The 57671-nt window shown below is 64.6% G+C and carries 53 protein-coding genes, 1 tRNA gene and 1 pseudogene (2 of these 55 running past the window's edge); 28 read left to right on the forward strand and 27 right to left on the reverse strand.

The window, feature by feature from the left end:
• A protein-coding gene (locus M2337_RS10045) for an NADP-dependent isocitrate dehydrogenase (RefSeq protein ID WP_264570116.1) crosses the window boundary here: on the reverse strand, positions 1-308 show its 5' portion. 913 nt of this gene lie to the left of the window's left edge; the window shows 308 of its 1221 coding nt (coding positions 1-308); the start codon lies at positions 306-308; its stop codon lies beyond the left edge, outside the window.
• Positions 309-516: 208 nt separating this feature from the next.
• On the opposite strand from M2337_RS10045, the gene M2337_RS10050 reads away from it, so the two are divergent.
• On the forward strand, positions 517-1263 hold the full coding sequence (locus M2337_RS10050) for a phosphatidylserine decarboxylase (RefSeq protein WP_264570117.1): 747 nt from the start codon (positions 517-519) through the stop codon (positions 1261-1263).
• 58 nt (positions 1264-1321) lie between these two features.
• Positions 1322-2104, forward strand: a complete 783-nt coding sequence (locus tag M2337_RS10055) for a CDP-alcohol phosphatidyltransferase family protein (protein ID WP_264570118.1) — start codon at positions 1322-1324, stop codon at positions 2102-2104.
• Here the strand turns inward: M2337_RS10055 and M2337_RS10060 are convergent.
• Positions 2064-2291: a hypothetical protein gene (locus M2337_RS10060; RefSeq protein ID WP_264570119.1), complete on the reverse strand. Its 228-nt coding sequence runs from the start codon at positions 2289-2291 to the stop codon at positions 2064-2066. The two genes, M2337_RS10055 and M2337_RS10060, sit on opposite strands and share 41 nt — an antisense overlap.
• Before the next feature lie 210 nt (positions 2292-2501).
• Between M2337_RS10060 and rpsB the strand changes: the two genes are divergently transcribed.
• From rpsB to rpmE, 12 genes are all read left to right on the forward strand, one after another.
• A complete protein-coding gene (gene rpsB / locus M2337_RS10065; protein WP_181559454.1) occupies positions 2502-3260 on the forward strand; it encodes a 30S ribosomal protein S2 in 759 nt (252 codons plus the stop codon).
• 114 nt (positions 3261-3374) lie between these two features.
• On the forward strand, positions 3375-4301 hold the full coding sequence (gene tsf / locus M2337_RS10070; RefSeq protein ID WP_264570120.1) for a translation elongation factor Ts: 927 nt from the start codon (positions 3375-3377) through the stop codon (positions 4299-4301).
• Positions 4302-4407: 106 nt separating this feature from the next.
• Complete coding sequence (gene pyrH, locus M2337_RS10075) at positions 4408-5130, forward strand: UMP kinase (protein WP_264570121.1); 723 nt, start codon at positions 4408-4410, stop codon at positions 5128-5130.
• Between the two features lie 18 nt (positions 5131-5148).
• Positions 5149-5706: a ribosome recycling factor gene (frr, locus tag M2337_RS10080; RefSeq protein WP_264570122.1), complete on the forward strand. Its 558-nt coding sequence runs from the start codon at positions 5149-5151 to the stop codon at positions 5704-5706.
• Between the two features lie 60 nt (positions 5707-5766).
• Positions 5767-6510 carry an isoprenyl transferase gene (locus M2337_RS10085; RefSeq protein ID WP_264570123.1) on the forward strand — a complete coding sequence of 248 codons (744 nt, stop codon included), beginning with the start codon at positions 5767-5769 and terminating at the stop codon, positions 6508-6510.
• Complete coding sequence (locus M2337_RS10090) at positions 6507-7172, forward strand: phosphatidate cytidylyltransferase (RefSeq protein ID WP_264570124.1); 666 nt, start codon at positions 6507-6509, stop codon at positions 7170-7172. The genes M2337_RS10085 and M2337_RS10090 overlap by 4 nt, the downstream gene beginning before the upstream one ends.
• Positions 7169-8335, forward strand: coding sequence for a 1-deoxy-D-xylulose-5-phosphate reductoisomerase (locus M2337_RS10095; protein ID WP_264570125.1), 1167 nt, complete (start codon positions 7169-7171; stop codon positions 8333-8335). Before M2337_RS10090 ends, M2337_RS10095 begins: the two co-directional genes overlap by 4 nt.
• Positions 8332-9468, forward strand: a complete 1137-nt coding sequence (locus M2337_RS10100) for a M50 family metallopeptidase (RefSeq protein ID WP_264570126.1) — start codon at positions 8332-8334, stop codon at positions 9466-9468. The genes M2337_RS10095 and M2337_RS10100 overlap by 4 nt, the downstream gene beginning before the upstream one ends.
• Before the next feature lie 175 nt (positions 9469-9643).
• Positions 9644-12256: an outer membrane protein assembly factor BamA gene (gene bamA, locus M2337_RS10105; RefSeq protein WP_413715972.1), complete on the forward strand. Its 2613-nt coding sequence runs from the start codon at positions 9644-9646 to the stop codon at positions 12254-12256.
• Positions 12256-12933 (forward strand): OmpH family outer membrane protein, encoded by a 678-nt coding sequence (locus M2337_RS10110; protein ID WP_181559462.1) that lies wholly within the window; start codon positions 12256-12258, stop codon positions 12931-12933. Before bamA ends, M2337_RS10110 begins: the two co-directional genes overlap by 1 nt.
• Positions 12934-12939: 6 nt before the next feature.
• A complete protein-coding gene (gene fabZ / locus M2337_RS10115) occupies positions 12940-13422 on the forward strand; it encodes a 3-hydroxyacyl-ACP dehydratase FabZ (RefSeq protein ID WP_181559463.1) in 483 nt (160 codons plus the stop codon).
• Positions 13423-13532: 110 nt separating this feature from the next.
• The gene (gene rpmE / locus M2337_RS10120; RefSeq protein WP_181559464.1) at positions 13533-13760 is read left to right on the forward strand and encodes a 50S ribosomal protein L31; all 228 of its coding nucleotides are present in this window, start codon (positions 13533-13535) and stop codon (positions 13758-13760) included.
• 103 nt (positions 13761-13863) lie between these two features.
• Here the strand turns inward: rpmE and M2337_RS10125 are convergent, their stop codons facing one another.
• The 6 genes from M2337_RS10125 to M2337_RS10150 all read right to left on the reverse strand — a co-directional run bounded on the left by M2337_RS10125 (position 13864) and on the right by M2337_RS10150 (position 25896).
• On the reverse strand, positions 13864-15060 hold the full coding sequence (locus tag M2337_RS10125) for a S41 family peptidase (RefSeq protein WP_264570128.1): 1197 nt from the start codon (positions 15058-15060) through the stop codon (positions 13864-13866).
• Between the two features lie 119 nt (positions 15061-15179).
• Positions 15180-19436, reverse strand: coding sequence for a DNA-directed RNA polymerase subunit beta' (gene rpoC, locus M2337_RS10130; protein ID WP_181559466.1), 4257 nt, complete (start codon positions 19434-19436; stop codon positions 15180-15182).
• Between the two features lie 80 nt (positions 19437-19516).
• Positions 19517-23689, reverse strand: coding sequence for a DNA-directed RNA polymerase subunit beta (gene rpoB / locus M2337_RS10135; protein WP_181559467.1), 4173 nt, complete (start codon positions 23687-23689; stop codon positions 19517-19519).
• A gap of 364 nt (positions 23690-24053) precedes the next feature.
• Complete coding sequence (locus M2337_RS10140; protein ID WP_264588595.1) at positions 24054-24608, reverse strand: superoxide dismutase family protein; 555 nt, start codon at positions 24606-24608, stop codon at positions 24054-24056.
• A gap of 56 nt (positions 24609-24664) precedes the next feature.
• Positions 24665-25327, reverse strand: coding sequence for a purine phosphorylase (locus tag M2337_RS10145; RefSeq protein WP_264570130.1), 663 nt, complete (start codon positions 25325-25327; stop codon positions 24665-24667).
• A gap of 5 nt (positions 25328-25332) precedes the next feature.
• Entirely contained in the window at positions 25333-25896 is a 564-nt protein-coding gene (locus M2337_RS10150) for an adenine phosphoribosyltransferase (RefSeq protein WP_264570131.1), read from the reverse strand.
• Positions 25897-26048: 152 nt separating this feature from the next.
• Between M2337_RS10150 and M2337_RS10155 the strand changes: the two genes are divergently transcribed.
• Positions 26049-26840 carry a hypothetical protein gene (locus tag M2337_RS10155; RefSeq protein WP_264570132.1) on the forward strand — a complete coding sequence of 264 codons (792 nt, stop codon included), beginning with the start codon at positions 26049-26051 and terminating at the stop codon, positions 26838-26840.
• A gap of 139 nt (positions 26841-26979) precedes the next feature.
• Here the strand turns inward: M2337_RS10155 and rplL are convergent, their stop codons facing one another.
• Both rplL and rplJ read right to left on the reverse strand, forming a co-directional pair.
• Positions 26980-27360 (reverse strand): 50S ribosomal protein L7/L12, encoded by a 381-nt coding sequence (gene rplL / locus M2337_RS10160; protein WP_181559472.1) that lies wholly within the window; start codon positions 27358-27360, stop codon positions 26980-26982.
• An 83-nt stretch (positions 27361-27443) separates the two neighbouring features.
• A complete protein-coding gene (gene rplJ, locus M2337_RS10165) occupies positions 27444-27959 on the reverse strand; it encodes a 50S ribosomal protein L10 (protein WP_181559473.1) in 516 nt (171 codons plus the stop codon).
• Between the two features lie 531 nt (positions 27960-28490).
• On the opposite strand from rplJ, the gene M2337_RS10170 reads away from it, so the two are divergent.
• A complete protein-coding gene (locus tag M2337_RS10170; RefSeq protein WP_264570133.1) occupies positions 28491-29099 on the forward strand; it encodes a PEPxxWA-CTERM sorting domain-containing protein in 609 nt (202 codons plus the stop codon).
• Positions 29100-29202: 103 nt separating this feature from the next.
• Here M2337_RS10170 and M2337_RS10175 read toward each other — a convergent pair whose 3' ends face one another.
• The 7 genes from M2337_RS10175 to M2337_RS10205 all read right to left on the reverse strand — a co-directional run bounded on the left by M2337_RS10175 (position 29203) and on the right by M2337_RS10205 (position 35070).
• Positions 29203-29730, reverse strand: coding sequence for a TIGR02281 family clan AA aspartic protease (locus tag M2337_RS10175; protein WP_264570134.1), 528 nt, complete (start codon positions 29728-29730; stop codon positions 29203-29205).
• A gap of 72 nt (positions 29731-29802) precedes the next feature.
• Positions 29803-30813: a hypothetical protein gene (locus tag M2337_RS10180; RefSeq protein ID WP_264570135.1), complete on the reverse strand. Its 1011-nt coding sequence runs from the start codon at positions 30811-30813 to the stop codon at positions 29803-29805.
• A 187-nt stretch (positions 30814-31000) separates the two neighbouring features.
• Entirely contained in the window at positions 31001-31699 is a 699-nt protein-coding gene (gene rplA / locus M2337_RS10185; RefSeq protein WP_181559477.1) for a 50S ribosomal protein L1, read from the reverse strand.
• A gap of 4 nt (positions 31700-31703) precedes the next feature.
• The gene (gene rplK, locus M2337_RS10190; RefSeq protein ID WP_264570136.1) at positions 31704-32135 is read right to left on the reverse strand and encodes a 50S ribosomal protein L11; all 432 of its coding nucleotides are present in this window, start codon (positions 32133-32135) and stop codon (positions 31704-31706) included.
• Between the two features lie 178 nt (positions 32136-32313).
• Positions 32314-33012, reverse strand: a complete 699-nt coding sequence (locus M2337_RS10195) for an HPP family protein (protein ID WP_264570137.1) — start codon at positions 33010-33012, stop codon at positions 32314-32316.
• 116 nt (positions 33013-33128) lie between these two features.
• Complete coding sequence (locus M2337_RS10200) at positions 33129-34505, reverse strand: MFS transporter (RefSeq protein ID WP_181559480.1); 1377 nt, start codon at positions 34503-34505, stop codon at positions 33129-33131.
• A 109-nt stretch (positions 34506-34614) separates the two neighbouring features.
• Positions 34615-35070 carry a hypothetical protein gene (locus tag M2337_RS10205; RefSeq protein WP_181559481.1) on the reverse strand — a complete coding sequence of 152 codons (456 nt, stop codon included), beginning with the start codon at positions 35068-35070 and terminating at the stop codon, positions 34615-34617.
• A 113-nt stretch (positions 35071-35183) separates the two neighbouring features.
• Between M2337_RS10205 and M2337_RS10210 the strand changes: the two genes are divergently transcribed.
• Positions 35184-35858: a spermidine synthase gene (locus M2337_RS10210; protein ID WP_181559482.1), complete on the forward strand. Its 675-nt coding sequence runs from the start codon at positions 35184-35186 to the stop codon at positions 35856-35858.
• Positions 35859-35876: 18 nt separating this feature from the next.
• Here M2337_RS10210 and M2337_RS10215 read toward each other — a convergent pair whose 3' ends face one another.
• The 5 genes from M2337_RS10215 to M2337_RS10235 all read right to left on the reverse strand — a co-directional run bounded on the left by M2337_RS10215 (position 35877) and on the right by M2337_RS10235 (position 40063).
• Positions 35877-37988 (reverse strand): PQQ-dependent dehydrogenase, methanol/ethanol family, encoded by a 2112-nt coding sequence (locus M2337_RS10215; RefSeq protein ID WP_264570138.1) that lies wholly within the window; start codon positions 37986-37988, stop codon positions 35877-35879.
• Between the two features lie 300 nt (positions 37989-38288).
• Positions 38289-38825, reverse strand: a complete 537-nt coding sequence (nusG, locus tag M2337_RS10220; protein WP_181559484.1) for a transcription termination/antitermination protein NusG — start codon at positions 38823-38825, stop codon at positions 38289-38291.
• Positions 38826-38869: 44 nt separating this feature from the next.
• On the reverse strand, positions 38870-39076 hold the full coding sequence (secE, locus tag M2337_RS10225) for a preprotein translocase subunit SecE (RefSeq protein ID WP_181559485.1): 207 nt from the start codon (positions 39074-39076) through the stop codon (positions 38870-38872).
• Positions 39077-39220: 144 nt separating this feature from the next.
• Positions 39221-39296: transfer RNA gene (locus M2337_RS10230), tRNA-Trp, on the reverse strand.
• Between the two features lie 77 nt (positions 39297-39373).
• Complete coding sequence (locus M2337_RS10235) at positions 39374-40063, reverse strand: alpha/beta fold hydrolase (protein ID WP_264570139.1); 690 nt, start codon at positions 40061-40063, stop codon at positions 39374-39376.
• A gap of 118 nt (positions 40064-40181) precedes the next feature.
• Here M2337_RS10235 and aat point away from each other — a divergent pair, with 118 nt between their 5' ends.
• Positions 40182-40922, forward strand: coding sequence for a leucyl/phenylalanyl-tRNA--protein transferase (gene aat / locus M2337_RS10240; protein ID WP_264570140.1), 741 nt, complete (start codon positions 40182-40184; stop codon positions 40920-40922).
• A 35-nt stretch (positions 40923-40957) separates the two neighbouring features.
• Here the strand turns inward: aat and M2337_RS17270 are convergent.
• The 4 genes and pseudogenes from M2337_RS17270 to M2337_RS10260 all read right to left on the reverse strand — a co-directional run.
• Positions 40958-41365, reverse strand: a pseudogene (locus M2337_RS17270) (DUF2155 domain-containing protein); the annotation flags it as partial.
• Entirely contained in the window at positions 41365-41760 is a 396-nt protein-coding gene (locus M2337_RS10250) for an NADH:ubiquinone oxidoreductase subunit NDUFA12 (RefSeq protein ID WP_181559488.1), read from the reverse strand. The gene M2337_RS10250 and the pseudogene M2337_RS17270, both read right to left, overlap by 1 nt.
• 60 nt (positions 41761-41820) lie before the next feature.
• Entirely contained in the window at positions 41821-42405 is a 585-nt protein-coding gene (locus M2337_RS10255; RefSeq protein WP_264570141.1) for a DUF192 domain-containing protein, read from the reverse strand.
• Complete coding sequence (locus M2337_RS10260) at positions 42402-42956, reverse strand: regulatory protein RecX (RefSeq protein ID WP_264570142.1); 555 nt, start codon at positions 42954-42956, stop codon at positions 42402-42404. The genes M2337_RS10255 and M2337_RS10260 overlap by 4 nt, the downstream gene beginning before the upstream one ends.
• 195 nt (positions 42957-43151) lie before the next feature.
• Between M2337_RS10260 and M2337_RS10265 the strand changes: the two genes are divergently transcribed.
• Positions 43152-44870, forward strand: coding sequence for a fatty acyl-AMP ligase (locus M2337_RS10265; protein WP_264570143.1), 1719 nt, complete (start codon positions 43152-43154; stop codon positions 44868-44870).
• A gap of 77 nt (positions 44871-44947) precedes the next feature.
• A complete protein-coding gene (locus M2337_RS10270) occupies positions 44948-47311 on the forward strand; it encodes a putative bifunctional diguanylate cyclase/phosphodiesterase (RefSeq protein WP_264570144.1) in 2364 nt (787 codons plus the stop codon).
• A gap of 10 nt (positions 47312-47321) precedes the next feature.
• On the opposite strand, the gene M2337_RS10275 is transcribed toward M2337_RS10270, so the two are convergent.
• Positions 47322-48071, reverse strand: a complete 750-nt coding sequence (locus M2337_RS10275) for a ParA family protein (protein WP_264570145.1) — start codon at positions 48069-48071, stop codon at positions 47322-47324.
• Positions 48072-48218: 147 nt separating this feature from the next.
• On the opposite strand from M2337_RS10275, the gene plsY reads away from it, so the two are divergent.
• From plsY to M2337_RS10315, 8 genes are all read left to right on the forward strand, one after another.
• A complete protein-coding gene (plsY, locus tag M2337_RS10280; protein WP_181559493.1) occupies positions 48219-48839 on the forward strand; it encodes a glycerol-3-phosphate 1-O-acyltransferase PlsY in 621 nt (206 codons plus the stop codon).
• On the forward strand, positions 48836-49927 hold the full coding sequence (gene dprA, locus M2337_RS10285; protein WP_264570146.1) for a DNA-processing protein DprA: 1092 nt from the start codon (positions 48836-48838) through the stop codon (positions 49925-49927). Before plsY ends, dprA begins: the two co-directional genes overlap by 4 nt.
• A gap of 439 nt (positions 49928-50366) precedes the next feature.
• A complete protein-coding gene (locus tag M2337_RS10290; protein ID WP_264570147.1) occupies positions 50367-50669 on the forward strand; it encodes a hypothetical protein in 303 nt (100 codons plus the stop codon).
• 81 nt (positions 50670-50750) lie between these two features.
• Positions 50751-51380: a DedA family protein gene (locus M2337_RS10295; RefSeq protein WP_264570148.1), complete on the forward strand. Its 630-nt coding sequence runs from the start codon at positions 50751-50753 to the stop codon at positions 51378-51380.
• Between the two features lie 73 nt (positions 51381-51453).
• The gene (gene topA / locus M2337_RS10300) at positions 51454-54039 is read left to right on the forward strand and encodes a type I DNA topoisomerase (protein WP_264570149.1); all 2586 of its coding nucleotides are present in this window, start codon (positions 51454-51456) and stop codon (positions 54037-54039) included.
• A gap of 175 nt (positions 54040-54214) precedes the next feature.
• On the forward strand, positions 54215-55120 hold the full coding sequence (gene cysD / locus M2337_RS10305) for a sulfate adenylyltransferase subunit CysD (protein WP_264570150.1): 906 nt from the start codon (positions 54215-54217) through the stop codon (positions 55118-55120).
• A gap of 133 nt (positions 55121-55253) precedes the next feature.
• Entirely contained in the window at positions 55254-57209 is a 1956-nt protein-coding gene (cysN, locus tag M2337_RS10310) for a sulfate adenylyltransferase subunit CysN (RefSeq protein WP_319799432.1), read from the forward strand.
• On the forward strand, positions 57206-57671 hold the 5' portion of the coding sequence (locus M2337_RS10315; protein ID WP_264570151.1) for a 3'(2'),5'-bisphosphate nucleotidase CysQ. It continues 269 nt past the right edge of the window; only the first 466 of its 735 coding nucleotides appear in the window; the start codon lies at positions 57206-57208; its stop codon lies off the right edge, out of view. Before cysN ends, M2337_RS10315 begins: the two co-directional genes overlap by 4 nt.

Below are 57671 nucleotides of genomic sequence, written 5' to 3' on the forward strand. Positions count from 1 at the left end.
AGAATGTTGCGGATCGTGCCGTTCGGCGACTTCCACATCTGCTTGAGGTTGAACTCCTCGACGCGCGCCTCATCCGGCGTGATCGTGGCGCACTTCACGCCGACGCCGTACTTCTTGATTGCCTCGGCGGAATCGATGGTGATCTGGTCGTTGGTGCGGTCACGCTCTTCGACGCTCAGATCATAATAGTGAAGGTCGACGTCGACATAAGGCTTGATGAGCCGCTCGCGGATCCATTCCCAGATGATCCGGGTCATCTCATCGCCGTCGATCTCGACGATCGGATTTTTCACCTTGATCTTGCTCATGCGTGCCATGTTCCCTGTTCGATGTCGCTGGGGCCGCCGCGACCGCGCGCGGCAGGGCCTTTCAGCATGCCTCTAGGGAAGGTCGCGGCGATGATCAACTGCCCTGGCCACGCATGAGAGGCTGATGTCGGGCGATTTATGCCGCGTGGCAGGCCTGTTTGGGCCGGCGGGGATTGTGCCGGGCGGCGGCTCACCCTAAACAGAGCCCATGACAACAGAATTTTCGGGCACGCAGCCGGTCGCGCCTTCACGGACAAGCGTCAAGTGGAGTTTCCCATCGGTTCACCCGGAGGGGCGGCGCTTTGGGGCGATTGCCGCTGCGATTACCCTCATTTTTGCCTTGATGGGCTGGTCGATCCTGGCCTGGCTGATGGTCGGCGTGACGCTTTGGGTGTTCGCCTTCTTCCGCGATCCCATCCGCGCCGTGCCGCAGGACGAGCGCGCAATCATCGCGCCGGCGGATGGGCTGGTGACCCTGATTCAGGTCGTTCCGCCCCCGCCGGAGATGCTCGGACCAGACAAGCTTGGAACCGAACCCATGACACGGGTTTCTATCTTCATGAGCGTGTTCGACGTCCACATCAATCGCACCCCGATCAGCGGCACCATCAAGGATGTCGTCTATATCAGTGGCAAGTTCGTCAATGCGGACCTGGACAAGGCCAGCGAAGACAATGAGCGCCAGCACATTCTGGTCGAGCGCAGCGATGGCGTGCGGGTGGGCTTCACGCAGATCGCTGGGCTGGTCGCGCGGCGGATCGTTCCTTTCGTCAAGCGCGGCGATATCGTCGCGGCAGGCCAGCGCGTCGGGTTGATCCGCTTCGGCAGCCGCGTGGACGTCTATCTCCCTGCCGGCACGGCGCCGCAGGTCGCGCTTGGCACGCATACCGTCGCCGGCGAAACGATCCTGGCGCATCTGGGCGAGAACCAGTCCGCCACGGCTGTGCTGCAATGAGGCCTTGCTCGCTTGGCGCGCCCATTGGCGGCCCCGCGCCTGTTTCGGATTTGATATAATGGCGCGACCGCGTCCCATCGCCCGGATGAGCCGCGGCATCACGCTGCGTCAGGTTGCACCGAACGCCATTACGGCGATGGCGCTCTGCTTTGGTCTCACCGCCATTCGCTATGGCATTTCCGGTGAATGGCAGCTTGCCGTCGCGGCGATCATCTTTGCCGGCGTGCTCGATGGGGTCGACGGACGTGTCGCGCGCCTGCTGCGGGCGGACAGTCGCTTCGGCGCGGAACTCGATTCGCTCTCGGATGCGATTGCCTTCGGCGTCTCGCCAGCGCTTCTCGTCTATCTCTGGTCGCTGCAGTCCATGCCGCGCTTTGGCTGGATCGTCGCGCTGGTGCTGGCGCTCAGCTGCGCGCTTCGCCTCGCGCGCTTCAATGCCAGCCTCGATGTGATCGATCAGCCGCGCAAGGCTGCCGGCTTCCTCACCGGCGTGCCCGCACCGGCGGGCGCCGGCATTGCCCTGCTGCCGCTCTATGCCTGGTTCATCACCGGACTGGACGTGTTCCGCGACTGGCGGCTTGTCGCCCCATGGATCGTCATTTCGGCCTTCCTGATGATCTCCAGCCTGCCGACGCTGGGCTGGAAGGGGCTGCGCGTGCCGCCGGCCTGGCGCCTGTTCGCCATTCTACTGGCCGGCATCTTCGCCGCGAGCCTGATGGTTGCGCCGTGGCACGCCCTGCTTCTGCTGTCGCTGGCGTACATCACGCTCCTGCCGATCGGACTGGTCAGCTACGCTCGGGTCAAGCGGCGGCTCGTGGCTGCATCGCTATCGCAAGGCTGAGGCCCGTCGCGGCGACGGGCTGTGCCGTCTGCCGCTGCCCGGCGCGCTCGGGCGTCCAGCCTTCCAGATCCAGCGTGCGCAGCGCGCGCATCATTGCGCCATGGCGCAGCCGCAGTTCATGGACCATGATCGTCGCTGCCAAAGTCGCCGCAACCGCAAACAAGGCACATCCCAGAATATAGAACATCGTCGTCCCTTTCCTGTGTCCACAGCATCGCCATGGCTTGATGTTCACTATTTGTTCCTGTTCTCGCCGCCTGTCAAGCGTGATGTGCAGGCTTGTGCTCCTGTCGGGCTTGGTCTAAGGGCGCGCGTCTAACCCACATGGGATTCGCCACATACCGGTGCCGCTTCGCGGTCACTGAATCCCAGAGGCTCAACCGGAAGGAGATATATTATGGCGGCACCCGTCGTCACCCTGCACCAATTGATCGAGGCCGGCGCGCACTTCGGCCACCAGACGCACCGCTGGAATCCCCGCATGAAGCCGTACATCTTCGGCGAGCGGAACGGCATCCACATTCTCGATCTCTCGCAGACAGTTCCCCTCTTCGCCCGCGCGCTGGACTTCGTGTCCGCGACGGTCGCCGCTGGCGGCAAGGTGCTGTTCGTCGGCACCAAGCGCCAGGCGCAGGAGCCGATTGCCGAGGCCGCCCGTCGTTCGGGTCAGCACTTCGTCAATCACCGCTGGCTGGGCGGCATGCTCACCAACTGGAAGACCATTTCCGGCTCGATCAAGCGTCTCAAGACGCTTGAGGAGAAGCTGTCGGGTGACACCCACGGCCTCACCAAGAAGGAAGTGCTCCAGATGACGCGCGAGCGCGACAAGCTCGAGCTGTCACTCGGCGGCATCCGCGACATGGGCGGCATTCCGGACGTGATGTTCGTCATCGACGTCAACAAGGAAGAGCTGGCGATCAAGGAAGCCAACACGCTGGGTATTCCGGTGGTCGCGGTTCTCGACTCGAACGTCGATCCGTCGGGCATCGCTTTCCCGGTTCCGGCCAATGACGACGCCAGCCGTGCCATCCGTCTCTACTGCGAGGCTCTGGCCCAGGCTGCCACGCGCGGCAACCAGAACGCCGCAGCGGCATCCGGCATGGACCTTGGCGCCATGGACGAGCCGCCGGCTGAGGAAGCGCTCGCGCAGGCCTGATCGGCGCCGTCAAACGCACGCAACAATGTGCGGGCAGGGCGCCGGATCGGGAACGATCCTGGCGCCCGCCTGACATCTGGCAATATTGAATTCGAGATTTGAGGAACAAGAGACATGGCAGAGATTACCGCAGCCGCCGTCAAGGAACTGCGCGAGCGCTCGGGCGCTGGCATGATGGACTGCAAGAAGGCGCTTGCCGAAACCAATGGTGACGTGGAAGCCGCAGTCGACTGGCTGCGCGCCAAGGGCCTTGCCGCCGCGCAGAAGAAGTCGAGCCGCACCGCAGCCGAGGGCCTCGTGGTCGTGGCTGTCGATGGCACGCGCGGCGTTGCCGTCGAAGTGAACAGCGAGACGGACTTCGTCGCCAAGAACGATCAGTTCCAGGGCTTCGTCCGCACGGCGGGCGACGTGGCGCTCAAGAACGCCATCGGCGACGCCGAGGCCCTGCTGGCCGCGCCGCACCCGGCCGGTGGCACGATCAACGATGCGCTGGTGACCAATGTCGCCACCATCGGCGAAAACCAGCAGCTGCGTCGCGTGAAGGCTGTGTCGGTCGACCAGGGTCTGGTCATCGATTACATGCACAACGCCGTGGCGCCCTCGCTCGGCAAGATCGGCGTGCTCGTCGCGCTGGAGAGCCCGGCCGGTGCCGACGTGCTCGCCCCTCTCGGCAAGCAGATCGCCATGCACATCGCGGCGGCTTTCCCGGTCGCGCTCAAGGCTGAGGACATTCCGTCCGAAATTCTCGACCGCGAGCGCAAGATCGCGGCTGAGAAGGCTGCCGAGTCGGGCAAGCCCGCCGACATCGTCGCCAAGATGGTCGACGGCGCCGTGGCGAAGTTCGCCAAGGAGCAGGCGCTGCTCTCGCAGATCTTCGTGATGGACAACAAGACGCCGATCGCGGACGTCGTGGCCAAGGCCGCGAAGGATGCCGGCACGACCATCGTCCTCAAGGACTATGTGCGCTTCCAGCTCGGCGAAGGCATCGAGAAGGAAGAGAAGGATTTTGCGGCAGAAGTCGCAGCCGCCGTCGGCGCCTGATCCTTCCCTTCATTTATTACGCACCGGGCGCGCTCGGTGCTTGGCATGGCGGCGCGGGCTTACTAAGGTCCGCGCCGCTCCCGTCTCTGGAATTTGTTAGGCATTCATGACCACGACCGCCCCCAAGCGCATTCTCATCAAGCTCTCGGGCGAGGCCGCGATGGGGGCTCAGAGCTTCGGTATCGATCCGGGCACTGTCGCGCGCGTGGCCGGGGAAGTGAAGGAGGCCAAGGAATTCGGCTTCGAGATCTGTCTGGTGATCGGGGGCGGCAACATCTTCCGCGGCATGGCCGGCGCGGCGCAGGGCATGGACCGCGCCAATGCCGATTATATGGGCATGCTGGCGACCGTTATGAATGCCCTCGCCATGCAGGATGCGCTGGAGCATCTGGGCGTCGCCACGCGGGTGCAGTCTGCCATTCCCATGGCCAGCGTTTGCGAACCCTATATCCGTCGTCGCGCCCAGCGGCATCTGGAGAAGGGCCGGGTGGTGATCTTCGCCGCCGGCACGGGCAATCCCTATTTCACGACGGACAGCGGCGCGGCGCTACGGGCGGCCGAAATGAGCTGCGACGCGCTCTACAAGGGTACGTCGGTGGATGGCGTCTATGATGCCGATCCTAAGCTCGTCGATTCTGCAAAGCGTTTCGATCGCGTGAGTTACGATCAGGTGCTCACACAAAATCTCAAGGTGATGGATGCCAGCGCCGTGGCGCTGTGCCGCGATAACGCCATTCCCATCATCGTGTTCAACATTCGCGAGCAGGGCAACCTTGCCCGCGTGCTGCGCGGCGAGGGCGTTTCGACCCTGGTCGACAGCGGTCGCTAGGTTCATCGGAGAGGCAAGATGGCAAAATATGACAAGGCTGATCTGGAGCGCCGCATGGCAGGCGCCGTCGACGCGCTCCAGCACGATCTGAACGGGCTGCGTACGGGCCGGGCCAATGTGGGCCTGCTCGATCCCATCACCGTAGAGGTGTACGGCGCCAAGATGCCGCTCAATCAGGTCGCGACCGTTTCCGCGCCGGAGCCGCGCCTGCTCTCCGTGCAGGTATGGGACAAGTCCAATGTCGGCCCGGTCGACAAGGCGATCCGCTCGGCGGGCCTTGGCCTCAATCCGATTGTCGACGGGCAGAACGTCCGTCTGCCGATTCCAGACCTGACCGAAGAGCGCCGCAAGGAACTCGCCAAGCTGGCCGGCCAATATGCCGAGAAGGCGCGCGTCGCCGCCCGCAACGTCCGCCGCGATGGCATGGACAATCTCAAAACCGACGAGAAGAAGGGCGAGATCAGCGAGGACGAGCGCAAGCGCGCTGAAGCCGACGTGCAGAAGCTCACCGATTCGACCATAGCGGATATCGATGCGGCAGCGCAGGCGAAGGAAAAGGAAATCCTTGGCAAATAATCCGTCCTTCGACCGCCGAGGGAGAGGCCAGGGCCATTTATGAGCCTTTTGAGGTCCAGGATGACGCGCAAGGCCGCGCCGACCCCCGTCCAGACCGGCGGGGAAGGGGCGGTGCCGCGCCATGTCGCGATCATCATGGATGGCAATGGCCGCTGGGCGAAGGCGCGTCGCTTGCCACGCGTCGCCGGTCATCGCGCCGGAGCCGAGGCCGTGCGCCGTACCCTGCGAGCTGCATCCAAGCTCGGCATTGAATGCGTGACGCTCTATGCCTTTTCGTCTGAGAACTGGAAGCGGCCTGAGGACGAGATTGCCGACCTGACCGGCCTGATGAAGCAGTTTCTCCGCTCGGAAGTGGATGATCTGCACGAGGCCGGCATCCGGCTGAAGATCATCGGCAATCACCATGCCTTCGAGCCGGAAGCGGCGGCCATGGTCGATGCGGCCGTGGCGCGCACCGCCGCCAACACCGCGTCCACGCTGGTAGTGGCGCTCAATTATGGATCGCAGGACGAACTGGCTCGCGCCATGCGCGCTCTTGCCCAGCAGGTGCAGGCCGGCACGCTGGCACCCGAAGCGATCACGCCCGCCGTCATCGCGGCGCAGCTCGATACCGCTGACCTGCCGCCGCTCGATCTGTTGATCCGCACCTCTGGCGAAGTGCGCCTCTCCAACTTCCTGCTCTGGCAGGCGGCCTATGCCGAACTGTATTTCACCGAGACGCTGTGGCCGGACTTCGATGAGGCGGCGCTGGCAACTGCGGTGGAAAGCTACGCCTGCCGCGAACGCCGGTACGGAGGGCGATGATGGCCGAACGCGCGCCTCGCTCCGATCTGGCGGTTCGCACCGGCTCGGCGATCGTGCTGCTGGTCGGCGCCGGGCTCGCGCTATGGGCCGATGGCGCGGTGCTGATCCTGCTGGTGGCGCTGGTGAGCGCCCTCGTTTTCTGGGAATGGCGCGGCCTCGTCCGGCGCTTTCCCGATGGCACGCTCGCCCGGATGCTCTGGCTGCTCTTCGGGCTGATCTATATCGGCGGTGCGGCGCTAGCGCTGCTGTCTCTGGGCGCGGCGACGCGCTGGCTGCTGATCGGCATCGTCATCGCGACGGATGTGGGCGCCTATTTCGCCGGGCGGACGATTGGCGGGCCGAAGATCGCACCGGCGATCAGTCCGTCCAAGACCTGGGCGGGTCTTGGCGGCGGCATGACCGCCTCGGGGCTGCTGGTGGCGGTTGTCGCCAGTGTGAGCCTGCAGCCCGGCTTCGTGCTGGTCAGCGCGCTACTCGGCGCAGCCATCGCTGTGGTGGCCCAGGTGGGCGACTTCTTCGAAAGCTGGATGAAGCGGCGGGCGGGCGTGAAGGATAGCGGCAATCTCATCCCCGGCCATGGCGGCATGTTCGACCGGGTGGACGGCCTGCTGCTGGCCGCCATTCTGGCTGCTCTGGCCAGCGCAGGAGGAATGCTGGGATGATCGTGCCGCGCACCGTTTCCGTCTTCGGCGCGACCGGGTCGGTTGGCACCTCCACGCTCGATCTCATTGCGCGCGAGCCGGAGGCGTTCGAGGTTCTGGCCGTGACCGCCGGGGACGATGTCGACAAGCTCGCCGCGATCGCCATCACGCACCGCGCCCGCCGCGCGGTCATCGCCAATGAGAGCCGTTATGGCGCGCTCAAGGCTGCGCTGGCCGGTAGCGGCATCGAGGCCGCCGCCGGCGGCGAGGCACTGATCGAGGCGGCCCAAATGGGCGCGGACTGGACCATGGCCGCCATTGTCGGCTGCGCGGGACTGGCTCCCACGCTTGCTGCGGTCGCCGGGGGCAAGACCGTGGCGCTGGCCAACAAGGAGGCCTTGGTTTCGGCCGGTGACGTCATGATGGCGGCGGTCGCCCGCAGTGGCGCCGCGCTGCTGCCGGTCGACAGTGAGCACAACGCAATCTTCCAGTGCCTCGCAAGCGGCGGCCTCGACGCCGTGCGCAAGATCACGCTCACCGCCAGCGGCGGCCCGTTCCGCACGCTCAGCCGCGAGGCCATGCGCACGGTGACGCCGACGCAGGCGGTCAAGCATCCCAACTGGTCGATGGGCCGCAAGATCAGCATCGACAGCGCGACGATGATGAACAAGGGGCTGGAGCTAATCGAGGCTTATCACCTCTTCCCCATCGGCCTTGAGCGCTTTTCGATCCTCGTTCACCCGCAATCGGTCATTCACTCGATGGTCGAATATCGCGATCGGTCGACCATTGCGCAGCTGGGTTGCCCGGATATGCGCATCCCCATCGCCAGCGCTTTGGCCTGGCCGCAGCGCATGGAGACGCCCTGCGAACCGCTCGATCTGGCCACGCTTGGCCGGCTCGACTTCGAGGCGCCCGATGAGGAGCGCTTCCCCGCGCTGCGCCTTGCGCGCGAGGCGATCCAGGCCGGCGGCGGCGCACCGGCCATTCTCAATGCCGCCAACGAGATCGCCGTTGGCGCGTTCCTCGATGGGCGGATCGGCTTTCTTGATATTGGCCGGATCGTCGAAGACGTGCTAGCCCGCAGCGACGCCGGCCGCATCGCTACGCTCGAGGATGTTCAGGCCATCGACAGGTCGGCGCGTGCAATGGCCGAGCGGCTGACGGCGGAGCTCATCAATTGACCGATAACCCCGGTTTCTTCTTCACGATCCTCGCGTTCCTGCTGGTCATCGGCCCGCTCGTGTTCGTTCATGAGCTGGGACATTATCTCGTCGGCCGCTGGTTCGGCGTTCATGCCGAGACCTTTTCCATCGGCTTCGGCAAGGAGGTCTTCGCCTGGCATGACAAGCGCGGCACGCGCTGGCGCGTCGCGGCGCTGCCGCTCGGCGGCTACGTCAAGTTCGCCGGAGACATGAACGCGGCCAGCCAGTCCGACCCGAGCTGGCTGCAACTGCCGCCGGATGAGCGCAACCGCACCTTCCAGTCCAAGTCGGTCGGCAAGCGCGCGCTGATCGTGCTGGCCGGGCCGCTTATCAATCTGCTGTTCGCCGCGATCATTCTGGGCGGCTTTGCTTATGCCTATGGCGAGAATGTCACCCCGGCCGACGTGACGGCGGTGGAAGCCAATTCCGCGGCGGACCGCGCCGGCATCCTGTCCGGGGACAAGATTCGCGGCGTGGATGGCAAGCCGGTGGAGCTGTTTGGCGAGCTGCGCCAGATCATCGTGACCAAGCTGCCCGGCGAGGAGGTCACTCTCACCGTCGAGCGTGGCGGGGCAGCGCGCCAGATTCCGGTGAAGATCGGCGAGGTCGTTCAAGTCGATCGATTCGGCAACGAGTTCCGTTATGGCGCGCTCGGCGTGCGTAGCCTTGAATCGGTTTCGCGCCCTGTCGGGTTGCTCGAGGCGCCCTGGGTCGGCGTGCGCCGCACGGGCGAGCTGATCGGCATGATGGCGAGCGGCCTCGCCGACATCGTCACCGGGCGACGCTCAGTCGATGAACTGGGCGGGCCGCTTAAGATCGCGCAGATTTCCGGCGAGCAGGCGGCATTGGGGCCGGAGGCGCTGATTGCCTTCGTTGCGCTGGTCTCCATTAACTTGGGGTTCATCAATCTCTTGCCAATTCCCATGCTCGACGGGGGTCATTTGTTCTTCTACGGAATAGAAGCTATTCAGCGCAGGCCGGTCAGTCCACGCTTTCAGGAAATGGCGTTTCGGTCGGGCCTCGCGCTTTTGCTGGGACTGATGATCTTCGTGACTTTGAACGATCTGGCGTCGTTTGGCGTCTGGCGAGGGCTGAGCGGCTTGATTGGCTGATCGGGTTGGGGCAGGGGAGGCAGCGCGGATGCGGCTTCCCCGGATGAAGTGCATTCAGGACATGTCGAGGAATCTGAGTTTGAGCGAAGCAGCACGCATTTCATCGACACAGGGCCGCCTCGCGCCGTTGCTCCTGTGTGGCACCATCCTGGCAGGCTTCGGGTCCGTGCCGGCGATGGCACAGGCCACCGGAAGCGCCACAGCGCAGCCGGCCCCCGCGCTGCCCTCCGCGCCTGCGGTTCAGCCGGTGACCGCCGAAGAGCGCACCATCTCCGCCATCACGGTGGAAGGTGCCCAGCGCCTCGAGGGGGACACGGTCCTCTCCTATACCAAGCTGCGGATCGGCAACAAATACACCCGCGAGACGCTCGACGAGGCGCTGCGCGAGCTTTACGCCAGCGAACTGTTCTCGGATGTGCAGATCCGCGACAATCAGGGCGCGCTCACCATCCAGGTGACCGAGAACCCGGTCATCAATCGTATCGTGCTGGAGGGCAATAAGCGCCTCAAGGACGACAAGATCCTTCCCGAAATCCGCATGGCGCCCCGGCAGATCTACACGCGCTCCAAGGTGCGTGCGGACGTCGCCCGGATCATCGAGCTGTATCGTCGCCAGGGCCGGTTCGCGGCGGTCGTGGATCCCAAGCTGGTGCAGCTGGACCAGAACCGCGTCGACATCGTCTACGAGATCACGGAAGGGCCGAAATCCAAGGTCCGCCAGATCAACATCATCGGCAACGACAAATTCTCCGATGGGCAGCTGCGCAGCGAGATGGCGACCAAGCAGTCGCGCTGGTTCCGCGTCTTCTCGTCCGGCACTACCTACGATCCCGACCGTCTGGCCTATGACCAGCAGAAGGTCCGTCAGTTCTACCTGACGCAGGGCTATGCCGATTTTCGCGTCGTGTCGGCCGTTGCCGAGCTGACGTCGAACAAGCAGGACTTCATCATCACCTATGTGGTGGAGGAAGGCGACCGCTACAAGTTCGGCGACGTGACCGTGCAGAGCGATATTCGCGACCTCAGTTCCGAGGGCCTGTCCCGCTCGCTGCGGATGAAGAAGGGCGACTGGTACAACGCCAAGGCCGTGGAAGACACGGTCGAGCAGCTCAACCAGACCGCCGGTCTGTTCGGCTATGCTTTCGCCGACGTGCAGCCCGAGTTCAATCGCAGCCGCGAAGACCTCACCATGGGCATCACCTTCCGCATCGCCAACGCGCCGCGCGTCTATGTCGAGCGGATCGATATCAACGGCAACACGCTGACGCAGGACAAGGTGATCCGCCGGGAGTTCCGTCTGCACGAGGGCGACGCGTTCAACACCTTCCAGGTCCGCCGCTCGCAGGACCGGATCAACTCGCTGGGCTTCTTCCAGGAGCGTCTGGAGATCGACCAGAAGCCGGGTTCCGCGCCCGACCGCATCGTGCTGGAAACCAATGTCGAGGAAAAGGCGACCGGTGAGCTTCAGCTTTCCGCTGGTTTCTCGAGCCTTGAGCGCTTCATCCTCTCGGCATCGGTCACGCAGCGCAACTTCCGCGGCATGGGCCAGGAACTGCGCACTTCGGTCAATTATTCGAGCTACTCAAAGTCCGTGAACGTCGGCTTCACCGAGCCCTACTTCCTGGACAAGAACATCGCGCTGGGCGGCGATATCTTCCGGCAGGATACGAACTCGTTCAACTACCTGTCCGGTAATGACCGCAACACGCTGTACAGCCAGGTCCGCACCGGCTTCCAGCTGCGCGCCGGTCTGCCGATTACCGAATATCTCTCGCTGGCGCTGCGCTATGGCCTCTCGTTCGAGGACGTGACGCTGGACAAGGCCAACTATTACTCCGACCGTGAGCAGGCCGGCAACTTCCAGTGCGACCCTCTGCGCGCAAGCCAGTATCTGTGCGATGCCATCGGCAAGCGCACCACGTCGTCGATCGGCTATTCGCTAATTTATGACATGCGGGACAACCGCATCCGTCCCACGCGCGGGCACAGCATCACGTTCAGTCAGGACTTTGCCGGTCTGGGCGGTAACGTCCGTTACCTGCGCAACCGTCTCTCTGCCGATAAATACTGGCCGCTCGGCGGCGGCTTCATCTTCTCGGTGAAGGGCGAGGCAGGCTACATCCATTCGTTCGAAGATGGCGCGGGGCCGAATTCCGACCCCGTCCGCCTCGTCGATCGCTTCTTCCTGGGTGAGCCGCAATTGCGCGGTTTCGATATTCGCGGCGTCGGGCCGCGGATCGTGCGCAAGCCTTATCTGTACGACGAGAACAATAACGTCATCGGGCTCAGTGAAAACCGCGACCAGTGGTCCGACGACGCTCTGGGCGGCCGCGCTTACTATCTCACGCACTTTGAGATCGAGATTCCGCTTGGTGCCGGCGCGCGCGACATGGGCCTGCGTCCGTCAGTGTTCATCGATGCCGGTGCCGTCTTCGGCGTCCGTCGTCCGAACTTGATCGACCTGCCCCAAAACATCGATTTCCCCATCCGGGATGCCAGCGGCTTGAGGCAGTGCATCACGCCTGCGACCGACACGACCGCCAGTTCGCTTTCGTCCATTCCCGATGGCGCTAGCTGTCCTTCCGGTACGACGCCTTACGTAACGTCGATTGGCGGCTTCAAGGAAGTCTTCCTCGGCGACAGCCCCAAACCGCGCGTGTCGGTCGGTTTCGGCGTGAACTGGAATTCGCCCTTCGGTCCGTTCCGGATCGATATCGCCAAGGCCCTGGTGAAGGTCGACGGCGATGATACCAAGCTTGTAACCTTCAACATAGGGACACAATTCTGATGCGTAACTCCATCTTTTCCGCTGTTGCGCTCGCAACGGCATCGGTCGCGGCCCTCAGCGTTTCTGCGCCGGTTTCCGCACAGGTCAAGCAGGCGATTGCCGTCGTCAACATCGACGAGGCGATTGGCCAGTCGAGCGCGGCCACCACGGCCAGCCAGCAGATGCAGGTGACCTACAAGTCGAATATCGACCAGATCAACACGCGTCGCACTGCGCTGCAGACCGAGATTCAGCAGAAGCAGACTGCGCTGCAGACCGCAGCGCAGGCCGCTGGCCAGAACCCGCCCGCTGCCACGCAGACCACCCTGCAGAACCAGTATAACGAGTTGCAGCGTCGCGCGCAGGAAGCGCAGGCCGAACTGCAGCGTCTCGAGCAGCCGCTCCAGCTCGCCCGCGCCTATGTGCTCGAGCAGATCGGCGCCAAGCTGCCCGAGGCCATGCGCAACGTGATGACCAAGAACAAGATCGACCTGCTGGTGAAGGCTGAAGCTGCAGAAGCCTTCCAGCCCACGGCGGACGTCACCCGTCTGCTCGTGCAGGAGATCAACGCGCTGGTTCCGTCCGTCAGCATCACGCCGCCGCAGGGCTGGCAGCCCGGTGGTCAGCAGCAGCAGCAGCAGCAGCCTGCCGCTGCAGCGCCGGCTGCGCGCACGCCGACGGCTGGCGAAGGGCGCTAATCACCGATGAGCGAAACGGAAAGCGCAGAGGCTGAACAGAGCGGCGGACTCGATATCCGTGGCGTGCTGGCAGCCTTGCCGCATCGTTACCCGTTGCTGCTGGTCGACCGTGTGGTCTCGATGGTTCCCAAGACCTCGATCCACGCGGTCAAGGCCGTGTCGATGAACGAGCAGTTCTTCCAGGGGCATTTCCCCGGCCGGCCGATCATGCCGGGCGTGCTCATCGTCGAGGCGATTGCCCAGGCTGCCGGCATCCTCGCCGTCGAGTCTCTCGGGCTCGCCGGCACGGGCAAGCTCGTTTATTTCATGACCATTGAGGGCGCGAAGTTCCGTGCGCCTGTCGAGCCGGGGCATCTGCTGGACCTCCATGTCGAGTTCACGCAGCTGCGCGGTTCGGTCTGCAAATTCTCCGGCAAGGCCAGCATCGACGGCAAATTGTGCGCAGAAACAAATTGCGTCGCGATGATCGCCGATCCGCCGAAGGACTGAGCGGGACACAAACCCCGCAGAGCCTTGCCAAGCCGGCCCTTTCCCGCTAAGGGCCGCGCTTCCCTAACGCCCCGGACCGGTCGGAAACCGGTCATTTCAGGAGCCGACACATGAAAAAAGACACGCATCCCGAATATCACCTCATCACCGTGCAGATGACGGACGGGACCAGCTTCCAGACCCGCTCGACCTGGGGCAAGGAAGGCGACACGATGACGCTGGAAATCGATCCGACGTCGCACCCGGCATGGACCGGCGGTCAGCGCCAGCTCGATCAGGGCGGCCGTGTTGCCCAGTTCAACAAGCGCTTCGGTGGCCTCACGCTCAAGAAGAACTGAGCGGCTCCACCCAAGGTTTCAGAGGAAGGCTCCGGTTTCCGGGGCCTTTTTCTTTGTCAGGAGCGCCGACGGAGGCCTGGCCGCGCGCCCAGAATGCTGACCATCAGCGCGCTGTATCCATCGGGACCGGCTCGGGCTGGAAAACTTCCCTCGGCGTTCCATCGACAGCGTACAGGCGCTCGGTCGGCAATTTGATGATCACGCCGGATTTGGGCAACGCATGATCGTAGATCGCGCCCAGGAGCCCCGCCATCCTGCTGCCTTGCACGCGCGCGCCTATGGCATGCAGGCCAATCGCCAGGCCTTCGCCCATGCTCCCCGTCCAGCGCGACACCCGCACGAGGACCGGGCCGGCATGATGCTTCCCCGCCCGTGGCAGCACCTGCTCGATCCACTGCCGCGCAATGCCGGTCTCGCGCTGTTCGACGGGCAGGTTGTGAATTTGATAGGCGGTGGGCTGGGTGACGAACCAGCCCATGATCGCCCGAGCGACCGTCGTATTGCCGCCGCTGGCCGTGTCTGTCAGGTCGAGAATGATCGGCTTGCCCGGCGTCAGCGCTGCCATGGCCGTATCGAAGGCCGGGATCGTGTCACCGCGCCCGAGGGAATCGTGGAAGCGGATGATCGCTGCGCCGCGGGCGTCCTCGGCAACCGAGAGCGGCGGCATATCCGGATGCTTGAGGGCGTACAGATTGGGTAGTTCCACCGTGCGTGGCGGCCTGCCGCTGGCCTTCACGGTTAGCAGCCGTGGGCGGTCGCGACGGCTCGCGGCGAGTACGCGCGCGGCATAGCCGGCATCGCCTTCGCCCGGCGCGACGCCAAGGTCGGTCCAGAACGCGTCGACCGCTGCCTGTACAGGCGTTCCGGCAATGGCGATCAGCTCGTCGCCGGCTTGCACACCGGCCTGTTCCGCCGGACTGCCGGCACGTACTTGCTCGATCCGATAGGCAGCGCCGCGCCGCTCGATCCACAGGTCGCCGAAGCTCGGGAAAACCGCCCAGCTGTTGGAGAAGGAGGCGCCCGTGATTGCATGATGGTCGGCGAGAACCATGAGGGCGCGTTCTGCAAGCCGGATGAGGCCATCCTCATCGCGCACCGCCTCGGCTTCCGCCTGGAGCCGGGAGGGCAGGCGATATTCGCCGCCTGCAAGGCGCTCGGGATAGGCATAGGTTTCCGCGATGATGCCCGGAAGTGCACGGGCATCCTCCTGATAGGGATTGGTCTGTCCCAGCGCGCCACTGGCAGAGAGGGCGAGGGCGCCCAAAGTCAGGGCAAGGCGGCAGAACCTCAGTTTCAGCATCATATGTCCTGCGGCCAGGGGAGTCGATGCCACAGGATATCGCGCCTGACATCCAAGCAAAAGGCCCGCCGGATCGCTCCGGCGGGCCTCTCTATTTTCTTCCGAAAAGGACCTGATGCTTAGTTCATGTCCTCGGTGGTGAAGTCCTCACCCTGCACCTTGCCGAGCGGATCGTCGCCGATGGCGGCTTCCACGGGCTGGCGCAGCTCGGCCTCATGCTCTTCGGCGGCGGTCTGCGGCGCGACGAGGTGAACCTCGTTGGCGGCCCGCATGGCGGCGCGGAGCGCAGCATCGCGGCTGTTCGCGGCGATCCGCATCCGGTTCATCGAGGAGCCGGTGCCGGCCGGGATCAGACGCCCGACGATCACATTCTCCTTGAGGCCGATCAGCGTGTCCTTCTTGCCCTGAACGGCCGCCTCGGTGAGGACGCGGGTCGTTTCCTGGAAGGAGGCAGCCGAAATGAAGCTGCGGGTCTGCAGCGACGCCTTGGTGATGCCGAGGAGCACGGGCTTGCCGAACGCCGGCTGCTGGCCGGGCGCGAGGCGGGCGTTCACTTCGTCCATTTCCTCGCGATCGACCTGCTCGCCTGCCAGCAGCGTGGTGTCGCCGCCGTCGGTGATCTCGACCTTCTGCAGCATCTGGCGAACGATCACCTCGATGTGCTTGTCGTTGATCTTCACGCCCTGCAGTCGATAGACCTCCTGGATCTCCGCGACCATATATTCCGAAAGCGGCTCGATGCCGAGCACTTCGAGAATGTCGTGGGGATCGGGCGAACCGCCGATCAGGTTGTCGCCACGCTTCACGTAGTCGCCTTCCTGAACGTCGATCACCTTGCTCTTGGGGATCAGATACTCGACCGGCTCGCCGCCATCCTCGGGGAGGATCGCGATCTTGCGCTTGGCCTTATAGTCCTTGAGGAACTGAACGCGGCCCGAGACCCGTGCGATGATCGCATTGTCCTTGGGCTTGCGCGCCTCGAACAGCTCCGCCACGCGCGGCAGACCGCCCGTGATGTCGCGGGTCTTGGCAGCCTCGCGGGAGACACGGGCCAGCACGTCGCCGGCCTGCACCTGCGCACCATCCTCGACCGAGAGCGTCGCGCCCGGCGCCAGAAGGTAACGCGCTGCCTCGCCAGAGGCATCGTCCAGCAGGGTGAGGCGCGGACGCAGATCGTCCTTGGAGCGGGACGGGGCACGATATTCGGTCACCACGCGCTGCGTGATGCCGGTGGCCTCGTCCGCCTGTTCGGTCAGCGTCTTGCCGTCGATCAGGTCCTGATACTTCACGATACCCGGCTTCTCGGTGATCACCGGCTGCGTGAACGGATCCCACTCGGCGATGCGGTCGCCCTGCTTCACCTTGGCGCCATGCTTGAACAGGATGGCGGCACCATAAGGCAGGCGATGGACCGCACGCTCGCGGCCTTCATCGTCGATGATCGCCAGTTCGCCATTGCGGGCCAGCGACAGGTTACGGCCGTGCTTGTCCGTGATGGTCGGCATGTCGCGCAACTCGATCGAACCGTCGGAGACGGCCTCGAGGTTGGACTGCTCGTTGAGCTGGGCGGCACCGCCGATGTGGAAGGTGCGCATCGTCAGCTGCGTGCCCGGCTCACCGATCGACTGGGCGGCGATCACGCCGACAGCCTCACCGATGTTCACCGGCGTACCGCGGGCGAGGTCACGCCCGTAGCACTTGGCGCACACGCCCATCTTGGATTCGCAGATCAGCGGCGAGCGGATCTTGACCGCCTGAACGCCAATGGCCTCGATCTTGGCGACCATCGCCTCGTCCAGCAGCTCGCCCTCGGGGACGATGACCGAGCCATCCTTGCTGTCCACAATGTCCTCGGCCGTGGTGCGGCCGAGCACGCGCTCGCCGAGCGATGCGATCACGCTGCCGCCCTGGATGATGGCCTTCATCTCCAGCGCCTTCTGCGTGCCGCAATCCACCTCGACGATGGTGCAGTCCTGGCTCACGTCGACCAGACGGCGGGTCAGGTAACCCGAGTTCGCCGTCTTGAGCGCCGTGTCGGCCAGACCCTTACGGGCGCCGTGCGTCGAGTTGAAATATTCAAGAACGGTCAGACCTTCCTTGAAGTTCGAGATGATCGGCGTCTCGATGATCTCGCCCGACGGCTTGGCCATCAGGCCGCGCATGCCGGCCAGCTGCTTCATCTGCGCCGGGGAACCACGGGCACCCGAGTGGCTCATCATGTAGATCGAGTTGATCGGCTTCAGGCGGCCCGTATCGGGATCCTGCGGCATCGAGCGAATCTCGTCCATCATGGCGTTGGCCACACGGTCACCGCAGCCCGACCAGGCGTCGATCACCTTGTTGTACTTTTCCTGCTGGGTGATCAGGCCGTCCTGATACTGCTGCTCATAGTCGGCCACCAGCGCCTTGGTCTCATCGACCAGAGCCACCTTGCTGTCCGGAATGATCATGTCGTCCTTGCCGAACGAGATGCCGGCCTGGAACGCGTGGCGGAAACCCAGCGCCATGATGGCGTCGGCAAACAGCACCGTGTCCTTCTGGCCGGTGTGCCGATAGACCTCGTCGATCACGTCGCCCACGTCCTTCTTGGTGAGCAGGCGGTTGACCGCGTCGAACGGCACCTTGTGGCTCTTGGGCAGGCACTCGCCGATCAGCATACGGCCCGGCGTGGTTTCCACGCGGCGCATGTAGGTCTCGCCATTCTCGTCCGTCTGCGGCACGCGGCTGATGATCTTGCTGTGCAGCGTCACCGCCTTGGCGAAGAGGGCCTGGTGGACCTCCTGCATGTCGGCTAGGATCATGCCTTCGCCCGGCTCGCCGGCCAGTTCCATCGACAGATAATAGATACCCAGCACCATGTCCTGCGAGGGCACGATGATCGGCTTGCCGTTGGCGGGCGAGAGGATGTTGTTGGTGGACATCATCAGCACGCGCGCTTCCAACTGGGCCTCAAGGCTCAGCGGAACGTGGACGGCCATCTGGTCACCGTCGAAGTCGGCGTTGAACGCGGCGCAGACCAGCGGGTGGAGCTGGATGGCCTTGCCCTCGATCAGCACGGGCTCGAACGCCTGGATGCCGAGGCGGTGGAGCGTCGGGGCGCGGTTCAGCAGCACGGGGTGCTCGCGGATCACCTCATCGAGGATGTCCCAGACTTCCTTGCGTTCCTTCTCGACCCACTTCTTCGCCTGCTTGAGGGTCATGGAGAGACCCTTGGCGTCGAGGCGGGCGTAGATGAACGGCTTGAACAGCTCGAGCGCCATCTTCTTGGGCAGGCCGCACTGGTGCAGCTTGAGCTCCGGACCGGTCACGATGACCGAACGGCCGGAATAGTCGACGCGCTTGCCGAGCAGGTTCTGGCGGAAGCGGCCCTGCTTGCCCTTGAGCATGTCGGAGAGCGACTTGAGCGGACGCTTGTTGGCGCCGGTGATGACGCGGCCACGACGGCCGTTGTCGAACAGGGCGTCAACGGCTTCCTGCAGCATGCGCTTTTCGTTGCGGACGATGATGTCCGGCGCGCGGAGCTCCATCAGGCGCTTCAAGCGGTTGTTGCGGTTGATGACGCGACGATAGAGATCGTTGAGGTCCGAGGTCGCGAAGCGGCCGCCATCCAGCGGCACCAGCGGGCGCAGTTCCGGCGGAATGACCGGCACCACGTCGAGGATCATCCATTCCGGGCGGTTGCCGGAATCGATGAAGCTTTCCACGACCTTGAGGCGCTTGATGATCTTCTTGGGCTTCAGCTCCGACTTGGTCGTCGCCAGCTCTTCCATCAGCGCCTTCTGCTCACCCTCGAGATCGAGGTCCATGAGCATCTGCTTGACCGCCTCGGCACCGATGCCGGCGGAGAAGGCGTCCTCGCCATATTCGTCCTGGGCTTCGACCAGCTCGTCCTCGTTGAGCAGCTGATACTTCTCCAGCGGGGTGAGGCCCGGCTCGATGACGATGTAGCTCTCGAAGTAGAGGACGCGCTCAAGCTGCTTGAGCTGCATGTCGAGCAGCAGGCCGATGCGCGAAGGCAGCGACTTGAGGAACCAGATGTGGGCAACCGGCGCGGCCAGCTCGATATGGCCCATGCGCTCGCGGCGGACCTTGGAAACGGTCACTTCCACGCCGCACTTTTCGCAGACGATGCCCTTATACTTCATGCGCTTGTACTTGCCGCACAGGCACTCATAGTCCTTGATCGGGCCGAAGATGCGCGCGCAGAACAGGCCGTCACGCTCGGGCTTGAACGTGCGATAGTTGATCGTCTCCGGCTTCTTGATCTCGCCGAAGGACCAGCTGCGGATGCGCTCAGGCGACGCAATGCCGATCTGGATCTGGTCGAAGGTTTCCGGCTTGGCCATCGGATTGGCGAAGGTGGTCAGTTCGTTCATGTCTCAATTCCCTGCAGAGGGCTGAAGTTCGTAAAGGGGCGAAGGGGAGGGGCGCCGCGCGAGCAGCGCCCCTTTTCCCATTATTCCGCCGCCTCGGGCAGTTCGTCGTCGCCATCGCTGTCGGAGAGGTCTTCCAGCGCTGCCAGCTCCACATTGAGGCCGAGCGAGCGCATTTCCTTCACGAGCACGTTGAAGCTTTCCGGAATGCCGGCCTCGAAGGTGTCGTCACCCTTGACGATCGCCTCATAGACCTTGGTACGGCCGACCACGTCGTCGGACTTGACCGTGAGCATTTCCTGCAGCGTGTAAGCTGCACCATAAGCCTGCAGTGCCCAGACCTCCATCTCACCGAAGCGCTGACCACCGAACTGGGCCTTACCGCCCAGCGGCTGCTGGGTGACGAGGCTGTAGGGGCCGATGGAACGGGCGTGGATCTTGTCGTCCACAAGGTGGTGCAGCTTGAGCATGTAGATGATGCCCACCGTCACCTTGCGATCGAACGCGTCACCGGTCCGGCCGTCATAGAGCGTGGACTGGCCCGACGTATCGAGCCCTGCCAGCTGCAGCATGGCCGAAACGTCGGCTTCACGCGCACCGTCGAACACCGGTGTTGCGATCGGAACGCCGGTCACAAGGTTGGAAGCAAGCTCGATGACCTGCTCAGCCGAGCGGGACTTGATCTCGTCCGCATAATCCTCGCCATAGACGGTCAGCAGGCGCTCCTTCACCGCTTCCGGCATTTCACCGCCGGTCGCGTTCGGGTTGGCTTCGCGCCAGTCGCGCAGGGCGTGCTTGATCTGCTGGCCAAGACCGCGTGCGGCCCAACCAAGGTGCGTCTCGAAGATCTGCCCGACGTTCATGCGCGACGGCACGCCCAGCGGGTTGAGCACGATGTCGACCGGGGTGCCATCCTCCAGGAACGGCATGTCCTCGACCGGCAGGATGCGCGAGATGACGCCCTTGTTGCCGTGACGGCCGGCCATCTTGTCGCCCGGCTGCAGCTTGCGCTTCACCGCGACGAACACCTTGACCATCTTGAGCACGCCCGGGGGCAGCTCGTCGCCGCGCTGCAGCTTCTCGACGCGGTCCTCGAACTTCTCGACGATGACCTTCACGGCCTCGTCATACTGCGTCTTGACCGCTTCGAGCTGAGACTGGCGGGCATCGTCCGCAACAGCGAACTTCCACCACTCGTGACGCTCGACCTCGGAGAGCAGCTCCTCGGTGATGTCGACGCCCTTCTTGACGCCCTTGGGCGCTGCCGTGGCCGTCTGGCCGATCAGCATCTCGCGCAGGCGGTTGAAGGTTGCGCGATTGAGGATCGCGCGCTCGTCCTCGCGGTCCTTGGCGAGACGGTCGATTTCCTCGCGCTCGATGGCCATCGCGCGCTCGTCCTTGTCGATGCCATGACGGTTGAACACGCGCACCTCGACGATCGTGCCGGCAACGCCCGGCGGCAGACGGAGCGAGGTGTCGCGCACGTCGCTGGCCTTCTCACCGAAGATGGCGCGGAGGAGCTTTTCTTCCGGCGTCATCGGGCTTTCACCCTTGGGCGTGATCTTGCCGACGAGAATATCGCCAGGCTCCACCTCGGCGCCGATGTAGACAATGCCCGCCTCGTCGAGGTTGCGCAGGGCTTCCTCGCCGACGTTCGGGATGTCGCGGGTGATGTCCTCCGGCCCGAGCTTGGTGTCGCGGGCCATCACCTCGAACTCCTCGATGTGGATCGAGGTGAAGACGTCGTCCTTCACGATCCGCTCGGAGATCAGGATGGAGTCCTCGTAGTTGTAGCCATTCCAGGGCATGAACGCGACGAGGCTGTTGCGGCCCAGGGCCAGTTCGCCCAGCTCGGTCGAGGGACCGTCGGCGATCACGTCGCCGGCCTTCACATGCTCGCCCACCTTCACCAGCGGACGCTGGTTGATGCAGGTATCCTGGTTGGAACGCTGGAACTTCATCAGCGTGTAGATGTCGACGCCCGACTTGCCGGCCTCGATCTCTTCGGTGGCGCGGATCACGATGCGGGTGGCGTCAACCTGATCGACGATGCCCGAGCGCTTGGCCGCGATGGCGGCACCGGAGTCGCGCGCAACCGTTTCTTCCATGCCGGTGCCGACGAACGGCGCCTCGGCCTGAACGAGCGGCACTGCCTGACGCTGCATGTTCGATCCCATGAGCGCGCGGTTGGCGTCATCGTTTTCCAGGAAGGGAATGAGCGATGCGGCAACCGAAACGAGCTGCTTGGGGCTGACGTCCATCAGCGTGATGTGGTCGCGCGGCGCCATCAGGAACTCGCCGGCCTCACGGGCGGAGATGAGATCCTCGGCGAAGGTGCCGTCCGGGTTCACTTCGGCGTTGGCCTGCGCGATCGTGTGCTTGGCCTCTTCCATGGCGGAGAGATACACGACCTCGTCCGTCACTTTATTGTCGATGACCTTGCGATAGGGCGTCTCGATGAAGCCGTACTTGTTGACGCGCGAGAAGCTCGCCAGCGAGTTGATCAGGCCGATGTTCGGGCCTTCCGGCGTCTCAATCGGGCAGATGCGGCCATAATGGGTCGGGTGAACGTCGCGGACCTCGAAGCCGGCGCGCTCACGGGTGAGACCACCCGGGCCCAAGGCCGAAACGCGACGCTTGTGCGTGATTTCGGAGAGCGGGTTGGTCTGGTCCATGAACTGCGAGAGCTGCGAGGAGCCGAAGAACTCGCGCACCGCTGCCACAGCGGGCTTGGCGTTGATGAGGTCGTTCGGCATCACCGTCGAGACGTCGACGCTGGACATGCGCTCCTTCACGGCGCGCTCCATGCGGAGCAGGCCGACGCGATACTGGTTCTCCAGCAGCTCGCCCACCGAACGCACGCGGCGGTTGCCGAGATTGTCGATGTCGTCGATCTCGCCCTTGCCGTCCTTGAGGTTCACCAGTTCCTTGACCACGGCGAGGATGTCCTCGCGGCGCAGCGTCGTGATGGTGTCCTCGGCGTCGAGGCCAAGGCGCATGTTCAGCTTCACGCGGCCCACGGCCGAGAGGTCATAGCGCTCGCCGTCGAAGAACAGGCCTTCGAACAGGGCTTCGGCGGTCTCGCGCGTCGGCGGCTCGCCGGGGCGCATGACGCGGTAGATGTCGGAAAGCGCGTGGTCGCGGTCTTCGGCCTTGTCGACCTTGAGCGTGTTGCGGATCCACGGACCTGTGTTCACATGGTCGATGTCGAGCAGTTCGAGGCGGTCGATACCGGCCGCATCCAGCTTGGCGAGGTTCTCGGGCGAGACCTCGTCGCCGGCTTCGATGTAGATCTCGCCGGTGCTCTCGTTGATGAGGTCATAGGCGCTGTAGCGGCCATAGACTTCCTCGGTCGGGATCACGAGCGCTTCCAGGCCGTCCTTGGCAGCCTTCAGCGCCGCACGCGGGCTGATCTTCTGCCCGGCCGCGAACACCACTTCGCCGGTCTTGGCGTCGATGATGTCGAAGGTGGGCTTGAGGCCGCGCCAGGCGTCCGCCGTATAGGGGATCTGCCAGCCATTCTCGCCGCGCACATAGGTGACCTTGTTGTAGAACTCGCCGAGGATTTCCTCGCTGTTCAGGCCAAGCGCGAAGAGCAGGGCAGTGACCGGCAGCTTGCGCTTGCGGTCGATACGCACGTTCACGATGTCCTTGGCGTCGAACTCGAAGTCGAGCCAGGAGCCGCGATACGGGATCACGCGCGCGGCGAAGAGATACTTGCCGGAGGAGTGGGTCTTGCCACGGTCATGGTCGAACAGGACGCCCGGCGAGCGGTGCATCTGGGACACGATGACGCGCTCTGTACCATTGACGATGAAGGTGCCGTTGCCGGTCATGAGCGGCATGTCGCCCATGTAGACATCCTGCTCCTTGATATCGAGAACCGAGCGGGTCTCGGTGTCCTGATCGACTTCGAAGACAATCAGGCGGAGCGTGACGCGCATCGGCGCGGCGTAGGTGATGCCGCGCTGACGGCATTCCTCGGTGTCGTACTTGGGATCTTCCAGCTCATAGTGGACGAAGTCCAGCTCGGCCGTGCCGGCAAAGTCGCGGATCGGGAAGACGCTGCGCAGCGTCTTCTCAAGGCCGGACACATAGCCGATTGCGGGATTGGACCGCAGGAACTGCTCATAGCTTTCGCGCTGAACCTCGATGAGGTTCGGCATTTCCACGACCTCGTGGATGTTGCCGAACACCTTGCGGATGCGCTTGGTGGCGCTTTCGCCGGGCTTGATGGGGAGAGCCTTGGTTGCCATGCCAGAGATACCTGACCTTCCTGCGTGTTGTGGTCCCGATAATATTTTTCGCATTGCAGCGAAAATTCAGCCTTTTGCTGCGTCTGCGCACCTCGATTCGAGGGCTGCGAGCACGCAAAAAAGTGCGGGCCGGGGCTGTCCGATCCGCACTTGAGCGTCATATGAACCTCGCCGTCACCCCATATGTGATGCATGTCGTGCGCAACGCGTCATGCTTGCCCGGGTAGCGGAAGGCGACTGGCGGGCAGATACCCGACCAATCCGAATGACCAGCGATATAAGGCCATCGCGCGGCATTGCAAGGGGCTTACGGCCCGCTGCAATGCCTTTGCGGCGCCGGTCGGAGACGAACCCAGATCTGCGATCAGGATTCCTTGCGGTAGAACACGCCGCACATCACCCGGCCGCCGCTGTTACCGGTGGGATCGGTGCGCATATCGTCGGCGTCTGCGTGGATCACCAGCGCCGCGCCATCGTCGTCCAGTAGGGTTGCCATGTTGGTGTGCGCCATGAACGTCACCTTGGCCGCGCCGCGTGCGTCAGCCGTGACCATCGGCAGGTCGCCGGCATGGGGGCCTTGCGGGTTCTCGGTGCCGTGCTGCTTGCTTTCGGGGTTGAGATGACCGCCGGCCGATACGAAATCGGGCAGGGTGCATTTGCCGATGGCGTGAATGTGCATCCCGTGCGCGCCCGGCGTCAGCCCGCGTGTCACCTCGACGCTGCCGCGCATATGGCCGTCTTCCGGCACCAGCGTCGCGACACCGGTGCGGTTGCCCTGGCCATCATAGAGGATCGCTTCAGCGAACGGCTCGGGCGTGGGCATCGGCCCCGCCGGGGCCTTGGCGCCGCAGCCCTGCAAGGCCAGGCAGAAGCCGGTGGCGGTGAGGAGGAGGGGGGAAGCAGCAAAATGAGCCATCATGTCTCTCTGTGTTGGGGCGATGCAGTCGGCGTAATCTAGCGTGTTGTCCGGCGAGGTCAAAGCAGGTCAAGCGCCCGTTCCATGGCAAGCGCCGCCCGGCGGGAAGCGGCGCGGAGGTTGGCGTGGAAATCCCCCGCGCTGTCGGGATTGGCGTCGTCCGTCGTCGCCTTGATGCCGCCCCAGGGGAGGCCGCACTGGGCGGCATATTGGGCGAGCGCGCCGGTTTCCATGTCGACGATGTCGGCATCCAGCGCAGCAACGAGGTGGGCCGCATAGGCGCCATCCTCGATGAACGCGTCACCGCTGGCGATGCAAGCATGGGGCAGGGCGCTGCCGGGATCGGGCATGGCCGCATAAGGCGTGACATTTGCCGGCCCCATCGGCCAGGCGCCAGCGGGATAGTGCACGAAGGCATCCGGGCGACGCGCGCCATAATCATGCTGGACGGCGCGGGCGAGCCAGAAGCAATCGCCGGCGAGGGCGCTCAGCTTGCCGGCCGTCCCGAGGATCATCAGCATATCCGCTGCGTGAATCGCATGCAGCCGCGCGGCGGCCGCGGCGATGTTGACCTTGCCGATCCCGGTCGTCGCGATGTGCACCAGATGGCGCCCGGTGTCGACGCGGCGCACCAGCGGCCAGTCGCCGTCCAGCCTGTCCCCCGCATCCGGCAGGAAGGCATCGGCCTCTTCGGGCAGGGCGGCGAGCATCAGGATGCGCATGCGGTTCAATGCCCTTCAAAGGTGATGAGGGAGAGGGGCGTGATGCCCACGTCCCTGAGGCGCGCGGCACCGCCCAGCTCGGGCAGGTCGATGACGAACGCCGCCTGATCGACAATGGCACCTTCGCCCCGCAGCAGGGCAGCGCCGGCGAGCGCGGTCCCGCCGGTCGCCAGCAGATCGTCCACCAGCAGCACCCGTTGCCCCGGCCGCACGGCGCCCTGATGCATCTCGATCCGGTCGGTGCCATATTCGAGCGCATAATCAATGCCGACCGTCGCGCCGGGCAGCTTGCCGGACTTGCGCAGCATCAGCTTGCCCTTGCCGAGCTTGTAGGAAAGGCCGGCCGCGACGATGAACCCGCGCGCCTCGATGCCGGCGATGAGGTCGATCTGCGCCGGATCGACCATTGCCGCGATCCGGTCGATCGTCGCCCGAAAGCCCTCGCCATCCAGCAACAGGGTCGAAACGTCGCGAAACTGGATGCCGGGAAGCGGATAGTCCGGGATGGTCCGTACCAGCGCTTTGAGGTCGTCATTGTTCGTCGTGGTCAGAGAAGATGTCTCGGCCATGATGATGTGTCCCTTCGATAATCCGCTGGCGCAGGCCGCACGTGTCGGCGTAAGGATCGGGCGGCACAGGGCGCCTTGTGTCCCTCACGCTTTACATTGGCGCGACGATATGCTGATCGCAGTCTGTCCCGAAATGGGTCGGTGGGGTCATAATGAGATTGCCTGTTGTCTTTCCAGGGATGGCGTCGCTCGCCTGCCTTCTCGCCGTGAGTCCGGCGGCAGGGCAAGCGGAAACTGCGTTTGCCCGGGCCAGCTCCAGCCTTCTCGATCTCCAGAAGCTCACCAGCCTGCTGCTCCCGCCTGCCTTCGGGCAGGATAATCAGGTGCGGGCGCCGATGCTGATCGCCAATGAGGTGCGGCCCGAGAGCCGGGACCGTCTGGCCCAACCCTCCGCGCGGCCGGAGTCGCGCGACCGCCTCGCGCGGCCGGTGAGCGAATTGCCGGCCTATCGCCCGGAGAGCCGCGATCCCTTGGCGCGCTCCTATGAGGATGTGCGCAAGGCGCGCCCGGAGTTGCTGGACTCTGGTTCAAAGCCGGTGGCTCTGGCGCAGGATGTCGCGCTGGCCGATGAGGGCGCTGCCACGGCGCCTTCCATGAATAGCGCGGATGGGCCACCCGTGCCGATCGCGCTGTCAGCAGTGCCGATGGGCGCCGGGCCGGCCGGACCCACCTTGCAGCGCACGCAGGGCAAGGCCGAGGGCCTCGGTCTGGCGCAATATCTTTCCGCGCCGTGGCAGCAGATCGGCTTCATCGCCGGCCTGGTGCTGCTCGCCAGTCTGCTCTTCTGGCGGCTCGGGATGCGCGGGCGGCAGGGGCCATTGGCCCTGACCGACTATGGACGGGCCGAGCGCTCCGCTGCCCGGGAGGAAGGCGACCGGGCGCGCTACCCGACGCTGCGCGAAGCCATCGAGGCGATGAAGGCCGAGGCTGCCACACGCCGTTGATCGGCCTCCGGGCGCCCATCGATCACGCCTGATCCACGCGACGATCCCTCAAACGCAAAAAAGAAGCGCGCCCGGATCGCTCCGGACGCGCTTCTTTTTGTCGGGCGGGAACGGCCGGGCCGCTCCCCTCCCATCAAGCTTACTTGATCTCGACGGTCGCGCCGGCTTCCTCGAGCTTCTTCTTCAGCTCTTCGGACTCCGCCTTGTTCACGCCTTCCTTCACAGCCTTCGGCGCGCCTTCGACGAGCGCCTTGGCTTCCGTCAGGCCGAGACCGGTGATGGCGCGGACTTCCTTGATGACGTTGATCTTCTTGCCACCGTCGTTGACGAGGATCACGTCGAACTCGGTCTTCTCTTCAGCAGCGGGGGCATCGCCACCGGCGCCACCGGCGGGCGCAGCAACCGCGACTGCGGCAGCAGCGGAAACGCCCCACTTCTCTTCGAGAGCCTTCGACAGCTCGGCAGCTTCGAGAACGGTCAGCGCGGAGAGCTGGTCGACGAGCGAGTTGATATCAGCCATGTAATTCACTCCATTTTCTAGCGGGGCCGGGTCTGGCCCAAGTCAATTGATTGCAACTGTATGCCGGGGAGGCGGCCTGAGGATCAGGCAGCGTCCTTGGTGGCATAAGCGTTGAAGACGCGCGCGAGCTGCGCGGCCGGTTCCTTGGTGACGACTGCGAGCTTGGTCGCCGGGGCCTGAATGAGGCCGATCAGCGTTGCGCGCATCTGGTCGAGCGACGGCATCGAAGCCAGCGCCTTGATGCCATTGGCGTCCAGGAGCGTAGTGCCCATGGCGCCGCCGACAATCTCCAGCTTGTCGTTCGTCTTGGCGAAATCGATCGCGACCTTTGCAGCCGCAACCGGATCGGAAGACGTCGCCAGGCCCACCGGTCCAACCAGCATCTCTTCGATGCTGGCATAATCGGTGTCCTTGATGGCGATCTTGGCAAGGCGGTTCTTCGTTACCTTGTAGGTCGCACCGGCATCCCGCATCTTCTGACGGAGCTGGGTCGACTGGGCCACGCTGAGGCCCAGATTGCGGGTCACGACGACCACGCCCATTTCCTTCAGAGATTCGTGAAGCGCGGAAACGACCTCGGTCTTTTCATTGCGATCCATGCCATTCTCCTCTGCGGCAAGGCCCGGAAGGCCCGGCCGCGTTCACACATGTGCCGCGCACGACCCGAGAGGGGCCGCAAGCGGCGAAGCAGTCCGAGGGGAAGGGTTGACTGGTCCGGCACGAGAGTGCGGACAGACCCGGATTGAGCTGCGCATCGAAGCGGAGCGCCGTCCGGCAAGAACTTTTCCCCGTCTCGGCTGGGCATTAAGATGGGCAGATCCCATCACCAGCTGTCTCGGACGGTGCACCGGGACGGGCCCGGTGAGCGAAGGCCCGATAGGCGGGACGGCCGTGAAAAGCAAGCCGTTTCCAATTCCGGCCACGGCGAGGGGCCGGGGAGGGCGGTGGGCACTCAATTTGTGACCCTTTGGCAACGTCCTTAGGCCATCTGCGCAAAGGTGGTTAAGGCGTGGGAAAAGAAGGTTAAAGCGCTTTAATTCTTTCCGCCGCAGGTTTAGCACGGGTTCATGGAAAGCTTATCGACAGACTCGCTCCGTTGGGCGCGCCGTGAAATTGAACGGCACCGGGCTTTGATCGGTCTGGCCGTGGTGGCCAGCGCCTTGATCGCAGCCGCGCCGCACAATGAGCGCCGGATGTTCACCATCCCCGAGTTCGCCTCGGCGTTCGTCGCCGTGCCCGCGCCGGAAGAGACGTCGCTGCGCTCCGCGATCATGGGCTATCTTCGCGATGGCTGCGCGCCTGAGTTCGTCAATTCCAAGGGTGACCTGACCCAGTTGGTCAATCGCGCCGATTGCGGTCCTGGCCGTTCGCGCAACCAAGGCAGCAGCCCATTCGCGCAGAAGCCGACCGCGACGCCGAACAAGTCGCCGGTTGCGCCGACCGCCTTCTTCGCCGAGCCGGAAGCTGCCGATTTCGTATCGAACCTCAACAGCCCGCTGATCGTGACGCAGCCGACGCTGGAGCCCTCCATGGCCTCCTTCACGCCGCCGACAGGTGGTACGGGCGGTGGCGGCGGGTTCATCCCTGGCATTCCCATTCCCTTGCCCGATTTTGTGCCGCCGGTGTTCGGTTCGGTTCCCGAGCCGTCGACCTGGGCGCTGATGATCGCGGGCTTCGGTCTGGCCGGCACGATGATGCGCCGCCGCAATCCGGTGAAGGTTACCTTCGCCGCCAGCTGATGGCCGGCTTTACACGCGTTTCCCGCTGAAAAGGCCAGTCCGGGGGGACTGGCCTTTTCTTTGCCGATTGCGCGGCGGGATCGGTCTGGCTGGGAAGCCCGGTTCAGTGGATCGTCAAGGTGTCGCCGCTCAGGGTGACGGTGCCGAGTTGCTGGAGCGCATTCTGGCCCATCAGCGAAACCGGCAGGGCGCCATCGACCACGGCGGCGCTGATCTGCTCGATGCGCTTGCCGGCCATTTCCATCCGCTCGATCTTCGCCCAGCGCATCGCGGACGATCCGTTGACGGTGCGCATCTGCGCGCGACCGGGCAGGCTCTCATAAGTCAGGCCGAGCTTGGCCGCGTCGGCGCGATTGAGCACGACGACCGTCGCGCCGGTATCCACCACGAAGCGGATCGAGTGGCCGTTGGCCTTCGCCTCGACATAGAAGAGGCCGTCGGCATGGCGCTGCACGGTATTGGCAGGCAGGTGGATGGCCGAGGCGTCCAGGACTGCGGCCTCCGGCACGGCGATGTTTGCGGCGGCTTCCTTCTGGATGTTCTGGTGATCCGTGAACGGGTTGCTCAGGGCGACGGCAATGGATGCCATTGCCGCCATGATGCTACCGAATTCGAGATGGATGCCGATCATGCCGCATCATCACCCCGACTCACCCAAGAAGCGGTTTCGAGATTGAGTTAGCGCGGCATTAAGAAAGGGCGGTCAGGCGGGCGCCTGTGCCGTGCGGGAGGCCTCGATTTCGTCCTCCATCCGCTGCTTCACCTGGCGGCGGCGGCGGCCGAAGATGAAGGCGGCAAGGCCGGAGATCAGGGCTGAAATTCCGAATTCGGCGGCAAGGACGTTGTAGCGCCAGGTCAGCTTGTCGAGCCCACTGAACAGTACGAAATTATCGTCCTCGACGTCATAGCCGGCGTGCCGATACAGGTTGACGATCTCGCCTGGCAGGGCCTCGCGCCGCAGAACACCGTCGAGATAGGGCGTGAAGACGAGGTGCGAGAGGCGGAACCGCCAGACGCGCACCAGGTCCTCATCCTTGGGGAAGGTGATGGGATGATAGCCTTCCGGCACATCGTTGCGCCGCACCTCGACAAAGTAGCGCAGCGGCGAGCGGTCGTCCGGCCCGGAGCGAACCGGCGCGAAATAGAGCGAGCGCTTGACCAGCAGCAGATCCTCATTGAACTGCGCCGTCTCGCGCAGATCGATGCTGCCGGTGATGACGGCGCGGCCTTCCACCGGCGCGATCGCATCGGGCGACCCGACGACGATGCTGCGCGGGGTGCCTTCATCGGACGGCAACTGCAGCCGCAGGATCAGCACAATGACCGCCGCAAGCAGACTGCCAACGCAAACGCCGGCAAAAAAGCCCTGGAGGCGGGCAAGCCGCCCCTTCACGATGCGCAGATCGTCCTGCCGGGCAGGGCCGAAGGATTCGGTGCGGCGCTGGCGGGTGCGCAGCAGCCACACGGCGGCAATCAGCGGCGCAGAGAACAGCGCCGTCACCGCGACGAAGGTGAGGGTGGGCCAGTAACGATCGAAATGAAGAAACTGCCATTCGGCCAGTCGCGCGATCAACCCGCGATAATCGAGCGCCTGAAAGAGGAAGAACAGGCTGACAAGAGCGATCCAGAAGCCGAGAAGGCGAACCGCCAGATTGAGCTGTTTCGACACCCGGTCATAGGCATCCTGTCCAGCAGTTGGATGTCGCTTCTTCACCCCAATTTCCCTGTTTTTCATCTGAGTTCTATCGTCGCGTGCCTCGCCAAGCAATGCCATCGCAGGGTTAACAGGCGCTTTACGAAAAAACGCCTAATCAGATCGCCAATTCAGATCACAACATCGGGCAATAAAAAAGCCCCGCCGCGGTGGATACCGGGCGGGGCGTTTTTAGAATTGGGTGAGATCAGGCCGAGGCGACCTGAGCCACGTCCACCTTCACGCCCGGGCCCATCGAGGACGACAGAGCGATCTTGCGGACATACTTGCCCTTCGAGCCCGAGGGCTTGGCCTTCACAATGGCATCGACGAAGGCGTCGAAGTTCTTGCGCAGGTCGGCTTCGGTGAAGCTGGCCTTGCCGAGACCGGCGTGGATGATGCCGGCCTTCTCGACGCGGAACTCGATCTGGCCGCCCTTGGCAGCCTTCACGGCTTCAGCGACGTTCGGCGTGACGGTGCCGAGCTTCGGGTTCGGCATCAGGCCCTTGGGACCCAGCACCTTACCGAGGCGACCGACCAGGCCCATCATGTCGGGCGTCGCGATCACGCGGTCGAAGTCGAAATTGCCGTTCTGGATGTGCTCGAGCAGATCCTCGGCACCCACGATCTCGGCGCCGGCTGCCTTGGCGGCATCAGCCTTGTCGGCGCGGGCGAAGACGGCAACGCGCACGTCCTTGCCGGTGCCGGCGGGCAGGGTGACGACGCCACGGACCATCTGGTCGGCGTGACGCGGGTCGACGCCCAGGTTCATCGCGACTTCAACGGTCTCGTCGAACTTGGCGGTGGCGTTCTTCTTGATGAGCGCGATGGCTTCATCGACGCCGTGCAGCTTGTTCGCATCGACTGCGGCGGCCATTGCCTTGGCCTTCTTGGTCAGCTTTGCCATGTTCTTAGCCCTCCACCACGGTCAGGCCCATCGCGCGGGCGCTGCCTTCGATGATCTTCGTCGCGGCCTCGATGTCGTTGGCATTGAGGTCGACCATCTTCGCTTCGGCGATCTCGGCGAGCTGGGCACGCGTGATCTTGCCGGCGGAGACCTTGCCGGGCTCCTTGGAGCCGGACTTGAGGTTCACGGCCTGCTTGATGAGATAGGTTGCCGGCGGCTTCTTGGTGATGAAGGAGAAGCTGCGGTCAGCGTAAACGGTGATGACCGTGGGCAGGGGCGTACCCTTCTGCTCCTTCTCGGTCGCCGCGTTGAACGCCTTGCAGAATTCCATGATGTTCACGCCGCGCTGACCCAGAGCAGGGCCGATCGGCGGCGAGGGGTTGGCGGCTCCAGCGGGCACCTGAAGCTTGATATAGCCCGTGATTTTCTTGGCCATTACACTCACTCTGTAGAAGGCGGGGCCAATGGCGCCGCCCGGTTCAAGCTTAGCGGTCAAACGGCTGACCCTGAGGGGTCGTCCTCCCGCAATGGGCTTCCATCGGGCCTGCAAGACCGTCCGGAAGCCGGCGCCTATAGCGGTGACTGGTGCAAAAGGAAAGAGCGGTCTTCTCGATTCACTTCTGCCCGGCGGTGCGCCGCGCCAGCGCATGAAGCTCCGCCTGGGAGAGCAGCAGGGCGAGGTCTTCTCGGCTGATGTCGAAACTCTCGTCCATATCCTCCAGCGCCTTGTCGATATCCTCGCTGTGCAGCCCTGAAGCCTCCCGCATCTGCGCGCTCTTGATTGCGGGCGCAGCCGGCTGATGCGGATAGCTGTGACCGGTCATGCGATGGAAGAACATGGCGAGCGACACCAGCGCGATGGAATTGAGCCCAACGGGCGCGAAGGCGAAGGCATAGCCGGCATCGTGAATGCCCTGGCTGCCAATCACGGCGGTCAGCGCCGCCGCGCCGCCGGGCGGGTGCAGGCAGCGGCAGAGCGACATCACGAGGATCGCGCCGCCGACAGCCACCCCGGCCGCCAGCGCCATTGGCGGGATCCAGCGGGCCGCCGCCACGCCCACCAGTGCCGAGAGAATGTTACCGCCCACCACGGACCAGGGCTGGGCGAGCGGACTCGTCGGCACCGCAAAGACCAGCACCGCCGAAGCGCCTATGGGCGCGACGATGATCGGCAGATCGGCGTAAGCGATCGGGAATTGCAGGCAGAGCACGATCGTCAGCCCGATCCCCGCCGTCGCACCGATCACCGCCAACAAGCGCGGCATCAGCCGGGCACCGGCGAGGATCGGTTTGAAGAGGCGCTCTGTGGTCATGGTTTCGTAGCACTGGCTCAGGAGAGAGGCGCGCTATTGGCGCGGCTTCACCCAGAAGACCAGCGAGCATTTCCCCTTGCCGATCAAGCCGGGCTTTTAGGTCGTCGCGCCGCCGCTCATTCCGCCGGCGCGGGCTGTGCCATGTTGAGCACGTCTGCTGGTGCTTTGCGGCGCTTCACGATCATGCCGATGCCGAGCGCGCACAGTGCCAGAACGGCAGGGCACAGCGCCAGAATGGCAAAGCTGCGGACGATCGGCAGGCCGCTCGCCAGCACGAACGCGCCGATGATCGGCCCTGCAATGCCGCCGATCTTGGCTACGGATGTTGCCCAGCCGGCACCGTTCGCCCGGATTGCGGAGGGATAGAAGACGCCGGCAATCGACAGAATGCCGAAATGCGCGCCGCCCACGAAGCTGGTCGCGGCGACCGAGACGATCAGGAAGAGCGTCGGCTCCATCGGCACCAGGCCGACAAGCAGCAGCAGCGGGAAGGCGACGGCCGGATAGACCGCGACCGCGAGCGGCCCCTTGCCATCGGTAAAGCGCATCAGCAGCAGGCCCAGCACCGCCCCGGCGATGCCGCCGATTGACGAGACATAGGCCGCCGTCTCCCGCGAGAATTTGAGATCCTCATAGACGATCGGGCCCCAATTGGCCTTGAAATACACGGCCAGCGTGCTGGCGATGTAGGCCAGCCAGAGCAGCGGCGTCAGCCATTTGAGGTCGCCCTTGAACAGCTTGGCGGCAGTGAAATTGCTGGTGTCCTGCTTCTCGTCGCTGAGCACGAAACGGTCCTGCGCGGTCGCGCCGAGCGTGGGATCGACCTTGTTCAGCGTCTTGGCGATCAGGTCCGGCTTGAGGTTCTTGCTGGCGAGGAAGCGCACCGATTCCGGCAGCCAGAACAGCAGGGCAAAGGCGCAGACGATCGTGCCGAGGCCCCCGAAGACGAACACGCCCTCCCAGCCATAGGTGGGCGCGAGCCACACGGTCACCGGCCCGGCCAGCGAGGAGCCGAGACTGTAGCCGACCATGATCACCGTCACCACGGTCGAGCGGTATTTGGTGGGCACATATTCGATGTTGAGCGCCCAGGCGAGCGGCAGCATGCCGCCAATGGCAAAGCCATCGAGGAAGCGCAGGATGAGAAGGGCTTCATAGCTCTGCGCCAGCGCGGTGGCGGTCGTCAAAATACCGAATGCGAACGCCGCGCCGATGATCGTCTGTCGCCGCCCGATCCTGTCGCCAATGTATGCGAAGGCAAAACCGCCGACCATCATGCCGAACAGACCGGCGGAAAATACATTGCCCAGCTGGTGCGTGGAGAGGCTCAGCTCATCGCGCATCCAGGGCGCGGTGAAGCTGATCAGCATCATGTCGAACCCGTCGAACACCGTGATCAACCAGGAGAGGACGATCAGCCGGAAATTGAACGGGCCGAGCTTCCGCTCATTGATGAACGTGGCGATATCGATCGAGCGGGGCGCGCTGGCCATGCTGGCTGTCCTCTCCGGCTGTGCCTCGAATCGTTCGTAAGGCAACTATTCTTTTAATGGTTAGCAATCTATCGGGCGGCGGCAAGCGATACCTGCGGCGCCGCCCGGTTCAGATATCGGTCGAAAGTACGAAACCACGCAAGGCGCGGGCATCGTGCAGCGCATTATGCGGCACCTGGCTGTTGCGCGCACTGCTGAACCCGGCGGCGTTGACCAGCTCGAAGCGGAGGCCGCGCACATCGATCATCTCGCCGGGGCCTGTCATCAGCAGCGTTGCGAAATGCGCGATGTCCTCCGGCCAGTCGGCGACGATCATCGGCTCATTGTCGCCGGCGAGATAAGTGGCGACCAGCTCGGACGCATTGGCCCGCTCCACGGCATAATCCAGCCCGGTCGGCACATGGCGCAGATAAGGGATCACATTATGCTCGACCCAGGGGTGGAGCGGTTCGGGAAGCGGCAGGAGCGAGAGATACAGCTCCTGATCGCCATATTCGGGCACCAGGGCCAGGCTGATCAGGGCGCCGCCAAAACCATTATATTCGGTATCGAGAAAGTAACGCATGAAGCTCCGGGGATTGGATTGGGGGGAGAGTCGCGCGGAGGCATACAGTGCCGGGACCGTTTGCGCGATGCCTCCGGGTCTGCCAGAGGGACGGCTCGGTTGAAAGGAACGATATGAAGCCCCGCGAACATCTCGGCACGGCAAAGGTGCCCGGCGGCGAGGATCTGCGCCTGTTCCGGCGCGGCGATGATTTCATGATCGTGCTCGATCGCAACGAACTGATGAACAGCCGGATGAGCGGATCGGAAAAGGCGCTGGCGCTGATGACGCTGGAGCGGCTGCCGTCCCGCGCGGGGCGGCACCTGCTGATCGGTGGCTATGGCATGGGCTTCACGCTGCGCGCGGCGCTGGGCGCGCTCGATGCGCAGGCGAAGGTCACGGTGGCCGAGCTGGTGCCGGAGATCATCGAATGGGCGCGGGGGCCGATGGCCGAATTGGCGGCCGGCTGCCTGGATGATCCGCGCGTGGATCTCGTTCACAGCGACGTCGCGGAACTGATCGAGGACGGGCAGGGGCACTACGATGCCATCTTGCTCGACGTCGATAACGGCCCCGACGGCCTCACCGTGCCGGCCAATGACCGGCTTTATTCGGCGCGCGGCCTCTCCCAGGCGATGCGGGCGCTCAAGCCCGGCGGCATTCTCGCCGTCTGGTCCGCCGGCTCGGACGAAGCCTTCACCCGCCGGCTGAAGAGCGCCGGGTTCATCGTCGACGAGGTGGCGGTGAAGGCGCGGGAGAACGGCAAGGGGCCGCGCCACGTCATCTGGTTTGCCCAGCGACGCGGCTAGGCCGCACGAACTAGCCCCTCATTGCCGCACGGCGTCGTCCTGCCAATCCTCATTGCCGCGCGCGATGAGGTAAGCGTGGATCGCCTCCGCCTGCGCCTTGTCCAGCACGCCCTTGAAGCTGGCCATGCCCAGATCGGCCTTGGTGCCCTCCAGCACGATATCGAGGAAGTGCGCGCGGGTATCGGGCGTCATGTAGCGCAGATCCTTGAGTCCACCGCGCGCATTCTCGCCATGGCAGCGGGCGCAGGTGTCGCCATAAAGCTGGGCGCCCTGCCGCACCTGCGCTTCGGTGGCGCGGAGGAAGGGCGGGCGGGGCAGGGCCGTCGGCGCCGGCAGGGGCGGGAGCGTCACGCCCTTGGCATCCAGCCTGAACACCAGCAGTCGCGCCGGTGACACCCGGAAGCCGCCGGGAATCTTGCTCAGCCCAGCCACGATCGATCCGCCCCAGCCGACATTCACTGCGACATATTGCACGCCGTCGATGGCGTAAGTGACGGGCCCGCCGATGGCGACATTGTCGACATTCATGTCCCAGAGCTTCTGCCCGGTGTCGGCGCGATACGCCGCGAAGGTCTTCTCGATGGTGCCCTGAAAGACGAGGTTGCCCGCCGTTGCCAGCGTGCCACCCGAACCCGGGAGCGAATAGGGCACGCGCCAGGCTTCCATCTGCGTCACCGGATTCCAGGCGAGCAGATAGCCTTTCTCCATGGCATCCGCCTCTGCCTGCAACGCCTTGCGCTGCGCGGCCCATTCCGGCGTGGCGCCGGCATAATCGAAGCCGGCATTGTTGCGGAACGGCACGAAGGTAAAATCCTCGTCCCGCTGCCGGGCATAGACGATGGATTGTTCCATGGCCGGGAAATAGACCAGCCCGGTCTTCGGGCTGAACGACATGGGGTGCCAGCTATGCGCGGCGAGCAGGCTCGGCGTGATGCGCTGGGGCGTCGTTGTCAGATGCACGCCCGGATACAGCACCGGCCGCCCGGTCTTCATGTCGATATGGCTGGCCCAGTTGCTCGGCACGAATTTCTCGGCCGAGAGCAATTCCCCGGTCTTGCGGTCGAGCACATAGAAAAAGCCGTTCTTGGGCGCCTGCATGATGACCGGGCGGGTCTTGCCTTTGATCTTCAGGTCCGCGAGCATCATCGGCTGGGTGCAGGTAAAGTCCCAGTCTTCCTCCGGCACCGCCTGATAATGCCAGCGATAGGCGCCAGTGTCGGCATCCACCGCCAGGATGGAGCACAGGAACAGGTTGTCGCCCTTGCCCGCGCTGCGGAAATGCCAGCTGATCGGCGATCCATTGCCTGTGCCGATATAGACGAGGTTGAGCGCCGGATCGTAGACGAAGCTGTCCCACGCCGTGCCGCCGCCGCCATATTGCCACCATTTTCCGTGCCAGGTCGGCAGGGCGATCTTCATCGCCGCGTCCGAGGCTTCGCCGTCGGGGCCATCGGCCGGGTTTCCGGGTACGGTGTAGAACTTCCACAGCCGCTTACCCGTCTCCGCATCCCAGGCGCTGACGAAACCGCGCACGCCATAGTCGGCGCCGCCATGGCCGATCACCACCTTGCCATCGAACACGCGCGGCGCGCCGGTGATGGAATAGGGGTGCGCGCGATCGAAGGTCTGCACCGTCCAGACTTCCTTGCCGGTCCGCGCATCTACGGCGATCAGCCGGCCGTCGAGCGCGGCGATGTAGATCTTGCCATTCCACGCGGCAATGCCACGGGTCGAGGGACCGCAACAGGCCAGTCGCGCCCACTGCCGCTCGACCTGCGGATCATAGGTCCACAGCTTGCGGCCGGTCCGTCCATCATAGGCCGTCACGATGTTGAAGGCGGAGGCGTTGTAGATCACGCCATCGACCACCAGCGGTGTCGCCTGCACGCCGCGATAGGTGTTTAAATCATCGTACCAGGCCAGTCCCAGCCCTTGGACGGTCTTGTCGTTGATCTGCGTGAGCGGCGAATAACGCTGCTCGTCATAGCTGCGTCCATAGGCCATCCAACTGCCGGCGCTGGCGGGTGCGTCTGGCGCCCGCATCCGCTCGCTGGTGACATGGGCTGGCTGCATTCCGCCTGATCGGGCGTCCTGCCCCGCGAGGAGCAGCGGCGCCGTTATCAGCGCCATGCCTGCGATCCACGATCTCCTGCTCCCTGCCACGACCATTCCCTCCCGATGCGGCACCGTTGCGGTGCTCGCGCAATCTAGGGATCATTCGCCGCGCCAACGCAATCGCCCTGCGCGATGGTCAGGTTGGATGAGGTGGAAGAACGGCTGAAGACCGGCGCAGCGCGTTTGTGCCTTTTCGGCGTTCCCTGCCCGTCATTCCCGCGTTCGCGGGAATGACGCGCGAGTTGTCGGGGCCGACACAAGAAAAGAGCCGCCGATCAGGGACCGGCGGCTCGAAAAAATTGGCTGTCGAAGGCCTTATTTGGAGAGCTCGACTTCCTCGAAGTCCAGTTCCACCGGCGTCGCGCGGCCGAAGATCGAAACCGAGACCTTCACGCGGCTCTTCTCGAAGTCCAGTTCCTCGACGGTGCCGATGAAGCTGGCGAACGGGCCGCTCATCACCTTCACGCTGTCGCCGATCTCGTAATCGACATTGACCTTGTGACGCGGCTGGGCGGCGGCTTCCTCGCGCGCCCCGAAGAAGCGGGCGGCTTCCGCCTCGCTGATCGGCTGCGGCTTGCCGGAATTGCCGAGGAAGCCAGTGACTTTGGGCGTGTTTTTGATCAAGTGGTAGATATCATCGTTCATGCTGAGCTTGGCGAGCACGTAGCCCGGCATGTTCTTGCGCTCGACCTGAACCTTCTTGCCGCGCTTCACTTCGGTCACGGTCTCGGTCGGCACCTCGACCTGCTCGATGAGCTGGGCCAGACCCATTCGCTCGGCTTCGGACAGGATGGACTCGCGGACCTTGTTCTCGAAGCCCGAATAAGCGTGGATGATGTACCAGCGCGCCATAATTTTATCGTTTCCTCAATTCGTCTTGGTCGGGAGAGCGGCGATCAGCTCTGGCCCGCGGCCAAACCCAGCAGCGTGCGAACGATCCAGCCAAAGAACGTGTCGATGCCAAAGAAGAAAAGTCCGAGCACCGTGGTCAGGATCACCACCATGATCGTGGTCATCACCGTCTCGCGCGAGGTCGGCCAGGTGACCTTGTTCCACTCGGCCTTGACCTGGTTCACGAATTCGATGGGGGAGGTTTTCGCCACGCTCAGCCTGCTCTTTCAGATGAAACCAGAACTCTTCGAAACACAAGAAAGCGGACCGCACCCGGAGCTTTCTCCGGCCGGCCCGCCGCCTGCATTTCGCAACCGTCCTTGCCTCTACGCGCTCGGGCGCCTCGGGGCAAGTTTTGGCAGGGGCGATAGGATTCGAACCTACGACATTCGGTTTTGGAGACCGACGCTCTACCAGCTGAGCTACACCCCTGTGCCGGTGAAGGCGCTGCCCTTAACGCGACCCGAAGGCGGGCGCAAGCGGTCAACGGCGCTTTCCGCAACTTGTCGTCATTCGTCCTTCGCCGCGTCATCGAGGAGGATGCGGGTCACGCCGGGGAGATCGTCGTCCCACATCATGTGGCTGGTGGGGAGTTCGTGGACATCCCAGGTCGGGTCTGCGGCGCAGCGCGCGCGGAACGGCGCGAACGAGCCGAGCGGGCTGGCGGACGCAAAGACGTAGGTCCGCCGCGCAACCGCGTCCTCCTCGCCACCGAGCTTGACCGGTTCGAGCAGGGTGAGGAGCGGATGGCCCGAGACGCGCCCGGCCCGCCCCGGCGGAATCGGGAAGATCGGCTGGACGAGGCCCGGCGACTGCCGCTGATTCTCGATATACATCGCTCGTGTCGCGTCATCGACGATGTCCCAGAGCATTTCGCCATCCTTCGGCAGGAAGGCGTCGAGATAGATGAGGCTGCGGATGCGGGTGCCGCGCAGGGCCGAGACACCGGTGATGACCATGCCGCCATAGCTATGGCCGACGAGGATGATGTCGCGCAGGCCCTCGCAATCGATGAGGCCGACCACATCGGCGATATGATCGCTGAGCGTAATGCCGCCATGAGCCAGATGGGCACGCTCGCCCAGCCCAGTGAGCGACGGGACGTGTACCTCATGGCCGGCGGACCGCAGTTCACGGGCGAGGGGGCCATAACCCCAGCTGCCGCCCCAGGCGCCATGAACCAGCACGAAAATTGCCACAGGCTTGCTCCTCTCCAGACTGTACCGGATCGCTATCGCCTCCCGGTGGCGCCTGCCAGCGCTTTTTGCCCCAAGGGACGGGCGCGACAAAGGCCGGTGGGGATGCTAAAGGCCGGGAATGGCGATCGATTTACCGATCCTGTTGCGCGCTTATGCGGTCGGGCTGTTCCCCATGGCTGACGACCGTGCCGCCAATTCGGTCTTCTGGGTAGAGCCTGAGAGGCGGGCGATCCTGCCGCTCGATGGCTTTCATCTCTCCAAATCCTTGCGCAAGACCGTGCGCGCCGACCGGTTCGAGGTCACGGCGGATACCGCGTTCGAGCAGGTCATCGCCCTGTGCGCGCAGAGCGCCACAGATCGCCCGACGACGTGGATCAATCGGGACATTGAGGAAGCCTTTGTGCGCCTGCACCACGGCAAGCTGGCGCACAGCGTGGAAGTGTGGAGCCATGAGGATGGCGAGCGCCATCTCGTTGGCGGGCTTTACGGTCTGGCGCTGGGGCGGGCCTTCTTTGGCGAGAGCATGTTCAGCCGCCGGCGCGATGCCTCAAAGGTGGCGATGGCCTGGCTGGTCGCCCGGCTGCGGGTCGGCGGGTTCACACTGCTCGATTGCCAGTTCATGACCCCGCACCTGGCCTCCCTGGGCGCGGTGGAGATTGACGCGCAGGCCTATTCGGGATTGCTCGGCGATGCGCTGTCGGCAGGCGCGGACGGCGCCGCGGGAGCTTCTGCCGCGTTCGATGCGCTCGATTCGTTGCCGGATGCGCCGGCCGACCGTGCGCTGCGATCCGCCACGCGCACCGTGTCCGGCCCGGTCTCCGGCCAGCTCATCGCGCAGCTGATCACCCAGACGTCGTAGATCGGGTGCAGCACTACATTGCGGTCGGGCCGTTCCTTGAACAGCCAGCCGGAGAAGGTGCGGTGCCATTTATTGTCGCGGCTTTCGAGCACGTCGAGCTGCACGAATGCGCCGGTTTCCTTGTCCATTTCCCACGGCGCGGTGGTTTCGCAGGCGCGCAGGCGGACGATGGCATTGCCCGAGCGCAATGCCACGCCCGGCTTCATCGTGAATTTCTGGGTGATGCCGTTGCGCTTGTTGAGCAGGCCGATCTCCGCGACGCGCTCTGCCATCGGCGTTCCGGGCAGGCCGGTCTCGACCTTCACGGGGCGCTCGTCGTGCGTGCGCTCTTCCGGCACGACGGCGACATTGCGGGCTGCCTCGGGGTCTCCGCAGGCCGTCAGCGGTCCGATGATGCCGAGCGCGAGCAACCATCGGCCCGGCCGCGCGGACCGGAGAATCATCACGTATTCGGCGTCCAGGCTTCGTAATCGCCCGTCGCCATCTGGCGGCGACCGCCGGCAGCGATGGCGCCGGAAGGCAGATGGGCCTGCGGCGTGCCGGTCTGGTTGGGCGTGAATTCGGTTTCCCAGATGCGGGGCGGCGGCAAATGGCTCTCAGGCGTGCCGTCGATGCTGTGATGCAGCCAGCCATGCCATTCTGCAGGCACGCGGCTGGCATCATTGGCGCCCTTATAGATCACCCAGCGGCGCGTGAGGCCGTTGGGGTCCGTGCCGCCTTCATAATAGACATTGCCCTGATGGTCCTCGCCCACTTTCGTGCCTTTGCGCGAAGTGAACAGCGAGGTGCCGATGGTGGCGCCGTCCCACCAGGTGAAGATCTTGCCGAGCAGTCCCATGGCCAGAGCGCTTAGCCGCACTCACGGGGGATTGGCAACGTGGAATCGAATGAAGTGCGCTCAGCGCTGCGACGAGGGGCAGAAGCGATCCGCTCGCCACACGGGCGCGCGTCCGGCACCGGCGCCTGCATCCGTGGCGCAATCGCCCCATTCGATCCGGTCACCCTTGTCGATGCCGAGCGCCTCTGCACGTCCCTGCCGGATTTCCAGCACCGCCGTCACCGGCTCGTTCGCCGCTAGCGGGCGGAGGCTGTTCGGCTCACCCTCCAGAATGTCGGCAATCGTGCCGTCGGTGCGGATGAACAACAGGTCCAGCGGAACGCGCGTGTCCTTCATCCAGAAGGATGCCATGTTGGGATAGGCGAAGGAAAAGATCATGCCGGCATCGTCGGCCAGCGTCTCGCGGCCCATCAGGCCGTGCTGCTGGGCCTCCTTGTCCGCCGCCAGTTCCGCGACGAAGCGATGAGTCTGGCCGCTGGACGTGCGAATGCGAACTTCGGTGCTGCCAGCGGGCAGGGCCGCGCTATTGGCAACCGCTGAGGTGTTGGCGCTGTCCTCCGGCGCTGCATGGCAGGCGGACAGTGCGAGCGCTGTCGCCAGTGCGCCGATGTTCAGACCACGCCCGATCCGCCGCCTCTTCGTCATTCCCAATCCTCTGCTGACAGGGTCTCCGGTCGCTCCGGCAACTCGCCGGGCGCGCTTTCGATCCAGTTGCGGGCGGTCTGCATGCTGTGCCCCGCCCGCAAAAAGGTCGCGATCTGCTTTTCCCGCAACGGCCGGTCGGCCGGCTCGGCCGCGAACGGCCCGATTCGTTTGCGGCGGGCGAGGCGTTCGGCCGCATCCCATTGCGCGGCAGCGTCGGGGGCGGCGTGCTCGGATGTCGTCTCGTCGATCCCGTCCTGCCGCAGCGTCTGCGCGATGCGGCGTTGCCCGAGGCCCCGCCGCTGCATCGCCCCGGATTTCATCTCGGCATAGGCTCGGTCGTCCACATAGCCGAGATCGACGAGCTTTTGCGTGATCCGCTCGGTCGGGGGCGGGGAATCGCCGGCCCAACCACGCTCGCGCAGCTTGCGCGTAAGATAGGCGGCGAGTCGGCCCCGGCTGGTGGCGAAGCGCCCGACATAGTGGATGGCCAGCGCCTCAAGGCTCGCTTCGACAAGCGGTTTTGGCGGTGATTTTTGCGGGCGCGGCGTCATGCGCCATTTTTGTGCCACACTCCCTGTCTTAAAGTAAACGCGCCTAACTCGCGCAAGAACGGGGTAGGGCCAGGCATAGAATGCGGCTTTTCGGTTCAGACAAGCGCAAGCCAGCCAGGCGTAGACGCAAGAGAACAGCCGCCATGCCTTGACTTAAGGGGATGATATCTGGCGGAAAAAGAAGGGTCATTTAAGATGCAGCCAACACCGACGGAAGATCGGCTTGAGCGGCGCTTTGCCGATTTCGATACTTTGGGTGCCGCGCTTGATTATGCGGCGCAGGGTGTTCGTGGAGTTAACTTTCACGATGCCCGCGGCAATCTTGCGCGTCCTTATCCCTTTTCGGAAATGCGCGGCGATGCACTGGCCTGCGCCTATCGGTTGATTGCGCGGGGTGTTCAGCCCCAGCAGCGGATCGCCCTGATTGCCGAGACCGGCCCTGAGTTCGCCCAGTTGTTCTTCGGCATCGTCTATGCCGGTGCCTGGCCTGTGCCGCTGCCGTTGCCGACCAGCTTCGGCGGCAAGGAAAGCTATATCGACCAGCTGTGCGTCCAGCTCGACAGCTGCGACCCGATCATGCTGCTCTTCCCCGCCGAGCTGAGCGAGATGGCCGGCGAGGCCGCGCGCCGCAAGGGCGTGGAACCGCTCAGTTTCGATGACTTTCTCGCGGCACCCATTGCAGCCTGTGCGCTGCCGCAGGCCGGTCCGGACGACATCTGCTATCTGCAATATTCCAGCGGATCGACGCGGTTTCCGCATGGCGTGGCGGTGACCCACAAGGCGCTGCTCAGCAATCTCGCCGCCCATAGCCACGGCATGGAGCTGATCGCGAGCGACCGCTGCATCAGCTGGCTGCCCTGGTATCATGACATGGGTCTGGTCGGCTGCTTCCTGTCGGTCGTCGCCAATCAGGTCTCGACCGATTACCTCAAGACCGAGGATTTCGCGCGCCGCCCGCTGGCGTGGCTGGATATGATCTCGCGCCATCAGGGCACCGCGATCAGCTATTCGCCTACGTTCGGTTACGATATCTGCGCCCGTCGCATGTCCAGCCAAACTCGAGCATCCGAGCGCTTCGACCTGTCGCGCTGGCGCTTGGCCGGTAACGGCGCGGACATGATCCGCCCGGATGTGATGCAGCAGTTCGTTGATGCCTTTGCGGAAGCCGGCTTCTCGCCCAAGGCCTTCCTACCAAGCTATGGCCTGGCTGAAGCGACGCTGGCCGTGACCATCATGCCGCCGGGTGAAGGCATCATGGTGGAGCTGGTCGAGGAAACCGAACTGTCCGGCGGTCATGCCGTGGAGGATCGCCCGCAGCGCTTCCGCGCGATCGTCAATTGCGGCAAGCCCGTGATGGGCATGACTGTCGAAATCCGCGACGAATTCGGCGGCCCGCTGGCCGAGCGGACCATCGGCAAGGTGTGGACGACCGGTCCCTCGCTCATGGTCGGCTATTTCCGCGATCAGGAATCGACCGATGCCTGCATGGCCGATGGCTGGCTGGACACCGGCGACATGGGCTATCTCTCGGATGGCTATCTGTACATCGTCGGCCGCGCCAAGGACATGATCATCATCAACGGCAAGAATCACTGGCCGCAGGATATCGAGTGGGCGGTAGAGCAGCTTCCGGGCTTCAAGCAGGGGGACATTGCCGCCTTCGCCATCACCACCGCTGGAGGCGAGGAAGCGCCCGCCGTCCTGGTGCATTGCCGCGTATCCGACAATGTCGAGCGCGCACGGCTGCGGGAAGAGATTCGCGAGCGCGTCCGTTCGATCACCGGTATGAACTGCGTGGTGGAACTGGTGCCGCCGCGCTCGCTGCCGCGCACCAGCTCGGGCAAACTCAGCCGCTCGAAGGCGCGGACCCTGTATCTGACCGGGGAAATCGTGCCCTATGACATCGCAGCCTGATCGGGGGCGGTTGACGCGGTAAAAGACTGCGAGCGCTTGCTTACGGGTTGATAACCTGCGCGCGATATGACCGCGCCGTGACCAAGCGTTCAACCGTCCCAGACCAGCGCGTAGCGCCCGCCACGGAAGTCGTTTCGCTCGGCTTGTTGTGCGGATTCCGCCCGCTTCCCGGGGCGCAGGGGCGCCTTGTATGCGGGAGCCAGTTGCGCTCCGCAGACCGGATGCTGGGGCTCTTCACCACGATCACGGCCATCTCTGCCATGCTCGTGGGCGCGCGGTTTTACAACCATATCAATATCTGGATGTTCGTTGTCTGGATGTTGGTGCTCGGTATTTCACAAGCGCAGTTGCTGCGGTTGCGCCGGGTCAATGTGGCGTCGGATTATGCCGATGCGACGCGGGCCGCATTGTTGCGACATGGCGCGATCTGCTGGCTGCAGGGCGCCATATGGGTCGCCGCAATGGTGCTCTTCACCGGTGAGGCCAGGCCGGAAGAAGTGGTCACATTCTGGACCATCGCCTGCTGCCTGATGGCGTCGGTGGCCATTTCGTTCCAGTCGACTCCCTTGTCCGCCAGTGGCTTCATCCTCTCGATCGGCACGGGCACCGTCTGGATGATGCTCCGCCATGCCGATCCCTTTCTGGCGGGTGTCGTGGCGATCTATGCTCTGCTCGCTTTGGCGACGAGCCTCTGGCAGGCGCACCAGTTCGGCGTGCAGGTCTCGACCAGCAAGGCGCTAGCCGAAAAGCGCGAGGTCGTCAGTCTCCTGCTGCGCGAGCATGATCGCGACGGGGCCGATGTGCTGTGGCAGACCGACACCGCCCGGCGTCTGACCGGGGTTTCCCCGGCCTTTGCGCGGATGCTCGGCAAGACGGTGGAAGAGGTGGACGGCCAGTCCATCCTTCAGGTGCTGGCGGGATCGACCTGGACGAACGGGGACTTCGACCCGGCCCTTCATGTGCTGGCGGAAAAGCTCAAGGACCGCGTGTCCTTTTCCGACCTGTGCCTGTCCGGCACGGTCGACGGTGCGCGCCGCTGGTGGTCATTGTCCGCATCTCCCCGGCTGGATGAGGCCGGCAATTTTCTGGGCTTTCGCGGCGTCGGCTCCGATATCACGGTGCAGAAGGAGACGAACGAGCGCATTTCGCAGCTTGCCCGGCTGGATACGCTCACCAATCTTCCCAACCGGCTCAATCTGGGCGAGGAACTGGCTAAATCCGTCGAAGACACGCAGACGTGGCAGACGCGGTGCGCCTTCATGATGATCGATCTCGATCGGTTCAAATCGGTGAACGATACGCTCGGTCATCATGTCGGCGACCAGCTTCTGGCCCAAGTTGCCGAACGTTTGCGCGGCGTCTGCTCGCTCAACGAAGTCTGCGGGCGGCTCGGCGGCGATGAGTTTGCCGTAGTCGTGCGCGAGGTGGCCGATCCCATCTATGTCGACCGGCTGGCGAGCGCGATCATCGAGGTCGTGTCCAGACCCTATGTGCTCGATGGGCAGACGCTGTTCATCGGCGCTAGCATCGGCTCGGCCATGGCACCGCAGGACGGCACGGATGCGGACATGCTGATGCGCAGCGCGGATCTGGCCATGTATCGCGCCAAGGAGGCAGGGCGCGGCAAGCATCTGCGCTTTACGGCATCGATGCACGCCGATGCGGAGGAGCGTCGCAATCTCGAACTGGCGTTGCGCAACGCAATCGAGGCCGATGAATTCCATCTGGTCTACCAACCCATCGTCAACGCGCGGTCCCGCCATGTCATCGGCTTCGAGGCGTTGTGCCGGTGGACGCACCCCCAGCTTGGTCCGATTCCGCCCAGCCGCTTCATTCCTATCGCCGAGGATACAAGGCTCATCTCCCGCCTCGGGGCTTGGGTGCTGGAGACGGCGTGCAAGACAGCCTGTCACTGGCCTGACGCGGTTAGCCTCTCGGTCAATGTGTCGGCCCAGCAACTGTGCGCTCCCGAGATCGTCCCGCAGATCAGCGCAGCTCTGGCGCAGTCCGGGCTTCCGGCTAGCCGGTTGGAGCTGGAGGTGACCGAGAGCGTGTTCATGCAGGAGGAGACGGGCGCGTCTCAGGCGCTCGATCGGTTGGCGAAAATGGGCATCCGGCTTTCGCTGGATGATTTCGGCACGGGCTACTCGTCGCTCGGCTACCTCTCCCGCGCACGGTTTGACACCATCAAGGTCGATCAAAGCTTCATTCACGGCGCCGCTCGCGGCCAGCGTGAGAGCCTCGCCATCATCAACGCGGTGGTGGCGATGGCCACCAGCCTGGGCCTGGAGACCACCGCCGAGGGTGTAGAAACCGAAGGGGAATATGACATCATCCGGGCGCTGGGATGCTCGAAGATCCAAGGCTATTATTTCGGCCGGCCCATGTCGCGAGACGAGAGCATCGGCCTGTTCGGCCGCTTAGCGACGGAGGTCGCCTGATCCCTTCGCCTCACTCCTTGGCGAGACGGCGCTCGATGGCTTGCCAGATCGTTGCGAATTGCTCGGCCGGCCGGCTCTGAGCTGCAAAGGTGGCCAATGGCGCGCGCCGCAAGCCCATCTGCTCGACAAGGCTGGAATAGCTGACGATTGGCCAGTCGGGATGGGCTCCGAGCGCCTCGGCATGGAGCTTGCGCCGCCGGTCCACCATAGAGAACACCGGCAGGATCGGGGGATGCCATCCGCCGCGCCGGATCAGGATGCCGGCCAGATCATCGAGCGATTTGCGCGCGAGCGGTGAGGGGATCACCGGCGCCACGACAAGATCTGCGCCCCGCAGCACCTGCTCGGCTGTCTCGGTGAGCCCGGGCGGGCAATCCAGGATGACGCGGTCATAACGCGGCGCGAGGCCCGAGAGGAGCTTCGCCAACCGGCGCTTTTTACCCAGATCGAAGAGCAGCCGCTCCAGACCGTGAAGGGACATGTCTGCGGCCAAGAGATCAAGGCCGGGGATGGCGGTGGGCTGGCAGATGTCTTCCGGTTCCAGCTGCCGCGCGAAGACAGCGCGGGCGGCGTCGCGCGTTTCCGTCTGCGCGGCCAGGAGCCAGGTCGCGGCGCCCTGCGGGTCGAGATCCCACAGCAATGTCCGCCGCGCCGAGAGGCTTGCCGAGGCCCATGCCAGATTGACGGCAAAGGTGGATTTGCCGACGCCTCCCTTGAGGCTGAACACCGCGATTGTCTTCATCTCGGGTTGCGCTGCCATGATCCTGTGATGGATCGATGACAGAAATGTTGCAAATTAAAGTCATGCGATGGGCCCGTCCGCGCCATGCGCCGAGCCCTCGCACGCGATCCCCGCTTGCAAGATCGCCCGCCGCTGCGCAAAGGTCACCGGCGAAACAGGAGCAGAATGTCCATGCAATGGCAGTTGCCGGCCCTTGTCGCGCTTGTCGGCTATCTTCTGGGGTCCATCCCCTTCGGCATCATCCTTACGCGGCTGGCTGGGGCAGGGGACCTGCGCGCGATCGGCTCCGGCAATATCGGCGCGACCAATGTGCTGCGCACCGGGCGCAAGGGCCTCGCGGCTGCGACGCTCCTGCTGGATGGCGCGAAAGGCGCCGTCGCGGCGATGGTCGGCGCATGGCTGATGCCGGTCGGTGATATGGCCCTCAGCGGCGCCACTATTGGCGGCGTCATGGCCTTTGTGGGGCATTGCTATCCGGTCTGGCTGAGTTTTCGCGGCGGCAAGGGCGTGGCGACGATGCTGGGCGTATGTCTTGCACTGTCCTGGATCGCCGGACTGGTCTTTGCGGCGGTCTGGCTGGCCGCGCTTGCCCTGTTTCGGATCAGTTCGGTGGGCGGCATGAGCGCGGCCATCAGCGCGCCGGTGGCAGCGTTGCTGATTGGCCGGCCCGATCTGGCGGCGCCCATCGCCGGCATGGCGCTCGTGGTGCTGTGGCGGCATCGGTTGAACATCGCGCGCCTGCTGCGCGGGGAAGAACCGCGCGTGGGAAGCTCCCGCGCCGCATGACGACGCTCAACGCAGATCGGTACGATCGCCTGCGGCTCATCCGGACGCCGAATATCGGCCCGGTCGCCTATCGGCAACTGCTAGCCCGCTTCGGCACGGCGGGACGCGCTCTGGAGGCGCTGCCCGATCTCGCCTCGCGCGGCGGAAACCGGCGCTTCAAGCCCTGTGATCGCCACAGCGTCGATGCCGAAATCGCGCAGGTCGAGCGGCTGGGCGCGCATTATCTGTTTCTGGGCGAGGCGGATTACCCGGCTCTGCTCGGCCAGGCCGAAGGGGCCCCGCCGGTGCTCATCGCCCGGGGCAACGCGGGGCTGGGCGTTGAGCGCTGTGTCGCCATCGTCGGTGCGCGCAATGCCTCCGCCGCAGCCTGCCGATTTGCGCGAGAACTGGCCCATGCCCTGCAAGAGGCCGGCATCGTCGTGGTCTCCGGTCTCGCGCGCGGCATCGACACCGCCGCGCATCAGGGGGCCGGGATCGCGCGGACCGTTGCGGTCATCGGGTCCGGCATCGACGTCAATTTCCCGCCGGAAAATGCCGATCTGCAGGAGCGGGTTGCGCGCGAGGGCTTGCTGCTCACCGAACTGCCGCCCGGCGCTGAGCCGCTTGCCCGCCACTTTCCCGCCCGCAACCGGATCATCGCCTGGATGAGCCTGGGGACGGTGGTGGTGGAGGCTGCGCCGCGCTCGGGCTCGCTGCTGACTGCGCGGCTGGCGGGCGAGGAGGGGCGGGAGGTGATGGCCGTGCCCGGCTTTCCGGCCGATCCGCGCGCCCATGGCTGTAATGCCCTCATTCGCGACGGCGCCACGCTGGTGCAAAGCGCGCAGGATGTCGTGGAGGCGATCGCGTCGTTCGATCCCCGCGCGCTGCGCTCGGGGCAGCGCGACTTCCTGTCGCAGCCGCCGTCCGACAATCTGGGGGAGGCGGAACGCCAGCGCGTGACCGGTTTACTCAGCCTCAGCCCGGTGGCGGTGGACGAACTGATCCGGCAGAGCGGTTTAGCACCGGCGAGCGTGCAGACGGCGCTGCTGGAGCTTGAGATTGCCGGTCGTCTGCAGCGCCATGCCGGGGGGCGGGTGAGCCTTGCCTGAGGTGGCATCGCCTGACACGCCGCCCGCGTGGCAGGGGCGAGGACTGCCCGGCGCGATGATGCGCCGGCTGCTATCCTTGTTGCTCCTTGCGCTCATCGCGGTGCAGGCATGGCCCGACGGTGCCGCGACATTCCAGCCGCGCAACGGCTCGGCTTTCAGCGCTTCGACCGTTGAAGTCGCGCTGGTCCCACCGGGGCGAAGCGAGTTTACCAAGGCGGAGCTGCATCAGGCGCTACCGCCTCTCCCCGATGCGCCTGACGTCGTGTCGGCAGGGCGCACAGAGGCTGTCCCCCAATTCTTGCTGCGCCTGGACCGCACTGACCCAGCCCCCGATCAGGCGGCCCGCCGCAATCAAGGCCCACGCCCGCCTCCCTCTGTCTGAAGCTCGGTAATCGCGCCTTCTCGGCGCCCTATCTCACCCGAACTTCGGACAATTATCATGAAACAACTGACGACCCCCGACTCCGGGGCTGTCGCTGCGCAGGCGCGCATCGACGCCTTGATCGCCGCATATCCTGACCTGAACGAGGACGATTTGCGCCGCCTTCTCCACTGGTATCGCAAGGAGGCCTCCTCCTATGATGTCGCGATGCTGTCCGCTCGCGATGACCTGCGGCCCGGCTATGAGCGCTTCTACAAGGATCATATCGAGCGGATTTCGCCCTTCGGCTATACGGCGATATCGATAATTGTTCTGCTCTGCGCCATCGGCGTTTATGCGATCATCAACTATTTGCGCTGATGGGTGTTGAGGCAGGGCGGGTCTGCGTGTTGCAGATCCGCCCGTCTCCTAACGCTAACGCGCGCTGGACTGGAGTTTTCAATGCAGGATTGGGTGTTTGATATCGTGGAGAGCACCGGCCTGTTCGGCGTGTTCCTGCTCATGCTTCTGGAGACCGTGTTCCCCCCAATCCCATCGGAAGTGATCATGCCGGTCGCGGGCGTGCTCGCCGCGCGGGGTGGCATGGGGCTGGGCGGCGTGATCCTGGCCGGTACTGCGGGCGCGATGGCCGGCAATCTGTTCTGGTATGCGCTGGCGCGGATGATCGGCCTGCATCGATTCCGCCCCCTCATCGAGCGATACGGCCGCTGGCTGACGCTCGACTGGCCTGAAGTCGAGCGCGCGCAGGGCCTGTTTCGGCGCTTCGGCGGGCCGATCGTGATGATCGGCCGGGTCCTCCCGACCATTCGCTCGGTCATTTCCATTCCCGCCGGCGTTCTGCGGATGCGGCTGGTCCGCTTTTTCGTGTGGTCGACAGTCGGCACTGCGGCATGGAGCTCCGGCCTGGCGATTGCCGGCTGGGTGCTCGGGCGGCGGTTCAGCAATATTGAGCAGTTCCTCGGGCCGCTGTCGACGGGCATCATCCTGTTGATCGTGCTGATCTATATCTGGCGGCAGGCGACGTGGCACCGCCGGCATGTGGCAGCCGACAAGCCCGATGTCGGCGAGTAAGCATTTCGCTTGACGTTGCGGCCGAGCCGTTTCCAGACTCGCGCGTACACGTAAGGATCGTTAGCGGAACTCTATGCAACTCGTCATCGTCGAATCACCGGCCAAGGCCAAGACCATCGAAAAATATCTGGGAGGCGACTTCCGGGTGTTGGCGTCCTACGGCCATGTTCGAGATTTGCCGGCCAAGGACGGCTCGGTCGATCCGGACGATGGCTTCTCGATGGCCTGGGAGAATTATGGCGACAAGGCGCGCCAGCTCAAGGCGATCACCGACGAGGCCAAGAAGGCCGACCGTCTGATCCTCGCGACTGACCCTGATCGCGAAGGCGAGGCGATCAGCTGGCATGTGCAGGAAGTGCTGCGCAACAAGAAGGCGCTGCCCAAGCTGGTCGATCGCGTGACGTTCAACGCCATCACCAAGGCCGCCGTGACCGAGGCCATGAAGGCGCCGCGCGCGCTCGATGAAGATTTGATCGATGCCTATCGCGCCCGTCGCGCGCTGGATTATCTGGTCGGCTTCACGCTCTCGCCGGTGCTGTGGCGCAAGCTGCCCGGCGCCAAGTCCGCCGGGCGCGTCCAGTCGGTTGCGTTGCGCATCATCGTCGAGCGCGAGCGCGAGATCGAGGCATTCACGCCGCAGGAATATTGGTCCGTCACCGCCGATCTGGAGCAGGCCGGGCAGAGCTTCGAGGCGCGGCTGGTCCGCTGGCGTGGCGAGAAGATAGACCGGCTGACCATCGGCAAAGAAGGCGATGCCAAGGCCGCCAAGGCTGATGTGGAAGCCGGGCGCTTCACCGTCGCCTCGGTCGAGACCAAGCCGGCCACCCGCAATCCGCCGCCGCCCTTCACCACCTCGACGCTGCAGCAGGAGGCCGCGCGCAAGCTCGGTCTTTCAGCCAACGAAACCATGCGCGTCGCCCAACAGCTCTACGAAGACGGCGCGATCACCTATATGCGGACCGACGGCGTACAGATGGATGGCAGCGCCATCTCCGCCGCGCGCAAGGCCATCGCGGACCGCTATGACGGTGGCTATCTGCCGGACAAGCCGCGCATGTACCAGACCAAGGCCAAGAACGCGCAGGAAGCGCACGAGGCGATCCGCCCGACCGAGTTCACGCGCGAGAGCGTGGGTTCGGGCGTTCATGCCAAGCTCTATGATCTGATCTTCAAGCGCGCGCTGGCGAGCCAGATGGCCTCGGCGCGGCTGGAGCGCACGGCGGTCGAGTTCACCGACGGCACCGGCCAGCACGCGTTGCGGGCGACCGGGCAGGTCGTGCTGTTCCCCGGCTTCCTGGCCCTGTACGAGGAAGGCCGCGACGATGTGGCGGATGAGGACGGCAAGCTGCTGCCTGCCATGTCCGCAGGCGACCAGCCGGCCAAGCGCGATGTGCGCGCCGAGCAGCACTTCACCCAGCCGCCGCCGCGCTACAGCGAGGCGAGCCTGGTCAAGCGCCTGGAGGAACTGGGCATCGGGCGCCCGTCCACTTACGCCTCGACGATCCAGACGCTCAAGGATCGCGATTATGTCCGTGTCGAGAAGAACCGGTTTTTTGCCGAGGAGAGCGGGCGGCTGCTGACGGCCTTCCTCGAGCGCTTCTTCGAGCGCTACGTGGCCTATGAGTTCACCGCCGGTCTTGAAGATGAGCTGGACGAGATTTCCGGCGGCCGGGCCCAGTGGCAGGCGGTGCTGGAAGCCTTCTGGCGAGACTTCAAGCCCAAGACGGTCGAGATCATGGATCGCAAGCCGTCCGAGATCACCGCGGAGCTGGACGAATTTCTCGCGCCGATGCTCTTCCCGGAGAGGGCCGACGGCAGCGATCCGCGTGCCTGTCCGCTGTGCGCGGACGGGCGCCTGTCGCTACGCGGCGGGCGCTTCGGCGCATTCATCGCCTGCTCCAATTATCCCGAGTGCAAGTTCACCCGCAAATTCGGCCAGCCTGGGGGCAGCGGCGAGGCAGACACCGGGCCCGAAGAGCTTGGCAAGCATCCCGAGACCGGTGAGCCGATCCTGCGCAAGTCGGGTCGCTTCGGGCCTTATGTCGAAATGGGCGATGGCAAGGAAGCCAAGCGCGCCTCGATCCCCAAGGATCTGCCGGATGGCGAACTGACGCTCGACTGGGCGGTCAAGCTGCTCTCGCTGCCGCGGACGATCGGCGACCATCCCGAGACCGGCAAGCCGATCGTCGCCAGCCTCGGCCGCTATGGTCCCTATCTGGCGCATGAGGGTAAATATGCGCGGCTCGGCTCTACCGTGGAGATTTTCGAGACGGGCATGAATGCCGCCGTCGCGAAGCTGGCGGATGCCGCCAATCGCGGCGGCGCCCGCAAGGCCGCCGAGCCGCTCAAGGTTCTGGGCGCACATCCCCGCACCGAGGCCGAGATCAAGCTGATGGAAGGCCGCTATGGCCCCTATGTCACCGATGGCACCACCAATGCGACTCTGCCCAAGAGCGTGGCGCCGGACGCGCTGACGCTGGAGGAAGCGGCTCAGCTTATCGATGCGCGCGCGGCCGCCGCGCCGGCCAAGAAGAAGGGCAAGAAGGCACCGGCCAAGAAGAAGGCCGCGACCGCCAAGGCGCCTGCCAAAAAGGCCGCCGCCAAGAAGCCTGCCGCGAAGAAAGCGCCGGCAAAGAAGAAGGCGGCAGAAGAGGCTTAAGGGCCCGCTTCTCACGGGGCAGTCGCAAACTCAGGCGCGACTGCCCAAGCCAAACTGTGGCGGATCGTAGGAAAAGCTTGCTGCACCGCCTCTGGTGCTGGGCTAGCAGCGTGGCCAGATTAATCGGCCAAGATTGATCGACAATGCCACCGGCCCATCCAGTCCAGGACTTTCCATGACCCGTACGCTCACGCATCTCGAACGCCTCGAAGCCGAGAGCATCCACATCATGCGTGAGGTGGCGGCCGAGGCGGAAAAGCCGGTGATGCTCTACTCGGTGGGCAAGGACAGCGCGGTGATGCTGCATCTGGCGCGCAAGGCCTTCTATCCCTCACCGCCGCCCTTTCCGCTACTCCATGTCGATACGACCTGGAAGTTCAAGGCGATGTACGAGCTGCGCAACCGCATGGCGGAAGAAAGCGGGATGGAACTGCTCGTATACCAGAATCCCGAGGCCAAGGAGCGGGGCATCAACCCGTTCGATCATGGCCCGCTGCACACGGACATGTGGAAGACCGAGGGCCTCAAGCAGGCGCTCAATCTCTACGGCTTCGACGTCGCCTTCGGCGGCGCGCGTCGCGATGAGGAAAAGAGCCGCGCCAAGGAGCGCATCTTCTCCTTCCGCACCGCCAGCCATGGCTGGGACCCCAAGAACCAGCGCCCGGAGTTGTGGAACCTCTACAATGCGAAGAAGGCCAAGGGCGAGAGTATCCGCGTCTTCCCGATCAGCAACTGGACCGAGCTGGACATCTGGCAATATATCCAACTCAATCGCATCCCCATCGTGCCGCTCTACTTTGCGCAGCCGCGCCCGACCGTGGAGCGGGACGGGATGCTGCTGATGGTCGATGACGAGCGCTTTCCGCTGCGCCCCGGCGAGGAGCCGGTGATGCGCTCGATCCGCTTCCGCACATTGGGCTGCTATCCGCTCACCGGCGCGGTCGAGAGCGAGGCGAGCACGCTGTCCGAGGTTATTCAGGAAATGCTGCTCACCACCACCAGCGAGCGGCAGGGCCGCATCATCGACAAGGATGGCGGTGCCGCGAGCATGGAGAAGAAGAAGCAGGAGGGCTATTTCTGATGGCACAGCTTTCTCCCTCTCCCCTTCAGGGGGGAGGGCCGGGGAGAGGGGGCTTGCGTCATCGCGCAGCTCCAATCCTGCGTCCCTCGGCTTCCCCTCTCCCAACCCTCTCCCCTGAAGGGGAGAGGGCTATTTGCGAGTTCAAATCGTGACGACCGGCGATCCCATCTCCCAAACCCCCATCTACCAGACCGATGCCCTCATCGCGCAGGATATCGATGCTTATCTGGAGCAGCATCAGCACAAGTCGCTGCTGCGCTTCATCACCTGCGGCAGCGTGGATGACGGCAAGTCCACCCTGATCGGGCGCCTGCTGTATGACAGCAAGATGATCTTCGAGGATCAGCTTGCGGCGCTGGAGGCGGACAGCAAGCGCGTCGGCACGCAGGGGCAGGAGATCGACTTCGCGCTGCTGGTCGATGGTCTCGCCGCCGAGCGCGAGCAGGGCATCACCATCGATGTCGCCTATCGCTTCTTCACGACGGAAAAGCGCAAGTTCATCGTCGCCGACACGCCGGGTCACGAGCAATATACCCGCAACATGGTGACGGGCGCCTCCACGGCGGATCTTGCCGTGATCCTCATCGATGCGCGCAAGGGCGTGCTGACCCAGACGCGGCGGCACAGCTATCTCGCCAAGCTGGTGGGCATCCGCCACATCGTGCTCGCCGTGAACAAGATGGATCTGGTCGGCTACGACCGCGCCGTGTTCGACAAGATTGTCGCGGATTATGCCGCTTTCGCCAAGGAAATCGGCATCGAGCAATTCGTGCCCATGCCGATCTCGGGCTTCAAGGGCGACAACATCACGACCCTCTCGACCAACACGCCCTGGTATCAGGGGCCGACCCTGGTCGATTATCTGGAGACGGTCGAGGTTGATAACAGCGCGGATCAGGCCCGCCCGTTCCGTATGCCAGTGCAATGGGTCAATCGGCCGAACCTGGATTTCCGCGGTTTCTCGGGCCTGGTCGCCAGCGGCGCGATCAAGCCGGGTGATGCCATCCGCGTGCTCCCCTCGGGCAAGACCAGCACCGTCACGCGTATCGTCACGCTGGATGGCGATCTGGACGAAGCCGTTGCCGGCCAGTCGGTGACGCTCTGCCTTGCCGACGAGGTCGACTGCTCCCGCGGCGACGTGATCGCGTCCGCCGAAAATCCTCCGCAGGCCGCCGATCAGTTCGAATCCACCGTTGTGTGGATGTCCGACGATGCCCTGATTCCGGGTCGGGCCTATTGGCTCAAGATCGGCACGCAGACCGTCTCCGCAACGGTCCAGCCGCCCAAATATGTCGTCAACGTCAACACCATGGAGCATCTCGCAGCCAAGACTCTGGAGCTGAATGCCATCGGCGTTGCCGAACTGACGACCGACAAGGCTATCGTGTTCGAGCCTTATGCCGAGAACCGCACGCTGGGCGGCTTCATCCTCATCGACAAGATCACCAATTCCACCGTTGCGGCGGGAATGTTGAACTTCTCACTGCGGCGGGCGCAGAATGTCCACTGGCAGGCGATGGATGTCAGCCGCGAGGCCCATGCGGCGCAGAAGGGCCAGCAGCCTGCGGTGCTCTGGTTCACCGGCCTGTCCGGCTCCGGCAAGTCGACCATCGCCAACATCGTCGAGAAGAAGCTGTTCGCGCTGGGGCGGCACAGCTTCCTGCTTGATGGCGACAATGTCCGCCATGGCCTGAACAAGGATCTGGGCTTTACCGAGGCCGACCGGATCGAGAATATCCGCCGCGTCGGTGAGGTGACCAAGCTGATGGCCGATGCCGGGCTGATCGTGATCACCGCCTTCATCTCGCCCTTCCGCGCCGAGCGGGACATGGTCCGCGCGATGTTGCCGGCGGGCGAGTTCATCGAGGTGTTCGTGGACACCCCGCTGGCCGAGGCGGAGCGCCGGGACGTCAAGGGCCTCTACAAGAAAGCCCGCGCCGGGGAACTCAAGAACTTCACCGGGATCGACAGTCCCTATGAAGCGCCCGAGAAGCCGGAAATCCGCATCGACACCCAGGCCCTCACGCCCGAGCAGGCGGCGGACCTCATCGTCGAGCGCATCGTGGGCGTGTGGAGCCCGGATCTGTGACGGACGCAGAGCTGGCCGCGCACCTCGCGGAGGAAGCGGGCCGGCGGCTGCTCGCCTTGCGGGATGAAGCGCGCTTCGACGGAAAGGCGCTGGGCAATGAGGGCGATGCGCTCGCCAATGCCTATCTGTGCGAGGCGCTCGGACGCGAGAGACCTGACGACGGCCTGCTCTCCGAAGAGAGCCGTGATACAAAGGATCGGCTCGCTAAGTCCCGCGTCTGGATCGTCGATCCGGTCGATGGCACGCGCGAATATGGCGAGGCGCGGGCGGACTGGGCAGTCCATGTCGCGCTTGCCGTGGATGGCGTGGCCACCCTTGGCGCCGTCGCCCTGCCGGACATGGGGCTGGTGATGCGCTCAGACCGGCCCATCGCCGTGCCGCCGGCACCTGTAACGCCACGCATGGTCGTCAGCCGCACTCGCCCGGCGCCCGAGGCGCTGTCGGTCGCGCAGGCGCTGGGTG

This window comes from Sphingobium sp. B2D3A (assembly GCF_025961795.1).
Taxonomy (GTDB): domain Bacteria; phylum Pseudomonadota; class Alphaproteobacteria; order Sphingomonadales; family Sphingomonadaceae; genus Sphingobium.

Coding starts and splice junctions, on each gene's coding strand:
- M2337_RS10055 (WP_264570118.1), top strand. CDS start 1,322: ATGGCGCGACCGCGTCCCATCGCCCGGATGAGCCGCGGCATCACGCTG.
- M2337_RS10195 (WP_264570137.1), bottom strand. CDS start 33,012: ATGACCACAGAGCGCCTCTTCAAACCGATCCTCGCCGGTGCCCGGCTG.
- bamA (WP_413715972.1), top strand. CDS start 9,644: ATGGCACAGGCCACCGGAAGCGCCACAGCGCAGCCGGCCCCCGCGCTG.
- aat (WP_264570140.1), top strand. CDS start 40,182: ATGGCGATCGATTTACCGATCCTGTTGCGCGCTTATGCGGTCGGGCTG.
- M2337_RS10250 (WP_181559488.1), bottom strand. CDS start 41,760: ATGGGACTGCTCGGCAAGATCTTCACCTGGTGGGACGGCGCCACCATC.
- dprA (WP_264570146.1), top strand. CDS start 48,836: ATGACGACGCTCAACGCAGATCGGTACGATCGCCTGCGGCTCATCCGG.
- M2337_RS10275 (WP_264570145.1), bottom strand. CDS start 48,071: ATGGCAGCGCAACCCGAGATGAAGACAATCGCGGTGTTCAGCCTCAAG.
- pyrH (WP_264570121.1), top strand. CDS start 4,408: ATGACCACGACCGCCCCCAAGCGCATTCTCATCAAGCTCTCGGGCGAG.
- M2337_RS10260 (WP_264570142.1), bottom strand. CDS start 42,956: ATGACGCCGCGCCCGCAAAAATCACCGCCAAAACCGCTTGTCGAAGCG.
- rpsB (WP_181559454.1), top strand. CDS start 2,502: ATGGCGGCACCCGTCGTCACCCTGCACCAATTGATCGAGGCCGGCGCG.
- M2337_RS10150 (WP_264570131.1), bottom strand. CDS start 25,896: ATGGCCGAGACATCTTCTCTGACCACGACGAACAATGACGACCTCAAA.
- M2337_RS10140 (WP_264588595.1), bottom strand. CDS start 24,608: ATGATGGCTCATTTTGCTGCTTCCCCCCTCCTCCTCACCGCCACCGGC.
- frr (WP_264570122.1), top strand. CDS start 5,149: ATGGCAAAATATGACAAGGCTGATCTGGAGCGCCGCATGGCAGGCGCC.
- M2337_RS10265 (WP_264570143.1), top strand. CDS start 43,152: ATGCAGCCAACACCGACGGAAGATCGGCTTGAGCGGCGCTTTGCCGAT.
- topA (WP_264570149.1), top strand. CDS start 51,454: ATGCAACTCGTCATCGTCGAATCACCGGCCAAGGCCAAGACCATCGAA.
- M2337_RS10200 (WP_181559480.1), bottom strand. CDS start 34,505: ATGGCCAGCGCGCCCCGCTCGATCGATATCGCCACGTTCATCAATGAG.
- M2337_RS10095 (WP_264570125.1), top strand. CDS start 7,169: ATGATCGTGCCGCGCACCGTTTCCGTCTTCGGCGCGACCGGGTCGGTT.
- M2337_RS10175 (WP_264570134.1), bottom strand. CDS start 29,730: ATGATCGGCATCCATCTCGAATTCGGTAGCATCATGGCGGCAATGGCA.
- rpoB (WP_181559467.1), bottom strand. CDS start 23,689: ATGGCAACCAAGGCTCTCCCCATCAAGCCCGGCGAAAGCGCCACCAAG.
- rpmE (WP_181559464.1), top strand. CDS start 13,533: ATGAAAAAAGACACGCATCCCGAATATCACCTCATCACCGTGCAGATG.
- rplK (WP_264570136.1), bottom strand. CDS start 32,135: ATGGCCAAGAAAATCACGGGCTATATCAAGCTTCAGGTGCCCGCTGGA.
- M2337_RS10090 (WP_264570124.1), top strand. CDS start 6,507: ATGATGGCCGAACGCGCGCCTCGCTCCGATCTGGCGGTTCGCACCGGC.
- M2337_RS10110 (WP_181559462.1), top strand. CDS start 12,256: ATGCGTAACTCCATCTTTTCCGCTGTTGCGCTCGCAACGGCATCGGTC.
- plsY (WP_181559493.1), top strand. CDS start 48,219: ATGTCCATGCAATGGCAGTTGCCGGCCCTTGTCGCGCTTGTCGGCTAT.
- M2337_RS10255 (WP_264570141.1), bottom strand. CDS start 42,405: ATGACGAAGAGGCGGCGGATCGGGCGTGGTCTGAACATCGGCGCACTG.
- rplL (WP_181559472.1), bottom strand. CDS start 27,360: ATGGCTGATATCAACTCGCTCGTCGACCAGCTCTCCGCGCTGACCGTT.
- M2337_RS10290 (WP_264570147.1), top strand. CDS start 50,367: ATGAAACAACTGACGACCCCCGACTCCGGGGCTGTCGCTGCGCAGGCG.
- M2337_RS10205 (WP_181559481.1), bottom strand. CDS start 35,070: ATGCGTTACTTTCTCGATACCGAATATAATGGTTTTGGCGGCGCCCTG.
- M2337_RS10145 (WP_264570130.1), bottom strand. CDS start 25,327: ATGCGCATCCTGATGCTCGCCGCCCTGCCCGAAGAGGCCGATGCCTTC.
- M2337_RS10125 (WP_264570128.1), bottom strand. CDS start 15,060: ATGCTGAAACTGAGGTTCTGCCGCCTTGCCCTGACTTTGGGCGCCCTC.
- rpoC (WP_181559466.1), bottom strand. CDS start 19,436: ATGAACGAACTGACCACCTTCGCCAATCCGATGGCCAAGCCGGAAACC.
- M2337_RS10060 (WP_264570119.1), bottom strand. CDS start 2,291: ATGTTCTATATTCTGGGATGTGCCTTGTTTGCGGTTGCGGCGACTTTG.
- cysD (WP_264570150.1), top strand. CDS start 54,215: ATGACCCGTACGCTCACGCATCTCGAACGCCTCGAAGCCGAGAGCATC.
- tsf (WP_264570120.1), top strand. CDS start 3,375: ATGGCAGAGATTACCGCAGCCGCCGTCAAGGAACTGCGCGAGCGCTCG.
- M2337_RS10050 (WP_264570117.1), top strand. CDS start 517: ATGACAACAGAATTTTCGGGCACGCAGCCGGTCGCGCCTTCACGGACA.
- M2337_RS10155 (WP_264570132.1), top strand. CDS start 26,049: ATGAGATTGCCTGTTGTCTTTCCAGGGATGGCGTCGCTCGCCTGCCTT.
- M2337_RS10215 (WP_264570138.1), bottom strand. CDS start 37,988: ATGGCGCTGATAACGGCGCCGCTGCTCCTCGCGGGGCAGGACGCCCGA.
- M2337_RS10210 (WP_181559482.1), top strand. CDS start 35,184: ATGAAGCCCCGCGAACATCTCGGCACGGCAAAGGTGCCCGGCGGCGAG.
- M2337_RS10085 (WP_264570123.1), top strand. CDS start 5,767: ATGACGCGCAAGGCCGCGCCGACCCCCGTCCAGACCGGCGGGGAAGGG.
- rplJ (WP_181559473.1), bottom strand. CDS start 27,959: ATGGATCGCAATGAAAAGACCGAGGTCGTTTCCGCGCTTCACGAATCT.
- fabZ (WP_181559463.1), top strand. CDS start 12,940: ATGAGCGAAACGGAAAGCGCAGAGGCTGAACAGAGCGGCGGACTCGAT.
- M2337_RS10295 (WP_264570148.1), top strand. CDS start 50,751: ATGCAGGATTGGGTGTTTGATATCGTGGAGAGCACCGGCCTGTTCGGC.
- nusG (WP_181559484.1), bottom strand. CDS start 38,825: ATGGCGCGCTGGTACATCATCCACGCTTATTCGGGCTTCGAGAACAAG.
- rplA (WP_181559477.1), bottom strand. CDS start 31,699: ATGGCAAAGCTGACCAAGAAGGCCAAGGCAATGGCCGCCGCAGTCGAT.